The 54,425-nt window shown below is 69.3% G+C and carries 60 protein-coding genes, 1 pseudogene and 1 riboswitch (2 of these 62 only partly in view); of the genes and pseudogenes, 42 read left to right on the forward strand and 19 right to left on the reverse strand.

Translation table 11 applies throughout. The features are described from left to right. Positions 1-1,024 carry the 5' portion of a UDP-N-acetylglucosamine 1-carboxyvinyltransferase gene (gene murA, locus IAE60_RS17930; protein WP_187573269.1) on the reverse strand. The gene continues 248 nt to the left of window position 1, outside the view, so the window shows 1,024 of its 1,272 coding nt (coding positions 1-1,024); its start codon is at positions 1,022-1,024; its stop codon lies beyond the left edge, outside the window. Positions 1,025-1,085: 61 nt separating this feature from the next. Continuing rightward, positions 1,086-1,325, reverse strand: a complete 240-nt coding sequence (locus tag IAE60_RS17935) for a BolA family protein (RefSeq protein ID WP_187573270.1) — start codon at positions 1,323-1,325, stop codon at positions 1,086-1,088. Positions 1,326-1,378: 53 nt separating this feature from the next. Here IAE60_RS17935 and IAE60_RS17940 point away from each other — a divergent pair, with 53 nt between their 5' ends. The 19 genes from IAE60_RS17940 to IAE60_RS18030 all read left to right on the forward strand — a co-directional run bounded on the left by IAE60_RS17940 (position 1,379) and on the right by IAE60_RS18030 (position 17,625). Then, positions 1,379-2,383, forward strand: coding sequence for a KpsF/GutQ family sugar-phosphate isomerase (locus IAE60_RS17940; RefSeq protein WP_187573271.1), 1,005 nt, complete (start codon positions 1,379-1,381; stop codon positions 2,381-2,383). Positions 2,384-2,443: 60 nt separating this feature from the next. Next, entirely contained in the window at positions 2,444-2,989 is a 546-nt protein-coding gene (locus IAE60_RS17945) for a KdsC family phosphatase (RefSeq protein ID WP_187573272.1), read from the forward strand. Beyond that, a complete protein-coding gene (gene lptC / locus IAE60_RS17950) occupies positions 2,986-3,549 on the forward strand; it encodes an LPS export ABC transporter periplasmic protein LptC (protein WP_187573273.1) in 564 nt (187 codons plus the stop codon). Before IAE60_RS17945 ends, lptC begins: the two co-directional genes overlap by 4 nt. After that, positions 3,527-4,036 (forward strand): lipopolysaccharide transport periplasmic protein LptA, encoded by a 510-nt coding sequence (gene lptA / locus IAE60_RS17955; RefSeq protein WP_187573274.1) that lies wholly within the window; start codon positions 3,527-3,529, stop codon positions 4,034-4,036. The genes lptC and lptA overlap by 23 nt, the downstream gene beginning before the upstream one ends. After that, the gene (lptB, locus tag IAE60_RS17960; RefSeq protein WP_187573275.1) at positions 4,036-4,755 is read left to right on the forward strand and encodes an LPS export ABC transporter ATP-binding protein; all 720 of its coding nucleotides are present in this window, start codon (positions 4,036-4,038) and stop codon (positions 4,753-4,755) included. Before lptA ends, lptB begins: the two co-directional genes overlap by 1 nt. Positions 4,756-4,800: 45 nt before the next feature. Next, the gene (locus IAE60_RS17965; RefSeq protein ID WP_187573276.1) at positions 4,801-6,279 is read left to right on the forward strand and encodes an RNA polymerase factor sigma-54; all 1,479 of its coding nucleotides are present in this window, start codon (positions 4,801-4,803) and stop codon (positions 6,277-6,279) included. A gap of 264 nt (positions 6,280-6,543) precedes the next feature. Next, the gene (gene hpf, locus IAE60_RS17970; protein ID WP_162110459.1) at positions 6,544-6,864 is read left to right on the forward strand and encodes a ribosome hibernation-promoting factor, HPF/YfiA family; all 321 of its coding nucleotides are present in this window, start codon (positions 6,544-6,546) and stop codon (positions 6,862-6,864) included. Between the two features lie 179 nt (positions 6,865-7,043). Then, positions 7,044-7,994 carry an HPr(Ser) kinase/phosphatase gene (gene hprK, locus IAE60_RS17975; RefSeq protein ID WP_162110471.1) on the forward strand — a complete coding sequence of 317 codons (951 nt, stop codon included), beginning with the start codon at positions 7,044-7,046 and terminating at the stop codon, positions 7,992-7,994. Continuing rightward, positions 7,991-8,917: an RNase adapter RapZ gene (gene rapZ / locus IAE60_RS17980; protein WP_187573277.1), complete on the forward strand. Its 927-nt coding sequence runs from the start codon at positions 7,991-7,993 to the stop codon at positions 8,915-8,917. The genes hprK and rapZ overlap by 4 nt, the downstream gene beginning before the upstream one ends. 166 nt (positions 8,918-9,083) lie before the next feature. Next, entirely contained in the window at positions 9,084-9,476 is a 393-nt protein-coding gene (locus tag IAE60_RS17985; protein ID WP_187573278.1) for a PTS sugar transporter subunit IIA, read from the forward strand. After that, on the forward strand, positions 9,469-9,738 hold the full coding sequence (locus IAE60_RS17990) for an HPr family phosphocarrier protein (RefSeq protein WP_162110456.1): 270 nt from the start codon (positions 9,469-9,471) through the stop codon (positions 9,736-9,738). Before IAE60_RS17985 ends, IAE60_RS17990 begins: the two co-directional genes overlap by 8 nt. A gap of 1 nt (position 9,739) precedes the next feature. After that, positions 9,740-11,461 carry a phosphoenolpyruvate--protein phosphotransferase gene (ptsP, locus tag IAE60_RS17995; RefSeq protein ID WP_187573279.1) on the forward strand — a complete coding sequence of 574 codons (1,722 nt, stop codon included), beginning with the start codon at positions 9,740-9,742 and terminating at the stop codon, positions 11,459-11,461. 202 nt (positions 11,462-11,663) lie between these two features. Next, positions 11,664-13,025 carry a magnesium transporter gene (gene mgtE, locus IAE60_RS18000; protein ID WP_187573280.1) on the forward strand — a complete coding sequence of 454 codons (1,362 nt, stop codon included), beginning with the start codon at positions 11,664-11,666 and terminating at the stop codon, positions 13,023-13,025. A gap of 48 nt (positions 13,026-13,073) precedes the next feature. Next, positions 13,074-13,352: a hypothetical protein gene (locus IAE60_RS18005; protein WP_187573281.1), complete on the forward strand. Its 279-nt coding sequence runs from the start codon at positions 13,074-13,076 to the stop codon at positions 13,350-13,352. Further along, complete coding sequence (locus tag IAE60_RS18010) at positions 13,349-13,723, forward strand: DUF1294 domain-containing protein (protein WP_222937162.1); 375 nt, start codon at positions 13,349-13,351, stop codon at positions 13,721-13,723. Before IAE60_RS18005 ends, IAE60_RS18010 begins: the two co-directional genes overlap by 4 nt. A 167-nt stretch (positions 13,724-13,890) precedes the next feature. After that, a complete protein-coding gene (locus tag IAE60_RS18015; RefSeq protein WP_187573282.1) occupies positions 13,891-14,742 on the forward strand; it encodes a DNA ligase in 852 nt (283 codons plus the stop codon). An 85-nt stretch (positions 14,743-14,827) separates the two neighbouring features. Beyond that, a complete protein-coding gene (locus IAE60_RS18020; protein WP_244966609.1) occupies positions 14,828-15,631 on the forward strand; it encodes a carboxylesterase family protein in 804 nt (267 codons plus the stop codon). 1 nt (position 15,632) lies between these two features. Further along, positions 15,633-15,911 (forward strand): hypothetical protein, encoded by a 279-nt coding sequence (locus IAE60_RS18025; protein ID WP_162110451.1) that lies wholly within the window; start codon positions 15,633-15,635, stop codon positions 15,909-15,911. A 154-nt stretch (positions 15,912-16,065) separates the two neighbouring features. After that, entirely contained in the window at positions 16,066-17,625 is a 1,560-nt protein-coding gene (locus IAE60_RS18030) for a GGDEF domain-containing protein (RefSeq protein ID WP_187573283.1), read from the forward strand. Positions 17,626-17,858: 233 nt separating this feature from the next. Here IAE60_RS18030 and IAE60_RS18035 read toward each other — a convergent pair whose 3' ends face one another. From IAE60_RS18035 to IAE60_RS18045, 3 genes are all read right to left on the reverse strand, one after another. Beyond that, positions 17,859-18,803 carry an aspartate carbamoyltransferase catalytic subunit gene (locus IAE60_RS18035; RefSeq protein WP_187573284.1) on the reverse strand — a complete coding sequence of 315 codons (945 nt, stop codon included), beginning with the start codon at positions 18,801-18,803 and terminating at the stop codon, positions 17,859-17,861. Between the two features lie 20 nt (positions 18,804-18,823). Next, positions 18,824-19,273 carry a Holliday junction resolvase RuvX gene (ruvX, locus tag IAE60_RS18040; RefSeq protein ID WP_162110448.1) on the reverse strand — a complete coding sequence of 150 codons (450 nt, stop codon included), beginning with the start codon at positions 19,271-19,273 and terminating at the stop codon, positions 18,824-18,826. Between the two features lie 82 nt (positions 19,274-19,355). Beyond that, entirely contained in the window at positions 19,356-19,922 is a 567-nt protein-coding gene (locus IAE60_RS18045) for a YqgE/AlgH family protein (protein ID WP_187573285.1), read from the reverse strand. A gap of 99 nt (positions 19,923-20,021) precedes the next feature. On the opposite strand from IAE60_RS18045, the gene IAE60_RS18050 reads away from it, so the two are divergent. The 5 genes from IAE60_RS18050 (at position 20,022) to IAE60_RS18070 (ending at position 24,234) form a co-directional block, all read left to right on the forward strand. Next, a complete protein-coding gene (locus IAE60_RS18050; RefSeq protein ID WP_187573286.1) occupies positions 20,022-20,567 on the forward strand; it encodes a DNA-3-methyladenine glycosylase I in 546 nt (181 codons plus the stop codon). Between the two features lie 95 nt (positions 20,568-20,662). Beyond that, on the forward strand, positions 20,663-22,177 hold the full coding sequence (gene scpC / locus IAE60_RS18055; RefSeq protein ID WP_187573287.1) for a succinyl-CoA:acetate CoA-transferase ScpC: 1,515 nt from the start codon (positions 20,663-20,665) through the stop codon (positions 22,175-22,177). A 183-nt stretch (positions 22,178-22,360) separates the two neighbouring features. Further along, a complete protein-coding gene (locus IAE60_RS18060; RefSeq protein ID WP_187573288.1) occupies positions 22,361-22,873 on the forward strand; it encodes a DUF2975 domain-containing protein in 513 nt (170 codons plus the stop codon). A 1-nt stretch (position 22,874) separates the two neighbouring features. Continuing rightward, positions 22,875-23,096 (forward strand): helix-turn-helix domain-containing protein, encoded by a 222-nt coding sequence (locus tag IAE60_RS18065; RefSeq protein ID WP_162110444.1) that lies wholly within the window; start codon positions 22,875-22,877, stop codon positions 23,094-23,096. Between the two features lie 55 nt (positions 23,097-23,151). Further along, positions 23,152-24,234, forward strand: a complete 1,083-nt coding sequence (locus tag IAE60_RS18070) for an alpha/beta hydrolase family protein (RefSeq protein WP_187573289.1) — start codon at positions 23,152-23,154, stop codon at positions 24,232-24,234. On the opposite strand, the gene IAE60_RS18075 is transcribed toward IAE60_RS18070, so the two are convergent. The 3 genes from IAE60_RS18075 to IAE60_RS18085 form a co-directional block, all read right to left on the reverse strand. Beyond that, entirely contained in the window at positions 24,167-24,676 is a 510-nt protein-coding gene (locus IAE60_RS18075; protein WP_187573290.1) for a DUF6622 family protein, read from the reverse strand. The genes IAE60_RS18070 and IAE60_RS18075 overlap by 68 nt on opposite strands. Positions 24,677-24,858: 182 nt before the next feature. Beyond that, positions 24,859-25,989: a PilT/PilU family type 4a pilus ATPase gene (locus IAE60_RS18080; protein WP_162110440.1), complete on the reverse strand. Its 1,131-nt coding sequence runs from the start codon at positions 25,987-25,989 to the stop codon at positions 24,859-24,861. A gap of 131 nt (positions 25,990-26,120) precedes the next feature. Beyond that, positions 26,121-27,158 (reverse strand): type IV pilus twitching motility protein PilT, encoded by a 1,038-nt coding sequence (locus IAE60_RS18085; RefSeq protein ID WP_093490243.1) that lies wholly within the window; start codon positions 27,156-27,158, stop codon positions 26,121-26,123. A 93-nt stretch (positions 27,159-27,251) separates the two neighbouring features. On the opposite strand from IAE60_RS18085, the gene IAE60_RS18090 reads away from it, so the two are divergent. From IAE60_RS18090 to IAE60_RS18100, 3 genes are read left to right on the forward strand one after another with little or no spacing between them, the layout of a single operon-like run. Beyond that, positions 27,252-27,935: a YggS family pyridoxal phosphate-dependent enzyme gene (locus IAE60_RS18090; RefSeq protein WP_187574806.1), complete on the forward strand. Its 684-nt coding sequence runs from the start codon at positions 27,252-27,254 to the stop codon at positions 27,933-27,935. A 30-nt stretch (positions 27,936-27,965) separates the two neighbouring features. Beyond that, positions 27,966-28,808, forward strand: a complete 843-nt coding sequence (gene proC, locus IAE60_RS18095; protein ID WP_187573291.1) for a pyrroline-5-carboxylate reductase — start codon at positions 27,966-27,968, stop codon at positions 28,806-28,808. Positions 28,809-28,867: 59 nt separating this feature from the next. Continuing rightward, on the forward strand, positions 28,868-29,329 hold the full coding sequence (locus tag IAE60_RS18100) for a DUF4426 domain-containing protein (protein ID WP_187573292.1): 462 nt from the start codon (positions 28,868-28,870) through the stop codon (positions 29,327-29,329). A 108-nt stretch (positions 29,330-29,437) separates the two neighbouring features. Here the strand turns inward: IAE60_RS18100 and IAE60_RS18105 are convergent, their stop codons facing one another. Genes IAE60_RS18105 through pdxH form a run of 3 tightly spaced genes read right to left on the reverse strand, consistent with a single transcriptional unit; the run spans position 29,438 to position 31,284 of the window. Continuing rightward, entirely contained in the window at positions 29,438-30,232 is a 795-nt protein-coding gene (locus IAE60_RS18105) for an ABC transporter substrate-binding protein (protein WP_187573293.1), read from the reverse strand. Positions 30,233-30,235: 3 nt separating this feature from the next. Then, on the reverse strand, positions 30,236-30,631 hold the full coding sequence (aac(6'), locus tag IAE60_RS18110) for an aminoglycoside 6'-N-acetyltransferase (protein ID WP_162110467.1): 396 nt from the start codon (positions 30,629-30,631) through the stop codon (positions 30,236-30,238). A gap of 50 nt (positions 30,632-30,681) precedes the next feature. Further along, entirely contained in the window at positions 30,682-31,284 is a 603-nt protein-coding gene (pdxH, locus tag IAE60_RS18115; RefSeq protein WP_187573294.1) for a pyridoxamine 5'-phosphate oxidase, read from the reverse strand. Between the two features lie 50 nt (positions 31,285-31,334). Between pdxH and IAE60_RS18120 the strand changes: the two genes are divergently transcribed. After that, positions 31,335-32,150, forward strand: coding sequence for a kinase (locus tag IAE60_RS18120; protein ID WP_187574807.1), 816 nt, complete (start codon positions 31,335-31,337; stop codon positions 32,148-32,150). A gap of 100 nt (positions 32,151-32,250) precedes the next feature. Here IAE60_RS18120 and IAE60_RS18125 read toward each other — a convergent pair whose 3' ends face one another. Then, a complete protein-coding gene (locus IAE60_RS18125) occupies positions 32,251-32,454 on the reverse strand; it encodes a dodecin family protein (RefSeq protein ID WP_162110435.1) in 204 nt (67 codons plus the stop codon). 108 nt (positions 32,455-32,562) lie between these two features. Between IAE60_RS18125 and IAE60_RS18130 the strand changes: the two genes are divergently transcribed. From IAE60_RS18130 to IAE60_RS18155, 6 genes are read left to right on the forward strand one after another with little or no spacing between them, the layout of a single operon-like run. Then, a complete protein-coding gene (locus IAE60_RS18130) occupies positions 32,563-33,105 on the forward strand; it encodes a shikimate kinase (RefSeq protein WP_187573295.1) in 543 nt (180 codons plus the stop codon). Further along, on the forward strand, positions 33,102-34,205 hold the full coding sequence (gene aroB / locus IAE60_RS18135; RefSeq protein WP_187573296.1) for a 3-dehydroquinate synthase: 1,104 nt from the start codon (positions 33,102-33,104) through the stop codon (positions 34,203-34,205). Before IAE60_RS18130 ends, aroB begins: the two co-directional genes overlap by 4 nt. Positions 34,206-34,214: 9 nt before the next feature. After that, positions 34,215-34,469 (forward strand): WGR domain-containing protein, encoded by a 255-nt coding sequence (locus tag IAE60_RS18140; protein WP_093300856.1) that lies wholly within the window; start codon positions 34,215-34,217, stop codon positions 34,467-34,469. Between the two features lie 19 nt (positions 34,470-34,488). Then, entirely contained in the window at positions 34,489-35,559 is a 1,071-nt protein-coding gene (gene hemE, locus IAE60_RS18145; protein ID WP_162110432.1) for a uroporphyrinogen decarboxylase, read from the forward strand. A 27-nt stretch (positions 35,560-35,586) separates the two neighbouring features. After that, complete coding sequence (locus IAE60_RS18150; protein WP_187573297.1) at positions 35,587-36,219, forward strand: hypothetical protein; 633 nt, start codon at positions 35,587-35,589, stop codon at positions 36,217-36,219. 4 nt (positions 36,220-36,223) lie between these two features. Continuing rightward, positions 36,224-36,706 carry a hypothetical protein gene (locus IAE60_RS18155; protein WP_187573298.1) on the forward strand — a complete coding sequence of 161 codons (483 nt, stop codon included), beginning with the start codon at positions 36,224-36,226 and terminating at the stop codon, positions 36,704-36,706. Positions 36,707-36,714: 8 nt separating this feature from the next. On the opposite strand, the gene IAE60_RS18160 is transcribed toward IAE60_RS18155, so the two are convergent. Both IAE60_RS18160 and IAE60_RS18165 read right to left on the reverse strand, forming a co-directional pair. Next, a complete protein-coding gene (locus IAE60_RS18160; protein WP_187573299.1) occupies positions 36,715-37,692 on the reverse strand; it encodes a hypothetical protein in 978 nt (325 codons plus the stop codon). A gap of 3 nt (positions 37,693-37,695) precedes the next feature. Next, entirely contained in the window at positions 37,696-41,259 is a 3,564-nt protein-coding gene (locus tag IAE60_RS18165; RefSeq protein ID WP_187573300.1) for a hybrid sensor histidine kinase/response regulator, read from the reverse strand. 108 nt (positions 41,260-41,367) lie between these two features. Between IAE60_RS18165 and IAE60_RS18170 the strand changes: the two genes are divergently transcribed. The 3 genes and pseudogenes from IAE60_RS18170 (at position 41,368) to IAE60_RS18180 (ending at position 43,221) form a co-directional block, all read left to right on the forward strand. Beyond that, positions 41,368-42,051, forward strand: a complete 684-nt coding sequence (locus IAE60_RS18170; protein ID WP_187573301.1) for a YceI family protein — start codon at positions 41,368-41,370, stop codon at positions 42,049-42,051. Beyond that, positions 42,048-42,602, forward strand: a pseudogene (locus IAE60_RS18175) (cytochrome b); the annotation flags it as partial. The gene IAE60_RS18170 and the pseudogene IAE60_RS18175, both read left to right, overlap by 4 nt. Positions 42,603-42,660: 58 nt before the next feature. Next, complete coding sequence (locus tag IAE60_RS18180) at positions 42,661-43,221, forward strand: YceI family protein (protein WP_187573303.1); 561 nt, start codon at positions 42,661-42,663, stop codon at positions 43,219-43,221. On the opposite strand, the gene IAE60_RS18185 is transcribed toward IAE60_RS18180, so the two are convergent. Continuing rightward, positions 43,190-43,801 (reverse strand): hypothetical protein, encoded by a 612-nt coding sequence (locus IAE60_RS18185; RefSeq protein ID WP_187573304.1) that lies wholly within the window; start codon positions 43,799-43,801, stop codon positions 43,190-43,192. The two genes, IAE60_RS18180 and IAE60_RS18185, sit on opposite strands and share 32 nt — an antisense overlap. 101 nt (positions 43,802-43,902) lie before the next feature. Then, positions 43,903-44,130, reverse strand: coding sequence for a glutaredoxin family protein (locus IAE60_RS18190; RefSeq protein ID WP_187573305.1), 228 nt, complete (start codon positions 44,128-44,130; stop codon positions 43,903-43,905). A gap of 72 nt (positions 44,131-44,202) precedes the next feature. On the opposite strand from IAE60_RS18190, the gene IAE60_RS18195 reads away from it, so the two are divergent. The 3 genes from IAE60_RS18195 to IAE60_RS18205 all read left to right on the forward strand — a co-directional run bounded on the left by IAE60_RS18195 (position 44,203) and on the right by IAE60_RS18205 (position 49,333). Then, on the forward strand, positions 44,203-45,585 hold the full coding sequence (locus IAE60_RS18195; RefSeq protein ID WP_187573306.1) for an L-serine ammonia-lyase: 1,383 nt from the start codon (positions 44,203-44,205) through the stop codon (positions 45,583-45,585). 282 nt (positions 45,586-45,867) lie between these two features. Further along, positions 45,868-46,032, forward strand: a complete 165-nt coding sequence (locus tag IAE60_RS18880) for a hypothetical protein (RefSeq protein ID WP_244966611.1) — start codon at positions 45,868-45,870, stop codon at positions 46,030-46,032. 271 nt (positions 46,033-46,303) lie between these two features. Continuing rightward, entirely contained in the window at positions 46,304-49,333 is a 3,030-nt protein-coding gene (locus IAE60_RS18205; protein ID WP_187573307.1) for a ligand-binding sensor domain-containing diguanylate cyclase, read from the forward strand. 87 nt (positions 49,334-49,420) lie between these two features. On the opposite strand, the gene IAE60_RS18210 is transcribed toward IAE60_RS18205, so the two are convergent. Genes IAE60_RS18210 through metX form a run of 3 tightly spaced genes read right to left on the reverse strand, consistent with a single transcriptional unit; the run spans position 49,421 to position 52,760 of the window. Then, a complete protein-coding gene (locus tag IAE60_RS18210) occupies positions 49,421-50,497 on the reverse strand; it encodes a homoserine dehydrogenase family protein (protein WP_187573308.1) in 1,077 nt (358 codons plus the stop codon). Further along, the gene (locus IAE60_RS18215; RefSeq protein WP_187573309.1) at positions 50,494-51,717 is read right to left on the reverse strand and encodes an O-succinylhomoserine (thiol)-lyase; all 1,224 of its coding nucleotides are present in this window, start codon (positions 51,715-51,717) and stop codon (positions 50,494-50,496) included. The genes IAE60_RS18210 and IAE60_RS18215 overlap by 4 nt, the downstream gene beginning before the upstream one ends. After that, entirely contained in the window at positions 51,714-52,760 is a 1,047-nt protein-coding gene (metX, locus tag IAE60_RS18220; RefSeq protein ID WP_187573310.1) for a homoserine O-succinyltransferase MetX, read from the reverse strand. Before metX ends, IAE60_RS18215 begins: the two co-directional genes overlap by 4 nt. A 90-nt stretch (positions 52,761-52,850) precedes the next feature. Next, a riboswitch (SAM riboswitch) is annotated at positions 52,851-52,967 on the reverse strand. 113 nt (positions 52,968-53,080) lie between these two features. On the opposite strand from metX, the gene IAE60_RS18225 reads away from it, so the two are divergent. Continuing rightward, the gene (locus IAE60_RS18225; protein ID WP_187573311.1) at positions 53,081-54,172 is read left to right on the forward strand and encodes an NHL repeat-containing protein; all 1,092 of its coding nucleotides are present in this window, start codon (positions 53,081-53,083) and stop codon (positions 54,170-54,172) included. Next, positions 54,160-54,425 carry the beginning of a peptidoglycan DD-metalloendopeptidase family protein gene (locus tag IAE60_RS18230; RefSeq protein ID WP_425504439.1) on the forward strand. The gene runs 670 nt beyond the window's last position, so only the first 266 of its 936 coding nucleotides appear in the window; it begins with the start codon at positions 54,160-54,162; the stop codon falls past the right edge of the window. The genes IAE60_RS18225 and IAE60_RS18230 overlap by 13 nt, the downstream gene beginning before the upstream one ends.

Raw genomic sequence — 54,425 nt, forward strand, 5'->3', positions numbered from 1 at the left:
TGACGTGCATGAAGCGGTTTTCGAAGATCGTCTCGTTGATCACGCCGACGCCATCGGCCACGCAGTTCAACGCCATGAACTGCGCCTGCATGTCGGTGGGGAACGCCGGGTACGGCGCGGTCGTCAGGCTGACCGCCTTCGGACGCTTGCCCTGCATGTCCAGGGTGATGCTGTCGGCGGTGGTCTCGATCTTCGCGCCGGCTTCGGTGAGCTTGTCGAGCACGGCTTCCAGCGTGTCGGGGCGCGCGTTGCGCGCGGTGACCTTGCCCCCCGTCATCGCCGCGGCGACCAGGAAGGTGCCCGTCTCGATGCGATCCGGCACCACCGAGTGGCGTCCGCCGCCCAGACGCTCGACGCCGTGGATGACGATGCGCGACGTACCGGCGCCTTCGATCTTCGCGCCCAGCGCGTTGAGGCATTCGGCCAGGTCGGTGACTTCCGGCTCCATCGCGGCGTTTTCCAGCACCGTGGTGCCTTCGGCCAGTGTGGCCGCCGCCATGACGTTCTCGGTACCGGTGACGGTAACCATGTCGAACACGAAGCGCGCGCCCTTCAGGCGCGCCGCGCGCGCCTTGATGTAGCCGTTCTCCACGGTGATCTCGGCCCCCAGCGCCTGCAGGCCCTTGATGTGCTGGTCGACAGGGCGCGAACCGATCGCGCAACCGCCCGGCAGCGACACCACCGCCGCGCCGTGGCGCGCGACCAGCGGACCGAGCACTAGGATGGACGCGCGCATCGTCTTCACCAGCTCGTACGGCGCGACGAAGCGGCTGACCGTGGTGGGATCGACGGTGATGCCGCGCCCCTTCGCCAGCGTGCCCTCGTCGATGGTGATGCCGGCGCCCAGCTCGCCCAGCAGCTTCACGGTGGTCACCACGTCGTGCAGGTGCGGCACGTTGGTGATCTCCACCGGCGCATCCGCCAGCAGGGTCGCGCACAGGATGGGCAACACGGCGTTCTTGGCGCCGGAAATGGTGACTTCGCCGTTGAGCGTGTTGCCACCAGTGACGATGATCTTCTGCATGGAGGTCCGGAAGGGAATGCGGGTTGGAGTGCGGTACGACGTGGATCGGTGGCGTCGCGCCTCAGCGGGCGGCGCCGGACTCGTCGGGCGTTACGGTCTTGAGCTGTAGCGCATGGATCGCGCCGCCCATCAGGTCGCCCAGCGTGGCGTAGACCATGCGGTGGCGGGCCAGCGGCAGCTTGCCGCGGAAGGCCTCGGCCACCACCGTGGCCTCGAAGTGCACGCCGTCATCGCCCTGCACGTCCGCGCGGGCGCCCGGCAGGCCGGATTCGATCAGTTTACGGATGGTTTCGGCGTCCAACGGGCTTTCCTAATAAAATACCCGGCCATTCTACCCGTCGGCGCCCCGCCCGCATGCCCCAGCCCTCCCCCCTGACCCCGTCCGTCTCGCCTGCCAGCCTGGCGGCCAGCGGCCGTCGGGTCATCGAGATCGAGGCGCGTGCGCTGGACGCGCTGGCCGCCCGCATCGACGGTTCGTTCTCGGCCGCCTGCCAGGCCATCCTTGCCGGCCGGGGCCGCGTGGTCTGCACCGGCATGGGCAAGTCCGGCCATGTGGCGCGCAAGATCGCGGCGACGCTGGCCTCGACGGGCACGCCCGCCTTCTACGTCCATCCGGGGGAAGCCGGCCACGGCGACCTGGGCATGATCACCGATGCGGACGTCGTGCTGGCGCTGTCGTACTCGGGCGAGTCGGACGAAGTGCTGATGCTGCTGCCGGTGCTCAAGCGCCAGGGCAATACCGTCATCGCCATGACCGGCCGCCCGCAGTCCACGCTGGCGCGCGAAAGCGACCTCCACCTGGATGTCAGCGTCCCGGCCGAAGCGTGCCCGCTCGACCTGGCGCCCACCAGCAGCACCACCGCCTCGCTGGCGATGGGGGATGCGCTGGCCGTGGCGCTGCTGGACGCCCGCGGCTTCACTGCCGACGATTTCGCCCGCTCGCACCCCGCCGGCAGCCTTGGGCGCCGCCTGCTGCTGCACATCACCGACGTGATGCACGCCGGCGACGACGTGCCGCGCGTGGACGTGGGCGCGACCCTCAGCCAGGCCCTGGTCGAGATGAGCCGCAAGCGCCTTGGCATGACCGCCATCGTCGATGGCGACGGTCGCCTGGCCGGTCTTTTTACCGACGGCGACCTGCGCCGCACGCTGGACAATCCGGCGCTGGACGTGCGCACGGCACGCATCGCCGACGTGATGACGCGCCAGCCGAAGACCATCGGCGCCGACCAACTGGCCGTGGAGGCCGCGCGCCTGATGGAAACCCACAAGATCAGCGGCCTGATCGTGGTCGACGATGAACAGCGCCCCGTCGGCGCCCTCAACATTCACGACCTGTTGCGTGCCCGCGTGGTGTAACCGCGGGGCTTGCCGCCTCATGCCCTTGCCGTCCCTCCTTCCGCCACCCATCCTGTCCCCATGCCCCTGAGCCACCTCCACGACCTGACCGACGACGTGCTGGCCCGTGCCGCGCGCATCCGGCTGGCGTGCTTCGACGTGGACGGCACGCTCACCGACGGGCGCCTCTACCTGGACAGCGAAGGGCGCGAACAGAAGACCTTCCACGTGCAGGACGGCCAGGGCCTGGTGCTGCTGAAGCGCGCCGGCATCGAGGTAGCCTTCATCACCGCGCGTGGCGGCACCGTGGCGGTGGCGCGCGGCCGCGAGCTGGGGGTACAGGTGTTCACCGGCGTCAAGGACAAGCTGGCCAGGGTGCGCGAACTGGGCGCCGGCCTGGGCTTGGGCATGGAGCAGGTGGCCTTCATGGGCGACGACCTGCCGGATGTCCCTGCGTTCCGTGAAGTAGGGCTGGCGATCGCCCCTGCCGACGCCCACCCCTGGACGGCGCAGTACGCGCACTGGCGTACGCGTCGGCGTGGCGGCCAGGGCGCCGCTCGCGAGGCCTGCGACCTGCTGCTGGGGACGCAGGGCCACGCCCCCCTCTTCGAAGGCGGTACCGCATGAGCTGGCGCACCACGCTGGGCCTTGTGCTGCTGCTGGCGGCCATCCTGAGCGGCTGGTCGGCCTGGAAGAATCGCGACGTGTCTGCGCCCGGCCGAGTCGTCGTCGACCGCTCCGACTACGTGATGCGCGATTTCGAGATGATCGCCCTCAACGGTGACGGCCGGGAGGCGGTGGCCGTACGCGCGCCCCTGATGGAACGCAATCCCCAGGACCAGACCTACACCATCACCACCCCGCTGTTCCTGCTGCCGGAAGAGGCGGGCCGCTCGTGGGAGCTGCGCTCCAGGACCGGCTGGCTCAGCGCCAAGGGCGAAGAACTGAGGCTGCAGGGCGATGTGCATGGCACGTCCCCCGCCGGCGGCGCGCGCAAGGCGGATTTCCGTACGCAGACGCTGAACGTCTTCCCCGACCGCGACCTGGCCATGACCGACGACGTGGTGACGGTCACCCAGCCCGGCTCTAGACTCAGCGGGCGCGGTTTTGAGGCCAACCTCAAGACCAAGGACTACCAATTCAAATCCCAGGTGAGATCCATCTATGAACCGCGCTCTGCTCGCTAGTGCCGCGCTGCTGCTCCTGCTGCCCGTTGCGGACGTTGTGGCCAAGTCCTCCGACCGCAACCAGGCCATGACCATCGACTCCGGCAGCCAGTCCGGCAACATGGAAGGCAACGGCAAGACCGTGCTCGGTGGCGGCGTGGTGGTCACCCAGGGCACGCTGGAGATCCGCTCGGCGGCCGCCGAGATCTACATGGCCGACGGCGAGGTCTCGCGCTCGGTCTTCACCGGCAAACAGGTGAAGATGAAGCAGCAGATGGACGACGGCACCTGGATGGATGCGCAGGCCGACCGCGTCGAATACGACATGAAGACCGAGACCATCACCTTCATCGGCAACTACACGGTCAAGTCCGATCGCGGCTCCAACAGCGGCCAGCGCATGGTCTACAACACCAAGAGCGGGAACATGCAGAGCGGCGGCGACGGCACCCGCGTGCGCACCGTCATCCAGCCCAAGTCGGCGCAACCCGCGCAGGGCAAGAACTGATGTTGACCGCCAAGGGCCTGCGCAAGCGCTACAAGCAGCGCGAAGTCGTCGCCGACTTCGGCCTGACCCTGCAGCCGGGCGAAGTGGTCGGCCTGCTGGGCCCGAACGGCGCCGGCAAGACCACCTGCTTCTACATGATCGTCGGCCTGGTGGCCGCGGACGCCGGCACGATCGAACTGGACGGCCAGGACATCACCGCCCAGCCCATGTACCAGCGCGCCAAGCTCGGTGTGGGTTACCTGCCGCAGGAGCCCTCCGTGTTCCGCAAGCTCAGCGTGGCCGACAACATCCGCCTGGTGCTGGAACTGCGCGAGGACCTGGATGCGGCCGGCATCGACCGCGAACTGGCCTCGCTGCTGGACGAACTGCAGGTCACCCATGTCGCCGACCAGCTGGGTGCCAGCCTGTCCGGCGGCGAGCGCCGGCGCGTGGAGATCGCCCGCGCCCTCGCCGCCCGCCCACGCCTGATGCTGCTGGACGAGCCCTTCGCCGGCGTCGACCCAATCTCGGTAGGCGAAATCCAGCGCATCGTGAAACACCTCAAGAACCGCGGCATCGGCGTGTTGATCACCGACCACAACGTGCGCGAAACCTTGGGAATCTGCGACCGGGCGTATATCCTCAATGCCGGTAGCGTTCTGGCGCAGGGGGCCCCGGACGCGTTGCTGGCCAATCCGGACGTACGACGGGTCTATCTGGGCGAAACCTTCCGCCTGTGATCCCCGCCGGCGGCATTGGCCGCCTACGGGTTTCCAAGGTCGGGAATGAAGCCACGCCTGCAGACATCGCTGGGACAGCATCTGGTCATGACGCCGCAGCTGCGTCAGGCCATCCGACTGCTGCAGATGTCCACCGCCGAACTCGAGATCGAGCTGACCGAGGCGGTGGAAACCAACCCCCTGCTGGACTGGAGCGAACCCGGCGAGGATGCGGGCCCGCCGCGCGGTGCCGACGACGCGCCCCCTCCGGGAGAAGACCCGCGTGACGAGCGCGCACAGGCCCAGGACGAACAGGACCACGAACAGGACCACGAACGGGTAGCCGCCGGCGAGCCCGACGACTGGTCGCCGGACGAAGGGCCCTGGACATCGTCCGGCGGCGGAGGCTCGTTCGACGACGACGACGGCGGCAGCCCCGCCGAGCGCGTGGCCGAAGCCGATACGCTGCACGGCCACCTGCTGTGGCAGCTGCACCTGTCGCACCTCTCCGCGCGCGACCGCCGCATCGGCGCCGCACTGATCGATGCGCTGGAAGACGACGGCTACCTGCGCGAACCCCTGTCCGGGATCGCCCAGACCCTGCGGCCGGAGATCGAGGCCGCGGAAGAGGACATCCTTGTCGTGCTGCACCAGGTGCAGCGCTTCGACCCCGTCGGCGTGGCCGCCCGCTCGCTGGGCGAGTGCCTGCAGCTGCAGTTGTCGGTGCTCGGCGACGACACGCCGGGCAAGGCGCTGGCGCTGACGATCGCCGAGACCGCACTGGAGCGCCTGCCGCGCAGCGGCGTGGCCGGCATCGCCCAGGAACTGAAGCGCCCCCTCGCCGAGGTGGAAGAAGCGGTGCACCTATTGCGCACCCTGGACCCCAAGCCCGGCGCGCAGATCGGCGACCTGTCGCACGACACCTACGTGGTGCCGGACTGCGTGGTGTGGCGCCAGCGCGGCGTGTGGCGCGCAGCACTGGCCGGCAACACCCTGCCGCGCATCACCATCCACCGCGGCTACGAGCAGATGATCCGGCAGTGCGGCGACAGCGATGCCGGCTACCTGAAGGCGCAGCTGCAGGAAGCGCGCTGGCTGCTCAAGAGCGTCGAGGCGCGGGGTGAGACGCTGCTCAAGGTGATGCGCTGCCTGCTGCACCAGCAGGCCGGGTTCCTCGAGTTCGGCGAACAGGCGCTGCGTCCGCTCACGCTGCGCGATGTCGCCGAACAGGTCGGCCTGCACGAATCGACGGTCTCGCGCGCCATCGCGCGCAAGTACGTCAGGACCCCGCGAGGCACCCTGCCCATGCGCGCCTTCTTCGCGTCCGGCATCGACACCGACGGGGGCGGCGAAGCCTCCAGCACCGCCATCCAGGCGATGATCCGGCGCCTGGTCGAGAACGAGAACCCGCGCAAGCCGCTGTCCGACGCGAAGCTGGCCGAGCTGCTGAAGGCCTCCGGCATCCCGGTGGCGCGGCGCACGGTGGCCAAGTACCGCGAGGCGCTGAACATCCTGTCTTCGCACGAACGCCTGCGCATCGCCTGAGCCTCGCGCCGTTTCGCGAGACCAAGCGTGACCGCGTTCCACACGCGCAGAACGTTTTCCTAACACCTCGACGCGACCGCAAAAAAAGCGCATGCGTACGGGTTGATAGTTGCCGCGGACGGGTCCATCTTTGTCCTGCAGGCACCCGCCTGCCATCGCCACCGGCACTAAGGAGCACTGCGGAACCCAGACCCCTGCCGCGTTGTCATTGCTGACACGCTTTCCGCGCCCCGTGCGCGGTTCTACCGACCGAAGGAGGCACACATGCGTATCGAGACTTACGGCCACGAAATCGAAGTCACTCCCGCCCTGCGTGAATACGTCGAGACCAAACTGAAGCGGCTGGAGCGCCACTTCGAACAACCCTTCGAAGTCCGTACGCAACTGGGTACCCGCAAGCCCGACTACCTGGCCGAAGCCACGGTCAACATCGCCGGTCGCACCCTGCATGCCGATGCCGGCGCGCAGACCATGTATGCCGCCATCGACATCCTCGCCGACAAGCTGGACCGCCTGCTGGTCAAGCACAAGGAAAAGCGCACCGACGTGCAGCGCGCAGGCGCGCGCAGCGAACTGATCGGCTGACCACCGCGCCGGGTGATGCCCCGGCAGGCCGCTCCGCACTGCGGGGCGGCCCCCACGTCCTGTCCCGACGCCGCGCGCGATCAGGCTCCGCGCGGTCGCGCGGTCGCGAACGGGCCATTACACTGGCATACGCCGCCTTCCGGGCCGGCATCTCCCTTTCCGCCGGCTGCTTCCGCATGATGAATACCAGCATCACCGCCCGTGAACTGTTCGACCAGCAGAAGGACAAGCTGGCCCTGCGCTGGCTGGCGGGACAGAAGGGCGACAAGCGCGTGCTGGAATCCGGCGACACCGTGTCGCGGCGCCCGTCGCTGGCCGGTTACCTCAATGCCGTCTACCCCAACAAGGTGCAGATCCTCGGCACCGAGGAACTGACCTGGCTCGACTCGCTGGATTCCCGCCAGCGCTGGGAAACCATCGAGAAGATCGTGCAGGCCAGGCCGCTGGCGCTGGTGATCAGCAAGAACCAGTCGTGCCCCGAGGACCTGCGCGAGGCCGCCAACGAGAACGACACGCCGCTGTGGGTGTCGCCCAAGCGCGGTCATGAACTGCTCAACCACCTCTCCTACCACCTCGCGCGCACGCTGGCGCCACGGGTGACGTTGCACGGCGTCTTCATGGAGATCTACTCCATCGGCGTGCTGATCACCGGCGAGGCCGGATCCGGCAAGAGCGAACTGGCGCTGGAACTGCTAAGCCGCGGCCATCGGCTGGTGGCCGACGATGCGCCCGAGTTCACCCAGATCGCGCCGGACGTGCTGGACGGCACCTGCCCCGAACTGCTCCAGGACCTGCTGGAGGTGCGCGGCCTGGGCGTGCTGAACGTGCGCGAGATGTTCGGCGACACCGCCGTGAAGAAGAACAAGTACCTGCGCCTGATCGTCCACCTGACCCGGCCGATGACCGAACCCAACCCGCACGGCTACGAACGGCTGACCGGCGATTCAGGCACCCGCCACGTGCTGGACCTGGACGTGCCGCTGATCACCCTGCCGGTGATGCCCGGCCGCAACCTGGCCGTGCTGACCGAAGCCGCCACGCGGCTGCACATCCTGCGCACCAAGGGCATCGATCCGGCCGCGATGTTCATCGCACGCCACAGCAACCTGCTCGAGCGCAGCACGCCATGACCGATCCGGCTACCCCGCAGGTCGCAGACGAGGACAACGGCACGCCGCCCCCGCCCGCGCCCACGCCCACGGTCGTCATCGTCAGCGGCCTGTCCGGATCGGGCAAGTCGGTGGCGCTGAAGACCTTCGAGGACCTGGACTACTACTGCGTCGACAACCTGCCGGTGGACCTACTGCCCTCGTTCGTGCGCAGCCTGGTGCGCGAGGACGAACTGCCGCCCAAGATCGCCGTGGGCATCGACGTGCGCAGCCGCCACAACGACCTGTCCAAACTGGCGCAGTGGCGCGCGGCGCTGAGCCAGCTGGGGCTCGAAGGCCGGCTGGTCTTCTTCGACGCCAGCGACGAGGTATTGCTGCGGCGCTATTCCGACACTCGCCGGCGCCACCCGCTGGGGCATGGCGGGCTGTCGCTGCAGGAAGCCATCCGCCAGGAGCGCGCCATCATCGCGCCGCTGCGCGCGGAAGCCGACATCGTCATCGACACCTCCCAGCTCAACGTGCACCAGCTGCGGCGCCGGATCATCGCCGAGTTCGCCTTCAACAAGGGCACCCAGCTGTCGCTGCTGTTCGAGTCCTTCGCCTACAAGCGCGGCGTCCCGGCCGACGCCGACTTCGTGTTCGACGCGCGGGTGCTGCCCAACCCGCACTGGAACCCGGAGCTGCGCCCCTACGCCGGCCGCGACCCGAAGGTGCGCGCGTTCCTCGACGCCCAACCGGAGGTCGCCGAGTACGTCGGCCAGGTCAGCGGCTTCCTGGACACCTGGCTGCCGCGCCTGCGCGGCGAGACCCGCAGTTACGTGACCATCGCCTTCGGCTGCACCGGTGGCAAGCACCGCTCGGTGTACCTGGCGGAAACCCTGGCCCGGCACGCGCGCGACCAGGGTTGGGAAGAAGTCGCCACCTTCCACCGCGAACTGGATTGACCCCCGGTGTCGTGCAGCCGGGCTTGACCGGCTCACGATTCCCGACTCGGGCAGCAGAGCTGCCGAGCAAGCTCCGCTCCACGGGGCCTGGCGGGACGGCAGACCATCCTTACCGTTCCAATCACGCCGCTTCCAGCGCGTCATGCCGGTCTGTTAACGTTCCGGCATGGCCTGTGGCATTCTTCTTGTGACTCATCCCGGCGTGGGCGCGGCGATCCTGGCGGTCGCCACCGCGCTGCTGCGGCACCTGCCCCTGAAGGCGGAGGCCTTCGAGGTGCCGTTCGACGCCGACCTGGAGGCACTGCTCCCGCAGGCGTCCGCCGCGCTGCGGCGCGTGGATAGCGGCGACGGCGTGCTGGTGCTGACCGACCTGTACGGCGCCAGCCCCAGCAACCTGGCGGGCCGGCTGGCCCGCCTGGGCACGCCGGTGCGGCGCGTCTCGGCACTGAGCCTGCCCATGCTGCTGCGGGTGATGAACTATTCGGAACAGGGACTGGACGAACTGCCGGCCATCGCCGCCGCCGGCGCACGCAATGGAGTCATTCACGACGATGCTTGAACGCGAACTCACCATCTCCAACCGCCTCGGACTGCACGCGCGCGCCACCGCCAAGCTGGTGCAGACGCTGTCCGGCTTCCGCTGCAATGCCACGCTGGCAGCCAAGGGCCGCGAGGTGAACGCGAAAAGCATCATGGGCGTCATGCTGTTGGCGGCCGGCCAGGGCACGCCGGTGACGGTCCGCATCGACGGCGAGGACGAAGCCGCCGCGATGCAGGAAGTCGTCTCGCTGTTCGAGCGACGATTCGACGAGGACGCGTGACTTGAGGGCCCTGCTGCCGGGGCACGGGGCGTCGCGCGGCAGCGCGCTGGGGCGCGCACGGGTCCGGTTGCCGCATGTCCTGGATGTAGCCGAGCAGCACATCCGCCAGGACCAGATCGACGACGAACTGGCCCGGCTGCACGAGGCCGTCGACGCCACCCGCCGCGAGATGCACAGCCTGCGCGCCCGCCTGCATGGAGCGCTGGCCCAGGAAGTCGGTGAGTTCCTCGACCTGCACGCGCTGCTGCTGGACGACCCGGAACTGCTGCACGGCCTGGACCAGCTGATCCGCGCCGGCCGCTACACCGCCGATTACGCCCTGAGGCTGCAACGCGACCGCCTGGCCGCCGTGTTCGACGGCATGGACGACGCCTACCTCAAGAGCCGCATGGACGACCTGGACCATGTGATCGGACGGATCCATGCGCACCTGCACCAGCGTGCGACCGATACGCCCGGCGTCGCCGGCGAGGTCCTGGTCAGCGACAACGTGGCGCCCTCCGAACTGGCCGAGCTCCAGCAACAGGGCGTCGTCGCCGTGGTCACGGCCGCCGGCAGCGCGCTCTCGCACAGCGCCATCCTCGCGCGCAGCCTGCACCTGCCGCTGGTGGTGGGCAACGCGCAGGCCCTGCAGCGCATCAACGACGGCGACGTGCTGCTGGTGGACGGCAGTACCGGCGAAGTGGTGGTCAATCCCGACCCGGACGACCTGCGCCGCTACCGCGAGCGCCTGCGCGATGCGGCCCGCGAGCAGCGCGAACTCGGTCGCCTGCGCTCAAAACCCAGCCGCACCCGCGACGGCGTCGACGTGGCCCTGTGGGCCAATGCCGAGTCGCTGGAGGATGTGGCCAAGGCCCATGCCCTGGGCGCGGCCGGCGTGGGGCTGTACCGTACCGAGTTCCTGTTCCTGCAGCGCCGCGAACTGCCGGGCGAGGACGAGCAGTTCCAGGTCTATCGCGACCTGGTGCTCGGCATGAGTGGGCGGCCGGTGACGATCCGCACGCTGGACCTGGGCGCGGACAAGGCCGACCGCACCGGACTGGCCATCGGCGACGAGGACAATCCCGCGCTGGGCGTGCGCGGCGTGCGCCTGGCGCTGGCGCACGTGGAGGTGTTCGACACCCAACTGCGCGCCATCCTGCGGGCCTCGGCCTACGGACCGGTGCGCATCCTGGTGCCGATGGTCAGCGGGCGCGAGGAACTGCTGGAAGTGCGCCGCCGCCTGCGTCGTGCGGGGCTGCAGTTGCGCAAGCAGGGCCACGAGATCGCCGGGCATGTCGAACTGGGCGCGATGATCGAAGTGCCCGCCGCCGCGATCGCCTTCCACGGCTTCGTGGACGTGGTGGACTTCGTGTCGATCGGCACCAACGACCTGGTCCAGTACCTGCTGGCGGCGGACCGCAACAACGAGGCCCTGGGCGAACTCTATTCGCCGCTGCACCCCGGCGTGCTGCGCCTGCTCCGCCATGTGATCAGCATCGGCGCCGAGCACAAGGTGCCGGTGGCGATGTGCGGCGAAATGGCCGGCGACGCCACCCTCGCACCGATGCTGCTGGCGCTGGGCCTGCGCGAGTTCAGCCTGCATCCGGCGACCCTGCTGGAACTGCGCAAGGCGATCCGCGACAGCGACCTGTCGGACCTTCAGTCCCGCGCCGCGAAACTGCTGCAGGCGCGCGACCGCGCCGGCATCGAGCGCTGGCTCAAGGCCGCCGCTGCCAACTGAGATAACCGTTGTGGGAGCGACGTCAGTCGCGATGCGGCGTTTCCGGTGGCCCATCGCGACTGACGTCGCTCCCACATCCGGCCCCATTTCTCATCCGTCTCCAGGGTGTCCATAACGCGCAGCCCGGGCGATAATGGCGGCATGAACGCTTGATGCCCCGGTCGCATCCGCCTGACGGATCGGCCCCATTCCGGAGTACCGAATGGTCGAGACCATCCGCCACGACAAGACCGCACGCCAGTTGCGCCTGCTCTCCGACGCGCTCGACAGCGGTCGGCTGGGGCCCGTGCGCCGGCTGGTCAACACCTTGTCGCCCGCGGAGATCGGCAACCTGCTGGAATCGCTGCCGCCCGGCAAGCGCGAAGTCGTCTGGGGCCTGGTCGATCCGGAGGACGACGGCGAAGTGCTGGTGCACGTCGGCGACGAGGTGCGCGAAAGCCTGCTGGCGGACATGGACACCGACGAGATCGTCGCCGCGGTCGAAGACCTGGACATCGACGACCTCGCCGACCTGGTCGAGGACCTGCCCGACACCGTCATCGACGAAGTCCTCAAGTCGATGGACCGCGAGAACCGCGAGCGGCTGGAGCAGGTGCTGTCGTATCCGGAAGACACCGCCGGCCGCCTGATGAACCCGGACGTGGTCACCGTGCGCGCCGACGTCAACGTCGACGTGGTGCTGCGCTACCTGCGCCTGCGCGGCGAACTGCCCGACCACACCGACCACCTGTACGTGGTCAGCCGCCGCCACCAGTACCTGGGCCGCGTGCCGCTGGCCGCGCTGGTGACCCACGAGGACACCACGCCCATCAACCGGCTGATCGACGACGAGCAGCCGGCCATCGACGTGGGCGAGAGCGCGCAGGAAGTCGCGCGCCAGTTCTCCGACCACGACTGGGTGTCCGCGCCCGTGGTGGACGACAACAACATCCTGCTCGGCCGCATCACCATCGACGACGTGGTGGACATCATCCGCGAGCAGGCCGAGCACCAGGCGCTGGGCGCCGCCGGCCTGGACGAGGACGAGGACCTGTTCTCGCCGGTCAAGCGCGCCGTGCGCGGCCGCGTGGTGTGGCTGGGCATCAACCTGTTCACCGCGTTCATGGCGGCGACGGTCATCAAGGAGTTCGACGCCACGCTCGAGAAGATCGTCGCACTGGCCGTGCTGATGCCCATCGTGGCCGGCATCGGCGGCAACGCCGCGGTGCAGGTGCTGACGCTGATGGTGCGCGGCCTCGCCCTGGGTCAGGTGGGCTCAAGCAATGCCGGCATCCTGTGGTGGAAGGAACTGCGCGTGGCGCTGATCAACGGCGTGCTGATCGGCGGGATCGTCGGCGTGATCGCGTTCCTGTGGTTCCGCAGCCCGATGCTGTCGCTGGTGATCGCCATGGCGCTGGTGCTGAACTTCTGCGCCGCCGCCACCGCCGGCGTGCTGCTGCCGCTGCTGCTCAAGCGCATGAACATCGACCCCGCCGTCGCCGGCACCGTCGTGGTCACCGCGGTAACCGATGTAATGGGCTTCTTCTGCTTCCTGGGTCTGGCGACGCTGATCCTGCTGCACTGACCGCTGCACTTCACCTCTGTCCATCGCGATTCAAGGAAGGCTTCGCCCATGCAACTGAACCTGCACCTGATCCTGATCTGCAGCGCCATCTTCCTGCTGCTCACAGGCTGGGTCTGGCTGCTTCGCAACGCATTCCATACTCATGTGTTGTGGGGCTTCGCCGGACTTTTCATGCCACCCACCCTGATCCTGTTCGGATTGCTCCATCTGCGGGGAAGCAGGACCGCCCTGCTGACCTATGTGGCCGGGATGATCGTGTTGGGGTTCGGATTGGCGCGACCGATCACGGTCTACCTCCCGACCGAGCCCTACTCGCTTTCGTCTTGAGACACCGGCGCGCGCGCAATTCCGCATCTCCAGTGGTGGGCGCAGCGGCGATGATCGCCTATGGGTTGTTCCTCTCCTGGGCCTTCCGCACTGACCGGCTCCCGCTGCAAGCGGTATTCGTGCCGCTGGTCCTGTCGGTGATCACCTTCGTTGTCTATGCGCTGGACAAGCATGCGGCGCAGACCGGTCGCTGGCGCACGTCCGAATCCACCCTGCACCTGCTGGAGCTCGCCGGCGGCTGGCCCGGCGCCTGGATCGCGCAGCAGACGCTGCGGCACAAATCGCGCAAGCCCGGCTACCGCGCCGTGTTCTGGATGATGGTCGTACTGCATGCCGCCGCGTTGGTCGCGTGGTGGTGGATGAGGGCATGAGCTCCACGAAGCAGGCTACTTCCGTTTCCCTGGCCTGCCCGCGCAGAGCGTGTCGTCCCGAATGACCGCTGCATGCGGTGCTTTCCTACAGATCGCCGCGATGTGCGCCGATTCCGTCCATTGACGTGGCGCACGACGCTGGGGCCTCCTCGGTCCGGTCCGCCGCCATGCGTCTGCTTCTCACCGCCCTGCTATGCCTGCTGGCCTGGCCCGTGCTGTCGGCAGGTCCACCGGAACCGATGCTGGCTACCCCCTACCGCAGCCACGTGGCGGTGCCGGACTTCCTGGTCAGCGAAAAACTGGATGGCGTGCGCGCCCGCTGGGATGGCCGCTCGCTGTGGACGCGCGGCGGCGCGCGGATCGCGGCGCCGGCTGCGTTCACGCGTGGGTGGCCGACCGACCCCATGGACGGCGAACTGTGGATCGCGCGTGGCCGCTTCGATGAGGTCAGCGCCACCGTCAGGCGCGTGCGAGCCGACCCGCAGGCGTGGCGATACGTGCGTTTCATGGCATTCGACCTGCCGGCAAATCCACGGCCTTTCGCGGAACGGGTCGTGCGCATGCGTGCCTTGATTGCGGGCGCCGACAACCCGCAGTTGGCGATGATCCCGCAGCGACGCTTCGGGACGGCCGCCGAAGTGGACGCCGAGCTGACGCGCGTGGTCGCCGCCGGGGGCGAGGGTTTGATGCTGCATCGACGCAGCGCTCGCTACCGCCCCGGACGCAGCGAGGACCTGCTCAAGTACAAGCCCCACCAGGATGCGGAGGCACAGGTGGTCGCGCACCTGCCGGGCAAGGGCAAGTACCAGGGCATGATGGGCGCATTGCAGGTACGCACGTCGGAGGGACGCCGCTTCCGTATCGGCACCGGTTTCACCGATGCGCAGCGTGCGGCGCCACCGCCGCTGGGCGCGTGGGTGACCTACCGCTACACCGGCCTCACCTCGACCGGCCTGCCGCGTTTCGCCCGCTTCGTCCGCCTGCGTGACGACATGCCTCCGCCTGACCCGGAACGCTGACACACGCACGCCTCGTGTCAGCATCGGCGCTGCGCAGTGCCCCTCGGGTTATGCTGCCGATCGTCGCCCCCTGACCTCCATCGCCATGCGCCTTCTCGCCACCGCCTGCCTGGGCCTGCTGCTGATCCTGATGACCGCCTGCACCACGACGCCCCCGATGAATCCGACCGGCGAGTTCGTCTCGCGCGAAGTCGTGCTCGAAGGCAAGACCTATCGTTACCAGGTGTTCGTGCCCGCCGCGCGTTTTCGCAGTGGCAAGCCACCGGTCGTGCTGTTCCTCAATGGGTCCGGCGAACGCGGCAGCGACGGCGTGAAGCAGACGATGGCGGGCCTGGGTCCGTACCTGCGACAGCATGCCGACACCTTCCCCGGGCTGGTCGTGTTTCCACAGGCACCGGAAGACACCGAATGGACACAGACCGCCGGCCCGATCGCCTTCGCCACGCTGGATGCCGCGCTGCGCGAATTCGATGGCGATCCGGACCGCGTGTCGCTGACCGGCATGTCGATGGGCGGCTATGGCACATGGGAACTGGCGCTGCAGCAGCCGACCCGCTTCGCCGCGCTGGTGCCGGTGTGCGGCGGCATCACCGTGGACTGGGGACGCGACCGTTCCAGCATGAACGTGCACAGCGTCGCGGGCGCTGCAGATCCCTTCGCCGCCGCCGCGCAACGCCTGAAGGACGTGCCGGTGTGGATCTTCCACGGCGGCAAGGACGACGTGGTGCCGCCGTCCCAGTCGCGCCGCATGGATGCCGCACTGAAGGCCGCCGGCGCACGCGACGCGCGCTACACCGAGTTCCCCGATGCCAACCACAACAGCTGGGACGCCACCTACGCCTACGCCCCGATGTGGGACTGGCTGTTTGCCCAGCGTCGGGGCCGCTGACGTGGCGGAGCTGGTCGCCGACTACTTCACCGCCGGCTGGCGCGACCGGACGCTGTCGTGCCCCTGCGGCTGGCAGGGCGACAGCCGCGCCATGGCCATGGAACTGCACGACGCGGTCACCGACTACGCCTGCAGCCAGTGCGGCAACCTGCTGCTGATCGTGTCCCATCCGACCCTGGAGCAGGTCCGCGCCGCCGCCGGCGCCGGTCACGACGAGGCCCTGGCCCACCTGGCCATCATCGAGGAAGCCCTCGTCCGCTTTCCCCCCGCCACCGGCTGATACGGCGCCGACAGCGGGACGCGCTGCGTAACGCTTCCGGTGACCGCACGGACCACGCGCGGCACATCCCCTCAACCCGCGCCGCCTGCGGCCGATAACCCGGCATCCCCTGGTGGCCGGTGGGCACCCGCCCATCGCCGTGCGAGCGACTGGTATGGCTGACGTGGCCGATGACAACTCCGGAATTTCTGGCAGCCTGCGCCGGTTTTGGTCGCGTCGGCGCGAGGCCGCCGCGTCGACCTCGCGCGAACTCGCCACGACGGGCGGCGCCCGGTCGCGGCCGGCGATCAGCAGCGTGCAGCTGCAGGCCCTGTTCGCGCACGCGGAGGAACCGGGCCCGCTGCTGGCCGCCTTCGCGGACGGTGTAGCCGGCCTGCCCGGCGAGCTCCAGGGCATGGGCGAGCGCCTGCAGTCCGCGCATGCCGACGCCGACTGGCCCCGCTATGGCCGCGCCCTGCGGCAACTGATCGACAAATACATCCGCACGATCCAGGACGAGCCGTTGTCCGGCGAGGCCGAGCAGCTGCGCGACCTGCTGCATCAGGTGCTGGCCGGCGGCATCGAACACCTGCTGCGCGACGACGCCACCCTGCTGCCGCAGGCCCATGCGCTGGCCGACCGCGTGCGCCAGTGGCAGCCCACGCAGCCGCTGGACGAGCTGGGCGCCGACATGAAGGAACTGTGCCGCCTCGTCGGCTTGCGCACGCACGAGGTGAACGATGCGCAGGAACTGATGCGCAGCCTGTTCGACCTGCTGCTGGAGAACGTGGGTGAGCTGATCGAGGACGGCAGCTGGCTGCAGGACCAGATCGGCGCGGTGCGGCAGCTGTTGGCCGGCCCCCTGGACCGCACCGCGCTGGAACAGACCCGCGCCGGCCTGCGCGAGGTGATCTACAAGCAGGGCCTGCTGAAGCAGGGCCTGGCCGAATCCAAGGCTTCGATGAAGGAGATGATGGTGACCTTCGTGGAGCGGCTGGACGGCATGGCCAGCAGCACCGGCGAGTTCCACGACCGCATCACCTTCCATGCGCAGGCCATCCGCGACAGCCGCAGCATCGCCGAACTGGGCAAGCGGATGGAGGACATCCTGGACGACACCGCGCAGGTGCAGGCGCAGGCCCTGCGCGCGCGCGACAGCCTGCTGGACGCGCGGCGCGAGGTGGAAGCCGCCGAACGGCGCGTCGCCAGCCTGGAAGACGAACTGCAGTCGGTCTCGGCGCTGGTGCGCGTGGACCAGCTGACGGAAGCGCTGAACCGGCGCGGCTTCGACGAGCTGTTCAAGCGCGAATCGGTGCGTGCGCTGCGCAGCGGCCAGACCCTCAGCCTGGCGCTGCTGGACCTGGACGACTTCCGCCACATCAACGCCGCGCATGGCCATCTGGGCGGCGACGCCGCACTGTGCCACGTCGTGGCCATGGCGCGCGCCACCCTGCGCGCCAGCGACGCCGTCGCACGCTTCGGCGGCGAGGAGTTCGTGCTGCTGCTGCCGGACACCAGTTTCCTGGAGGCGACGGGCACGCTGGAGCGCCTGCGCGCGCGCCTGGCCCATTCGCCGCTGCTGCATGAGGGACGGGGCATCCTGGTGACTTTCAGTGCCGGCGTGGCGCGCTGGGTGCCGGGCGAATCGCAGGACGAGCTGCTGGCGCGCGCCGACCGGGCCATGTACCAGGCCAAGCAGGCCGGCAAGAACCGGGTGGTGGCAGTAGAGAGGTGAGCCTCGCGCGGGGATGCGCACGGGCAGGCGTGGATGGCCGCTTCGCCCTCTGCCCCGGCATCGTCATTCCGGCGGCTCCAGACAGCCGAATGACGGGTAATGCCGGAACACAGCGACTTCATCGGCAGCATCAAAGGCGCTGTGTCCCGGCTTTCGCCGGGATGACGGCGGCTTCCCTGGCGCGCCCAGGAGTGCGCGGCCGGATCGCGAAAAACGATCGCGAATCCCTGGGCTCAGCCCAGCAGCATCTCCAGCACCGCCATGCGGATGGCGACGCCATTGCTCACCTGGCGCAGCACCAGCGACTGCGGACCGTCGGCCACCTCGTCGGTGATCTCCACGCCGCGGTTGATCGGACCCGGGTGCAGCACCACCGCATCCTTCGCGGCCCGCTTAAGGCGTGCGGCCGTCAGGCCATAGTCGCGGTGATACGCCTCCAGCGACGCGATCAGCCCTTCTTCCATGCGCTCGCGCTGCAGGCGCAGCATCATCACCACGTCGACGCCGTCGAGCATCGCGTCGAAGTCCTGTCCGATCTCGCAGCCCGACAGCGTGCCGTCGTCGGGCAGCAGCGACTGCGGCCCGCACACGCGGATCACGCCCGCGCCCAGGGTGCGCAGCGCATGCAGGTCCGAGCGCGCCACGCGCGAGTGCTTCACGTCGCCGACCATCAGGATCTTCAGCCGCGAGAAGTCCGCGCCCTTGGCCTGGCGGATGGTCATCATGTCCAGCAGGCCCTGCGTCGGGTGCGCGCTGCGGCCATCGCCGGCGTTGACCAGCGCGGTGCCCTCGCCCGCTTCGGCCGCCAGCGCGGCGACCGCACCGTCCTCGGCGTGGCGGACGATGAAGCCGCGCACGCCCATCGCCTCCAGGTTGCGCAGCGTGTCGCGCGCCGTCTCGCCCTTGCGCGTGGACGAGGTGGACGCGTCGAAGTTCAGCACGTCCGCACCCAGCCGCTGCGCGGCGATGTGGAACGAGCTGCGGGTGCGCGTGGACGGCTCGAAGAACAGCGTGCACACGGTGGTGCCGTCCAGCACCTGCCGACGTGGCGTGCGGCCCAGCGCCGCGTCGCGGATCTGGCCGGCGCGGTCGATCAGGCGGCACAGGGTCTCGCGCGGCAGGCCGTCGAGGGTCAGCAGGTGGCGCAGGCGTCCATCGGAATCGAGGTGTGGGGTCATGGAGTGAGTTCGGGGAAGAGTCAGGTCAACTGGGTCGCGTCCTGCGGTGCGGCCAGCCAGCGTTCGATGATGACGGCGGCCGCCACGGCATCCAGCGCGACGGCATCGCGACGGCGCTTGCGCCCTTCCGCGCGATCCAGGGCGAAGCGTTGCGCCGCCTCGACCGAGCTGGTGCGCTCATCCACCAGCACCACCGGCAGGTGGTAACGCGCGCGCAGTTCGCGGGCGAAGGCGTGGGCGCGCTTGCGGATCGGCTGGTCGCCGCCGTCCAGCGTCATCGGGTCGCCCACCACCAGGCCGTCGGGCTTCCATTCGGCATGCAGCCTGTCGATGGCGGGCCAGTCCGGCCCATGGCCGTGCACGTCGACGACGGCCAGTGCGCGTGCGCCGGTACCGAACGCGCTGCCCACGGCCACGCCGATGCGGCGGGCGCCCACGTCGAATCCCAGTACGGTGCCGTCCAGCTTCATGCCTGCTGCCTCCGCTCGATCCCGTGCGCGCCATCTTCCGCCGACGGCCGTGGAGACCACGTCTGCGGGCCGCGGCGCGCGCTCATGCGTGGCCGCTGTAGTCCGTCAGGCGGGTCATGTCCACGCCGATCCGCTGGCCGGCGGCCTGCCAGCGCTGTTCAAGCGGTACCGCGAACAGCAGCTCGGCGTCGGCCGGCGCCGTCAGCCAGCTGTTCTCGCCCAGTTCGTACTCCAACTGGCCGGCGCCCCAGCCGGCACAGCCCAGGGCCACCACGGCATGCGCGGGGCCGTCGCCTGCGGCCATCGCCTCCAGGATGTCGCGCGAGGTGGTCAGGAACAGGCCGTCGGCGACTTCCAGCGTGGACTCCCACGCACGCGCACTGTCGTGCAGCACGAAGCCGCGCTCCGGATGCACCGGACCGCCGGCCAGTACCACCTGGTCGTCCAGGCGCGGATCCTGCGAAGCCAGGTTCATCTGCCGCAGCACTTCGCCCAGCGTGTACTCCGACGCGCGGTTGACGATCACGCCCATGGCGCCGTCGTCGTCGTGCTGGCAGATCAGGGTGACGCTGCGCGCGAAGTTGGGATCGGACAGCGCCGGCGAGGCGATCAGCAGCTGGTTGGCCAAGGGGGTGGCGGCGTCTTGCATGCCACCATTCTAGCCCGTGCCCGCGCAGCCCGCGCCGGTGAGGACACACGCTGTCCGCAACCGGCCCTAGAATCGCGCGACTTCCCATCGGCACGCCCCATGTCTGGCTATTGCGACATCGCCCCCGGCCATCCGCTGCATGGCCCCTACCACGACCACGAGTACGGCTTCCCGCAGCGCGAGGAGGCGGTCCTGTTCGAACGCCTGCTGCTGGAGATCAACCAGGCCGGCCTGAGCTGGGAAACCATGCTGCGCAAGCGCGACCGGTTTCGCGCCGCCTACAGCGGTTTCGACGTGGACCGCGTGGCCCGCTATGGCGAACGCGACCGCGCCCGCCTGCTGGCCGACCCCGGCATCATCCGCAACCGCCTGAAGGTGGAGGCGGCCATCCACAATGCCCAGGTCATCCAGCAACTGCGCGACACTCACGGCGGCTTCGCGGCCTGGCTGGACGCGCACCATCCGCTGCCGAAGGCGGAGTGGGTGAAACTGTTCAAGAAGACCTTCCGCTTCACCGGGGGCGAGATCACCGGCGAGTTCCTGATGAGCCTGGGCTATCTGCCCGGCGCGCACCGCCAGGACTGCCCGGCCTACCGCCGCGCCGCGAAGCAGCGCCCGCCGTGGATGGCCGCCGCCGGGCATTGATCCGGCGCAAATCGCGGGCTGCCACGAAGGTCGTATCCTGCGACACCGTCGCCGCGCGCGATAATTGCCGTTTCGTTTTCCGGAAGCCCCCTGCCATGCAAGAAGACCGAATCCGCCATGCCGGCCTGCGCGACCGCGTGGTCGATGCCGACCACGCCGCCGCCCTGATCCAGCCCGGCGAGACGGTGGCCATGAGCGGCTTCACCGGTTCAGGCTATCCGAAGGCGGTGCCGCTGGCGCTGGCCGCGCGCATCGAGCAGGCGCATAGCGCGGGCCAGTCGTTCCAGATCAAGCTGATGACCGGTGCCTCCACCGCGCCCGAGCTCGACGGCGCACTCGCGAAGGCCGACGCCATCGCCCTGCGCATGCCGTTCCAGAGCGATCCGGACGCACGCAAGCGGATCAACGACGGAACGCTGGACTACATCGACATCCACCTGAGCCACGTGGCGCAGCACGTGTGGTTCGGCTTCTACGGCCCCATCGATACCGCGGTGGTGGAAGTTTCGGCGATCCGCGAGGACGGCACGCTGGTGCCCTCCACGTCGATCGGCAACAACAAGACCTGGCTGGACCTGGCCAGCAAGGTCATCGTGGAGGTCAACGACTGGCAGCCCGCCGGCATGGAGGGCATGCACGACATCTACTACGGCACCGCGTTGCCGCCGCACCGCAAGCCGATCCCGATGGAGCACGTGCACGACCGCATCGGCGACACCACCCTGCGCTGCGATCCGGACAAGATCGTCGCCGTGGTGCGCACGCATGGGCCGGACCGCAACAGCCCGTTCACGCCCATCGACGCCACCAGCGAACGCATCGCCGGCCACCTGATCGAATTCCTGAAGCACGAAGTCGCCCTTGGCCGCCTGCCGCCCACCCTGCTGCCGTTGCAGTCCGGGGTGGGCAACATCCCCAATGCCGTGCTGGCGGGACTGGCCAAGAGCGGTTTCCGCGGCCTGACCGCATTCACCGAGGTCATCCAGGACGGCATGCTCGACCTGCTGCGCGAAGGCGTGCTGGACGTCGCCTCCTGCACCGGCTTCGCGTTGAGCCCGGCCGCCAACGAGGCGTTCAAACGCGACATCGCCTTCTACCGCGAGCGCATCATCATGCGCACGCAGGAAATGTCGAACCATCCGGAGCTGGTGCGCCGGCTCGGCTGCATCGGCATGAACGGCATGATCGAGGCCGACCTGTACGGCAACGTCAATTCCACCCACGTGATGGGCAGCCGTATCCAGAACGGCATCGGCGGCTCGGGCGACTTCGCCCGCAACGGCTTCATGTCGGTGTTCCTCAGCCCCAGCATCGCCAAGGGCGGCAGCATCTCGGCGCTGGTGCCGATGGTCAGCCATGTGGACCACACCGAGCACGACGTGTCGGTGATCGTCACCGAACAGGGCCTGGCCGACCTGCGCGGCCTGACGCCTAAGCAGCGCGCGCGTACGCTGATCGCCAACTGCGTCCATCCCGACTATCGCGACGCGTTGCAGGACTACTTCGACCGTGCCCTGCAGCACAGCTACGGCAAGCACACCCCGCACCTGCTGCCGGAGGCGCTGTCGTGGCACCAGCGGTGGCTGGACACCGGCAGCATGCAGGGCTGAGCGCTTCATCGCCTGGCCGCCCGCACAGGCGGGAGGATGCGATGAACCTGCCGCATCGCACGCATCCTCACATCACCCAGTGACTCCGGCAGGCGTAGCCACATCGCGGTGTGACTTCCAGCATATTTATTGTTTTTCGATACGTGACGTATTGTTTAACAACATATCCACTGGAGATCGCCGATGAGCCGCATGCCCGCCCGCGCCCTTGCCGCCGCCCGCCCCCTGATCCTCGGGCTGACCGTGATCAACCTCGGCTACGCGGCCATCATCATCAGCCTGCTGTGCGCCAGCTTCTTCGTCGAGGGCTGGCCCTGGAAGCCGCTGGGGTTCGATCTGGCCACGATGTCCCCGCAGGCGCCGCTGGGCCTGCGCGCCATCATGGTCATCGGCATCGTCTGCGCCGCGATCGTGCATACGATCCTGCGGCGCCTGCTGGCGATCGTCGACACGGTGCGCGGCGGCGATGCCTTCGTTGCCTCGAATGCGCAGCGACTGAATGCGATCGCCTGGAGCGTGCTGACGATCGAGCTGATGCGGCTGGCGGTGCTGGCGATCTCGGGGGCGGTCGCGCTTCCGGGGAAGATGACCGGCCTGTCGCCGACCCCCTGGCTCGCGGTCCTGCTGCTGTTCGTGCTGTCCGGCGTGTTCGCGCACGGCGCGCGCATGCGCACCGATCTGGAAGGAACGGTCTGACATGGCCATCGTCGTACGCCTGGACGAGCTCCTGCATGCGCGCCGCATGACCCTGACCGAACTTGCGGCGCGCGTCGACATCACCCTGGCCAACCTGTCGATCCTGAAAACCGGCAAGGCGAAGGCGATCCGCTTCTCGACCCTGGAGGCGATCTGCGCGGCGCTGGACTGCCAGCCCGGCGACCTGCTGGCCTTCGATCCCGCGCTCGCCGCGGAAGATTGACCTCGCGCGGCCGCCGCACGCGGCCCCGCCCACTCCCCCTCAAGAGACCGCAAGCATGCTCCGCACGCTGATCATCGTGCTCGCCCTGACGTGGGCGCACGCCGCGCCCGCCCACGCTGAAGCACCCACCGCACCGTCGGCCTTCCTGTCGAAGACCGATTGTTTCCAGACCACCCCCGACTACGAAAGCTGGGTGGCGTCCATCGTGCAGCGCACGGGGGCCGCCCCCGTATCGAAGGCGCAGCTGGAATCCCTGGTGCCCGCCCGAACGTTCGCATTCGCGCGCGCGGCGTTCGACTGTCACGTCGTCACGTACGACAGCGGCGGACACACCGTTTCCGGGTATGTGGTACGACCCAAAGGCGACGACGCCGACCGGCTGCCGCTGCTGGTCTACAACCGGGGCGGCAACGGCGCGTTCGGCAGGCTCGACGCGCTGCAGCTGTTCCAGACGTTGCTGCCGCTGGCGAAGGCCGGCCATGTGGTGGTCGCCAGTCAGTACCGCGATGCGGACGAGTTCGGCGGCAGGGACGTGGACGACGTCATGCGCCTGATCGACCTGTCGCGGACGCTGCCCGGTACCGATGGCGACCGCGTCTTCCTGCTGGGCCAGAGTCGTGGCGCCATGATGAGCTACCTGGTCGCACGCCGCCGCAGCGACATCACGGCGATGGCGACGATCGCCGGCGCCACCGATCTCGCCGCAGGCCTGGCCTGGCGCCCGGAGATGGAACGCGTCTACCGTGCGCGCATCCCCGGCTACGCCGACGACAAGCCGGCAGCCCTGCGGGAGCGCTCTGCGCTTCGTTGGGCGGAACACCTGCCGGCCAGCATGCCGGTACTGCTGTTGCACGGCGAAGCCGATGACCGGGTGAGCGTGGACGACTCCCGCGCCATGGCCGCCCGCCTGCGGCAGCTCGACCGTCCGCACAGGCTGGTCGTCTACCCCGGCGACGACCACCGCCTCCGACAGAACCGGCGCGCCGCCCATGCCGAGACCGTGGCCTGGTTCAGGAGTGCAGGCACGGCGGCGGCAGAGGCGGCGGAATCGCGCAGCTCCCTGCCTGCCATCAGGCGTTCCGCGGAGCAGCCTGCCACGACTTCAACAGGCCCGACAGGCGCAAAGCACGTGCCATGAAGAGTCCGCTGAAGACGCCGTACGTGGCGGCGACCACGACGGCAGCCGGCGCGGTGTCGAGGATGCCGGGCGTGACGGCCTGGACGACGGCCACCGCGTACCGGAAGAAGAAGATGCCCATCATCAGCGCCAGCGGCATCCAGCTGCCGGGCACCGTGAACTGCGCCGTCGACACGTCGTAGGCAACGCGACGCGACGGCACCCACGCCAGGCCGATGACCACCACGGCGACCCATGCGCAGGCCCAGGCGGCCAGCGCGGTGAGGTGGGCGTCGAACGTAGACCAGACCGAGTACAGCGACCAGGCCAGCATGGCGAGCGGCAGCACGATGAGGCGGCCGCGCGAGACCTGGCGCGTCCTGCTCTGCAGGTAACCCAGGTAGACCAGGCCGAAGAACAGGCCGAAGACCCAGAGGGGCGTGTGAGTGAGGATCTGCGTCATGGGGCAAGGGTCCGGTAGGCGCCGACACCGTGTCGGTTCACGCACATCTTCGGAGCTGCCCGCCCTTCCGTGAGGTGCCGGAAGTCAACACTTCCAGGTGCCGGAGGTCGTTGATCGCAGGCAACCGCCCACGAAAAAGGGGCGGTCGCCCGCCCCTTTCCGTGCGACGCGTCGTGCGGAGGTCAGCGGACTTCCGCGATCTCCACGCCATCCAGGCCCTGCGCCAGCGTGCGGGCGTCGCCGCCCTGTGCGAGCTTGATGCGCAGGCGCACTTCGTTCTGCGAGTCGGCGTAGCGCAGCGCGTCCTCGTAGCTGATCTCGCCGGCCTGGTACAGCTCGAACAGGCTCTGGTCGAAGGTCTTCATGCCCAGGTTGGTGGACTCCTTCATCACTTCCTTCAGCTTGTGGATCTCGCCGTCGCGGATGTAGTCCTGCACCAGCGGCGTGCCCAGCATGATCTCCATCGCCACGCGGCGGCCCTTGCCGTCCGGCGTGGGGATCAGCTGCTGCGCCACCACGCCCTTCAGGTTGAGCGACAGGTCCATCAGCAGCTGGGTGCGGCGGTCTTCCGGGAAGAAGTTGATGATGCGGTCCATCGCCTGGTTGGCGTTGTTGGCGTGCAGCGTGCACAGCACCAGGTGGCCGGTTTCGGCGAAGGCGATGGCGTGGTCCATGCCCTCGCGGGTGCGCACCTCGCCGATCATGATCACGTCCGGCGCCTGGCGCAGCGTGTTCTTCAGCGCCGCATCCCAGCTGTCGGTGTCGATGCCCACTTCACGCTGGGTGATGATGCAGCCCTCGTGCTTGTGCACGAACTCGATGGGGTCTTCGATGGTGATGATGTGGCCGGTCGAGTTCTGGTTGCGGTAGCCGATCATCGCCGCCAGCGAGGTGGACTTGCCGGTACCCGTGGCGCCCACGAAGATGATGATGCCGCGCTTGGTCATGGCCAGCGTCTTGATGACCGGCGGCAGGTTCAGCTCTTCGATGGTCGGGATGCGCGTCTCGATGCGGCGCAGCACCATGCCCACCTGGTTGCGCTGGTAGAAGCAGCTCACGCGGAAGCGGCCCACGCCGGCCACGCCGATGGCGAAGTTGCACTCGTGGGTCTTTTCGAACTCCTCGCGCTGCGAGGGCGTCATCACGTTCAGCACCAGATCGCGCGACTGCTGCGCCGTCAGCGGCGTCTGCGTAATCGGCGAGATCTTGCCGTGCACCTTGATGGACGGCGGCATGCCGGACGTGATGAACAGGTCCGACGCCTTCTGGTGCGCCATCAGCTTGAGGAAGGAGGTGAAGTCGATGGTGCTCATGGGTGGCTCCTGTGGAGCGGGGAATAGGGAATGGGACATGGGGAATCGTGCTGCCGATCCGTTCCAGCCCTTCCGTCTCCCAGCGTTGAACTATTCCCGATTCTCTGCTGCCGATTCCCGCGCCTCTCCGATCATTCGAAGAGACGCTTGTCCTTCGCGTATTCCTTGGCCTGCTGGCGGGTGATCAGCGCGCGCTTCACCAGGTCCTGCAGGTGCTGGTCCAGGGTCATCATGCCGCTCTGCTGGCCGGTCTGGATGGCTGAGTACATCTGCGCCACCTTGTCCTCGCGGATCAGGTTGCGGATGGCGGGGGTGCCCACCATGATTTCCCACGCCGCGGTACGGCCGCCGCCGATCTTCTTCAGCAGCGCCTGCGAGATCACCGCGCGCAGCGATTCGGACAGCATCGAGCGCACCATCGGCTTCTCGCCGGCGGGGAACACGTCGATCACGCGGTCGATGGTCTTGGCCGCCGAACTGGTGTGCAGGGTGGCGAACACCAGGTGGCCGGTTTCCGCGGCGGTCAGCGCCAGGCGGATGGTTTCCAGGTCGCGCAACTCGCCGACCAGGATGTAGTCGGGGTCTTCGCGCAGCGCCGAACGCAGCGCCTCGTTGAAGCCGTGCGTGTCGCGGTGTACTTCGCGCTGGTTGATCAGGCACTTCTGCGAGGTGTGCACGAACTCGATCGGGTCCTCGACGCTGAGGATGTGCCCGTACTCGTTCTTGTTGATGTGGTCGATCATCGCCGCCAGCGTGGTCGACTTGCCCGAACCGGTCGGACCGGTGACCAGGATCAGGCCCTGCGGCTGCTGGATCAGTTCGCGGAACAGCGGCGGGCAGCCCAGATCTTCCAGGGTCAGCACTTCCGACGGAATGGTACGGAAGACGGCGCCAGCGCCGCGGTTCTGGTTGAACGCGTTGACGCGGAAGCGCGCCAGCGACGGGATCTCGAACGAGAAGTCGACCTCGAGGAACTCCTCGAAGTCGCGCCGCTGCTTGTCCGACATGATGTCGTACACCAGCGCATGCACCTGCTTGTGGTCCAGCGCCGGGATGTTGATGCGGCGCACGTCGCCGTCCACGCGGATCATCGGCGGCAGGCCGGCCGAGAGGTGGAGGTCCGAGGCCTTGTTCTTTACCGAGAACGCCAGAAGTTCGGCGATATCCATGACGCTGCTTCCCCAAGTTGCTGCGAACTGGAACGTTGATTCCCCGGAGGGCAGTATAGCGCCCTCGCCGTTCCCGCCAATGGTTGGATGAACATGCTCGCCGACACCCTCAGCGAGACCCTGCAACACCTTGAAAACGCAGCGAAAGCGGCACATCGGCCAACGCCCGCGCTGCTGGCCGTGTCCAAGCTGCAGCCGGCCTCGGCCGTGGCCGAACTGGCGCGTGCCGGACAGCGTGCCTTCGGCGAAAACTACGTGCAGGAGGCCCAGGCGAAGATCGGCGAACTGGCCGGGATGGACCTGGAATGGCACCTCATCGGCCACCTGCAGTCGAACAAGGCCGAACTCGCGGCGCACCTGTTCGACTGGGTGCAGACGGTAGACCGTCACAAATTGATTGGCGCTCTGTCACGCTATCGGCCCGCGGACCGCGCGCCGCTCAACGTGCTGGTGCAGGTGAACATCGATGACGAAGCCAGCAAGCACGGCTGCCGCCCGGACGAGGTGGCCGGCCTGGCCGAGGCGATCGCGGCCGAACCGCGCCTGCGGTTGCGTGGACTGATGGCGATTCCCGCACCCCACCCCGACACCGCCCGGCGCATCGACGCCTTCCGCCGCATGCAGGCATTGCAGGACCAGCTGGCGGCGAAGCATCCCGGCGTGGATACCCTGTCGATGGGCATGAGCGAGGACTACGCGCTCGCCGTCGCGCACGGGGCCACGATGGTCCGCATCGGCACCGCCCTGTTCGGTGCGCGCCCGGCGCGGACCGCCTGATTCCTTCCCACTTTCCCGAGGCCTGACGCCATGACCCCTTCCACGTCGCGCGTGCTGACGCATCCCCTGGCCTTCATCGGCGGCGGCAACATGGCGCGCAGCCTGATCGGCGGCCTGATCAAGCGCGGCGCCGATCCCTCGCGCATCCGCGTGGCGGAGCCCAACGAGCCGCTGCGTGCCGCGCTGGCGGCCGACTTCGGGGTACAGGTCTTCACCGAGGCTGGCGAAGCGGCCTACGGCGCGGACACTTGGCTGTTCGCGGTAAAGCCGCAGGTCATGCGCACGGTATGCGAATCGCTGGCATCGATGGCGCAGGCACAGCGCCCGCTGGTCGTGTCCATCGCCGCCGGCATCACGGTGGCACAGATGCAGCGCTGGCTGGGCGGTGGCGTGCCGGTGGTGCGCAGCATGCCCAACACGCCTGCCCTGCTCGGCGCGGGCGTCACCGGCCTGCATGCGAGCGATGAGGTCGATGCGGCAGGCCGCGAGCGCGCGGAACTGCTGCTCTCCGCCGCGGGCCCGACCGTATGGATCGATGCCGAAGCGAAGATGGATGCCGTCACCGGTGTCTCCGGCAGCGGCCCGGCCTATGTGTTCCTGTTGGCCGAAGCGATGGAAGCCGCGGCGGTGGCCGAAGGCCTGTCGGCCGAGGCCGCGCGCAAGCTGGTGCTGCAGACCGTATTGGGCGCGGCGCGCATGCTGACCGAAAGCGGTGAAACCCCGGCGGAACTGCGTCGCCGCGTGACCTCGCCCAACGGCACCACCCAGGCGGCCATCGAGACCTTCCAGGCCGGCGGCTTCGAAACGCTGGTCGCCCGGGCCGTGCATGCGGCCACCGTGCGCGGCGGCGAACTGTCGGCAGCGAACGACTGATCCGCATCGCATCTGCCACGCACACCGTACAACGCCGCATCCACGACGAGTCTCCTTCCATGAAGCGCTTCCTTGCCCCGCCCGCCCTGGTTCTGCTGACGCTGCTGGCCGCCTGCTCCGGCGGCCAGGCGCCCCGCACGGCGGAATTCGTGCCGCCCGCGCCGGCCGAAACCGACTTCGGCACCCTGCGCGTGCGTTACAACGCCCTGCCCTCGCTGGCGCTGAGCGACGCCGTCGCGAAGCAGTACGGTGTGCAGCGCGACGCCGGTACCGCACTGGTGCTGGTCGCCCTGCGCGAGGTCAAGGGCGCCGAGGAAATCGATGCGGATGGCGAGGTCAGCGTGACCGCGCACGATCTCTCCGGCACGCGCCAGGCGATCGAACTGCGCAAAGTCGAAGCCGGGGGATACACCGACCTGATCGGTACCGCCCGCGTCTCGCCGCGCAATTCCTATCGCTTCGAGGTGGTGGTGACCGCAGGCGGTCGCACGGAGACGGTGACGTTCCAGCGGAATTTCTGACTTGGCGGCGTCTGTCGTGGGAGCGACGTAAGTCGCGATAGGCTGCCGCGGCGCCTCATCGCGACTTACGTCGCTCCCACATCCCATACCCCAACGACAACAATCGCCTCAGCTGTGCCGCCCCGCCCACCGCCGGATGATCGCCGCGATCGCCCGCACGCCGTCGGTCAGCGCCGCCGGCCCAGGCTGCAGGATCAGCGGGGACTTGATCTCGTGCAGTTCGCCGTCGCGCACGGCGGGAATCGCGTCCCAGCCGGGACGTGCGGCCACGCGGTCGGGCCGGAACTTCTTGCCGCACCACGAGCCCAGGATGATGTCGGGCGCACGCCGCACCACCTCGCTGCCATCGGCGAGGATGCGGTGCCTGGCCAGCGACTCCCGCGCCATCTCGGGAAACACATCGTCGCCGCCGGCGATGCCAATCAGCTCCGACACCCAGCGGATGCCGGTGATCTGCGGCTCGTCCCACTCTTCGAAGTAGACCGTCGGCCTGCGCGGCAGCAATGCCGCCTGCGCACGGATAGCGTCCAGTCCGCGCTCGAGCGTGTCGGCGTACGCATTGGCACGCGCCGCAGCACCCACCAGCGCGCCCAGCCGCCGCACGTAGTCGACGATGCCGTCCACGCTGCGGTGATTGCTGATCCAGACCTCCACGCCACGCCGCACCAGTTCGGCCGCGATGTCGGCCTGGATGTCGGAAAAGCCGATGGCCAGGTCGGGCTGCAGCTTCAGGATCTCGCCGATCTTCGCGCTGGTGAACGCGCTGACCTTCGGCTTCTCCTTGCGCGCCTGCGGCGGCCTGACGGTGAAGCCGCTGATGCCGACGATGCGGTCCTGTTCGCCCAGCGCATACAGCGTCTCGGTCGGTTCTTCGGTCAGGCAGACGATGCGGCGCGGCCCCATGACTCAGGCCTGCAGCGGTTTGCGGAAGTAGACCACGCGCTCGGTCTCCTCGAAGCCGCAGGCCGCATGCGCAGCATGGCTGGCGGCGTTGTCGATCAACGCATCGGAAGCGAGTTCCGTGCAGCCCTGTTCCCGCGTCCACGTTTCGACGGCGGCGATGAGCGCGCGACCAATGCCACGGCCACGACAGGCCGCATCGACGTACCAGGCCTCGAGGAAGCCGACCGGCGAGGATTCGGTCCCGTTGACGTAATCGTGCCGCAGCGTTGCTTCGGCCATGCCGACCGGCCGGCCGGCGCCGTCGAACGCCAGCAGCGCGACGCCCGCGGTTGCGTCCCACGCCAGGGCCTCGGCCCGCAGGTCACCGGGATCAGCCTCGGGCCAGAGTTCGGCGCGCATGGCGGACCAGGCCTCGATGTCGGCCGCGGTCGCCACCCGGATACGCACGGTCAAGGAAACAGCATCCGCTTGCTCCACACGCCGGCGGCGTCGCACTCGTAGCGCCAGCGCTCGTGCAGGCGGAACTGTGCGCCATACCAGAACTCGATGGCGTCGGGCGCCACGCGGTAGCCGCTCCAGCCTTCGGGCCGCGGCACCTCGCGGTCGGCGAAGCGCGTTTCCACTTCGGCCATGCGCGTGTCGAACGCCTCGCGCGAATCCAGCGTCTCCGACTGCATGGAAGCCCAGGCACCCAGCTGGCTCTGGCGCGGACGGGAGGCGAAATACGCATCCGCTTCGGCATCGCTGACCGGCGTCACCGCGCCCTCCACCCGCACCTGGATGCCGGCCTCACGCAGACTGCGCCACAGGAACAGCAGGGCGGCGCGCGGATTGTCGTACAGTTCGCGCCCCTTCTGGCTGTGGGTGTGGGTGTAGAAGACGAAGCCCGCCGCGTCGAAGGCCTTCAGCAGCACCGTGCGGGCGGAAGGCCGTCCATCCGTCGTCGCGGTGGCCAGCATCATCGCGTTGGGTTCGACCTCGGTGCCCGCGGCCTTGGCTTCGCCGAACAGCGTGGTGAAGGTGGACAGGGCTTCGGCGTACAGATCGGTCATGGCGGTTGGGGGTTGGCGCCCGCGTCCCGGGCATGCGCTATTGTCGCGCGATGGCGACATCCCCGCATCCCGACGGCTTCCCCGACCGGCTGGTCGCCGAAGCGCTGGCGGCCGCACGCGCGTTGCCGTTACCCACGCCCGTGTTCGCGATCGCCGGCCTGCAGGGCAGCGGCAAGTCGACGCTGGCGGCGCAGGTGGCGGCCCGCGCACGCAGCGAAGGGCTGCGCGTGGCGGTGCTGTCGCTGGACGATCTGTACCTGACGCGCACACAGCGGCAACGGCTGGCGTTGGATGTGCATCCGCTGCTGGCCACCCGCGGACCCCCCGGCACCCACGATGTGGCACTCGGCTGCCAGGTGCTGGATGCGCTGCGGGAAGGCATGGACGTGATACTGCCGCGCTTCGACAAGCTCACGGACGATCGCACGCGCGAAGACGCCTGGACGCACGTCGTGGGCCGCGCGGACCTGGTGCTGTTCGAGGGCTGGTGCCTGAAGGCCGCACCCGAGGACGAGAAGGCACTGCCCATTCCCCTCAACGCGCTCGAACGCGACGAGGACGCGGAGGGCCGCTGGCGGCGCTACTGCAACGAGGCCCTGCGCCGCGATTATCCCGTGCTGTGGTCGCGCATCGATACCCTGTGGTTCCTGCAGCCGCCCGGCTTCGACATCGTGCGGACCTGGCGCTGGGAGCAGGAACAGGCGATGGCAGCGCGTGACCCCTCACGCACGCGCATGGACCGCGCGCAGCTGGACCGCTTCATCCAGCACTACGAACGCACCAGCCGGCACCTGCTGGCGACGCTGCCGGCGCTGGCCGAACGCGTGGTCGCACTGGACGAACAGCGCAGGCCGATCACCACGTAGAGGCTGGTTGTGGGAGCGACGTAAGTCGCGATGAAGCGCCCGGATGTCATCATCGCGACTTGCGTCGCTCCCACGACAAGCCCTCATCCAGCCGCCCGCGTCACGCCACCACGAAGCTGATCCGCAGGTTGACGCGCCATTCGGTGACGTTGCCGCCGTCGTCGGTGACGACCTTGATCTCGTTCACCCAGGCGCCCTTGATGTTCTTCACGGTCTCGGAGGTCTTCTTCAGGCCGACCTTCACGGCATCTTCCATGCTGGTCTTGGACGCGGCGTTGACCTCGATGATCTTGGCGACGGACATGGTGCGTTCCTCCACGGTGGCCGGCCCAGTGCCGGACAGCCACCGTAGTCCCCGCGACGTTAAGACCACGCCACGTCGCGCGCGGTGCGGTGCTAGCATCTGCCCATCATGAATCCGGCCCCCAACCTGATCCTGGTCGGTCCCACCGGCGCAGGCAAGACCTCCATCGGCAGGCGCGTGGCCGAGCGCTTCGGGCTGGCGTTCGTGGATGCGGACCAGGCCATCGTCGAGCGGACCGGGGCCAGCATCGCCACGCTGTTCGAGCACGTGGGCGAAGCCGGCTTCCGCGAACGCGAAAAGGCTGTCCTGCACGACCTCCTCGCTGGCCACGGCCAGCTGGTGTCCACCGGCGGCGGCGCCGTGCTGGATGCCGAAAACCGGATGTGGATGAAACAGCGCGGCTATGTGGTCTACCTGCAGGTCAGCGTGGAGGCCCAGCTGAAGCGGCTCGGCCGCTGCACCAACCGCCCGCTGCTGCAGCGCGCCGACCGCGAGCAGGTACTGCACGACATGGCGGTGACGCGCGAACCGCTGTACCGCGAGGTGGCCGACCTGACCCTGGATACCGTCGGCCTGACGCCGCCCGAAGCGACGGCCCGCCTGACCCAGCTGCTGGCGCACCGCTGGCAGCCCATCGAAGAGAACGCATGAACCACGCACGCACCGTCGATGTCGGCGGCGAGATTCCCTACACTATCGCCATCGGGCCGGGCCTGCTGGGCGACGGCGACGCGCTGGCGCGGCATGTCCGCGGCCGGCACGTGCTGCTGGTCAGCGACTCGGTCGTCGCGCCACTGTACGCCGGTACGGTACGCGAGGCGCTGCGCACCGCGCGTCCGGACCTAGCCATCGGCACGTTCATCCTGCCTGCGGGCGAGGAATCTAAGACGCTGGCGCACTTCGGTCATGCCATCGAGGCACTTGCCACCCTGGGCGCCACCCGCGACGCCTGCGTGGTGGCGCTGGGCGGCGGCGTGGTCGGCGACCTGGCCGGATTCGCGGCCGCCTGCTGGATGCGCGGGGTGGACTGCGTGCAGGTGCCCACCACGCTGCTGTCGATGGTCGATTCGTCGGTGGGCGGCAAGACCGCGGTCGATATCCCGCAGGGCAAGAACCTGGTGGGCGCCTTCCATCCGCCACGCGCCGTGTTCGCCGACACCGATGCGCTGGCGACGCTGCCGGCGCGCGAGCTGCGCGCCGGCCTGGCGGAAGTGATCAAGTACGGTGCCATCCGCGATGCGCGCTTCTTCCAGTGGCTGGAACAGGAACGCCAGGCGCTGCTGGCGATGGACGGCGAAGCGCTGGCGCTGGCCATCGCCGCCAGCTGCGAGCACAAGGCCGAGATCGTGGCCCGCGACCCGCTGGAGAAGGGCGAGCGCGCGCTGCTGAACTTCGGCCACACCTTCGGCCATGCCATCGAGACCGAGCAGGGCTACGGCGGCCTGGGCAACGACAACCTCAACCATGGCGAGGCGGTGGCGGTGGGCATGGTGCTGGCCGCGCGGCTGTCGGCCGACCTGGGCATGGCCCCGTCCGGCGACGCCGACCGGCTGGAAGCGACCCTGCGCGACTACGGCCTGCCTACCCGCATTCCCGCCGGACTGGCCCCCGAACGCCTGCTGGCCCGCATGCGCCTGGACAAGAAGAACCTGGCCGGTCGCCTGCGGCTGGTGCTGTGGCGCGGCCTGGGCCGGGCCGAGGTGGTGCCCGACGTGGACGAAAGCCGCGTGCTGGCCGTGCTGTCCGGCTAAAATGCCGCCATGCGCGTCTTTCTCCAGCAACGCCCCGACGCGGGCGAAGCGCCCCGCTACGTCCAGCTGACCTTGCAGCCCGATCTGTTCGGGGGCTGGGAGCTGTTGCGCGAAACCGGCCAGATCGGCGGCCGTGCGACGCTGAAGCGCGAGCAGTACCTGCTGCAGGACGAGGCGAACGCCGCGTTCGAGAAAGCCCGCGACAGCCACCTCAAGCGCGGATTCCAGCTGATGTTCGCCCGTGGCGCGGACGCGCCCAAGTAACCCTTCCCCCGGATAACCGATGACTGCCCTGAAGAACGATCGCTTCCTGCGCGCCCTGCGCCGCGAACCAGTGGATTGCACGCCGGTATGGCTGATGCGCCAGGCCGGTCGTTACCTGCCGGAGTACCGCGCCACCCGCAAGGAAGCCGGCAGCTTCCTGGGCATGGCGAAGAATCCGGAGGTCGCCTGTGAAGTGACGCTGCAGCCGCTGCGCCGTTTCGACCTGGACGCCGCCATCCTGTTCTCCGACATCCTGACCATCCCCGATGCGATGGGGCTGGGCCTGTACTTCGTCGAAGGCGAGGGCCCGAAGTTCGAGCGTACCGTGCGCAGCGCCGCCGACGCGGCGAAGCTGGGCGTGCCGGACATGGAAACCGAACTGCGCTACGTGATGGACGCGGTGCGGGTGATCCGGCGCGAACTGGACGGCAAGGTGCCGCTGATCGGCTTTTCCGGCAGCCCGTGGACGCTGGCCTGCTACATGGTGGAAGGCGGCGGCAGCAAGGACTTCGCCCGCATCAAGGCGATGGCGCTGAACGAACCTGCCGCGCTGCACCGCCTGCTGTCGGTCAACACCGATGCCGTGATCGCCTACCTGGCCGCCCAGCGCGCGGCCGGCGCACAGGCGCTGCAGGTGTTCGACACCTGGGGCGGCGTGCTGAGCCCGGCGATGTATCGCGAGTTCTCCCTGCCCTACCTGCAGCGCATCGCGCAGGAACTGCAACGCGGTGACGGGGCCGAGCGCACCCCGCTGATCCTGTTCGGCAAGGGCACCGCCGCCTACTTGGAAGACCTGGCGGCCAGCGGTGCCGAAGGCGTGGGCGTGGACTGGCTGGTCGAGCTGGGCGACGCCGCGCGTCGTACGCAGGGCAGGGTCGCGCTGCAGGGCAACCTGGATCCGGCCACGTTGTACGGCTCGCCCGAAGCGATCCGCCGCGAGGTCCGCCGCGCCCTGGACAGCTATCGCGACGGCAATGGCGGTTCGCGCGAGGGCCATGTGTTCAATCTGGGCCACGGCATGTCGCCGGACATGAACCCCGACCATGTGGCCGTGCTGGTGGACGAAGTGCACGCCTACAGCGCACGCTGAGCGCACGCCCCTTCCCTGAGCGACGCAATGGACTGCCGCCACCCGCTTGTGCCCACCGTCGCCGGCATGCTGCTGGTGGCCGGTGCGCGCGTGCATGCCGGCGAGGCCGGTACGCCCGGCCGCCTGCAGGTGACGGGCGGCGACTTCCCCGCCCTGGTGATGGTGGTGCCGGACGACCACGCAGGCGGCAGCCGCGACGCGATGCCGGGCTGCGACCGCATCCGTGCCCGCCGCCTGGACGAACTGCCCCCGGGCTGGTCCAGTCGGGTGGCCCAGGTGGAACTGGACTGCGAGGAGGCCCTGGCCGATGACGCGCAGCAGGCGCTCACGGCGGTGACCGCCCGCGCCCGGCTGCGTGCGGACCAGGTGCACCTGGCAGGACTGCCGGTACTGGAAGTGCGGCTGATGGATTCCAGCCGCTGGGGCGACCACCAGTACGTGGTCGATGCGCCGTACGAACAGGCCGCACCGCCCCTGCGCCGCTTCCTGGAAACTGCCTGCCAGGCACGTGCGCTGGCCGGGGAAACGCAGGTGCCGTGCACCATGGTGGATACCGGCGACGGCCTGTACCTGGCCACCGGCGACACGTCCGGCCGATGGATCCATGCCGACCCGGACCATGCCGGCCAAACCCTCTACGTCGAAGCCTGGGCGGACTGAACCGATGCGTGGATGCCTTCTGCTGTTCCTGTGTGCGCTGCCGTGCATCGCACGTACCGGCGAACCGTCCGCCTTCGCCGGTGACTACGGCCACGCGGCGACCGCGTCGGCGGACGACGTGGTCTGGCAGGTGGAGGAAGCCGGCCACCACTGGCGCGTCACCCTGGTCACGACAGGCGAGACGCACGACGCCCATCGCCTGCAGGCACGCGGTCGCGACGCCTTCTGGTCGAGGATGGACTGGCCCTTGGAAAGCAGCGCGGAGGCCGACTGCCTGACCTGGGGCGACAAGCCCGGCTCGCTGCAGGACCTGCTGGCGGACACGCCGCCCGCGCCTTCCGCCCCGGGCGAGGACTACGGCCATGCCGTGCTCTGCCATGTTCCGCCCGCGGCGCGCGCCCGCATCGGCTGGATCGCCGACAACGCCAGCGACTGGTTCTACTACGACCCCCTGCTCGGGGTGATCGAAGCCCGCGCCCTCCGCTGACGCGCCGTTCACCCCACGCCGGTGCGCTGCCCGCGCAGGCGAGGCGCGCTGCCGTCGGAGCCCTCCGGAGGCAGGCGGTACTCGAACCGGATCTCGCGCATGCCGTCGGGGACGGCCATCTCCATCGCGTCGGGCGCCACGCAATGGCCACGCAGTACGTCGCGGATCGCCTGCGCCTCGTCCCGCAGCCTGGCCGCCTGGGCCTGTTGCGCGATGACCTCACCGCGCAGGTAGACCGTGTCGTCGGTGATCCACATTTCGTCTTCGCGGCCGTCGTTGGTGCTGGCCAGCAGCGCCTCGGGCCGCGCCTGCCCCTGCGGGATGGCGCGCACCTGCAGGACCTGCCGGCAGTACCCGGTGTTCAGCACGCGCACGCTGGCGACGAAGCCGGACAACAGGGTTTCCGCCTCTGCCTGGACATCCTCGTCCGCGGCACGGTCGGCCTGCACGCTGTAGCGGACCTTGATGAAGTAGAGATCGCGCACGGTCATGGCCAGCGCGGAACGGTAGCGCGCATCGTGCATCGGCATGTCCAGCGCGAACGAGCGCGCCTTCACGGCCAGTTCGCCCAACAGGCCGGCACCGGCGGCCGGCATCGTGGCGAACACGCGCGTCTGCCCCACATGCACTTCACCCGCCTGCCGGTCCCGCGCGATCTGCACGATCTCGTCCACGCCCTGCCGGAAGACCTGCTCGAACACGGGGTCGAACATCACCCCGGCCGGATACAGGTACAGGTCCATCCAGCGGTCCGGGCGGCGGGTGTCCTGGTAGCGGACCGACACGCCCAGTTCCTGCGGCTCGTAGCGCTTCTCGCCCGCGGCCTCCCAGTCGCCCACGCGCAGCGGATACAGCGCGCGGGTGTCGGTGATGTAGTGCCCCAGCAACGGGGGCGGTGCGTCCGCCTCGGCCGCCAGGGCGCCTGCGGACACCACCGACAACGCCACGGCAGCGATCACGGCGATCCGGCGGATGGCGGCCCTCACGGTTCAGTCCCCCACCGCGCGCGCGCCACGCTCGTGCGATGCGATCACCGCCGCCAGCATGTCGCCGGTGACCGGCTTGCGGACGAAATCGTCGAAGCCGGCCGCACGTGCGCGCGGCTCGGCTTCGGCATCGGTACGCGCAGTCAGGGCGACCAGCGGGGTATCCAGGCCACGCTGGCGCATCTGCTGCGCCAGCGCCATGCCGTCCAGGCCGGGCAGGTCGAGATCGAGGAAGGCGATGTCGAACGTGGCCGCCGTGATCTCGGTGAGCGCGGCGAGCCCATGCGGCGCGTGGGTGACGCGGTGACCGCGCGCGCGCAGCAGGCCCGCCACCACGTCCGCCACGGTCGTGTCGTCCTCGACCAGCAGGATATCGAGCGCGCCAACCTCCCGCGCCGGCGCAACGGGCGCCGCCTCCTTCGTGAACGTGGCCTGCGCGTCGGGGAAGGCGCGCAGCGCGGGCAGGTCGACGGAGAACCGCGTGCCCTTGCCCGGCGCGCTGTCCACGTCGATGCGCCCCCCCATGGCGACCGCCAGTTCCTGGCAGATCGCCAGGCCCAATCCACTGCCGCCATAGCGCGCCGTGGTCTGCGCCCCCTCGGCCTGCTCGAAGCGACGGAACAGCCGCGCCTGCTGTTCGGCATTGATGCCCGGCCCGCTGTCGCCGACGGTCAGCCGCACGCCCTCGGGCGCCAACGTCACGGCTTGCAGGGACACGTGGCCGGCCTCGGTGAACTTGATCGCATTGCCCAGCAGGTTGAGCAGGATCTGCCGCAGCCGCAGCGGATCGCCGCGCACCCGGCGCGGCACCCCGGCGGCGATGCCGTGATGGAACGCCAGCCCACGTTTGCCCGCCACCGGCCCCATCAGCGCGGCGACATCGTCCAGCAGCGCATGCAGGTCGAACTCGACCTGCTGCAGCTCCAGCTTGCCGGCTTCGATCTTGGCCAGGTCCAGCGCATCGTTGACCAGGCGCAACAGATGCGTGCCGGCGCGCTGGATGGCGTCGGTATAACCCTTCTGCCGCTCGTCCAGCGGCGTGGACTGCAGCAGTTCGGTCATGCCCAGCACGCCGGTCATGGGCGTGCGGATCTCATGGCCCAGCGTGGCCAGGAAACGGGTCTTGGCCAATGAGGCCTGCTCGGCGACTTCGCGCTTGTGCTCGGCCAGCTGCCAGGCGCTGCGCCGGCGCACGCGCCGGCGGTACGCGGCGCCGGCCATCGCCAGGGCCAGCAGGCCGAGCACCGCGAACAGCAGCAGGCCCCACGGACTGCGCCACCACGGCGGCAGCACGTGCAGCTGCAGGACTTGTTCGCGCGAGGCATTGCCGGCCGCATCGAAGGCCTGCATGCGCAGGCGGTAGCGGCCGGGCGTGAGCGCGGAAAACACGCGCTCGCCGCTCGCGCCCTGGTCGACCCATCCGCCATCGAACCCTTCCAGCAACGACCGGTAGCGGTTGCCCAGCGGATTCTCGTAGCTGAGCAGGCGCGTGCCGACCAGCAGCTCGTGGTCGCCCGGCTGCAGCTGCAGCGGCTGGTCCACGCGCATGTGCACCAGGCTGTCGCCGCGGCTCACCTGCAGGCTGTCCACCACCAGGTTGGGCGTCACCGGCTTCGGGTCCGGCAGGTGGGTGTCGAGCAACGCCACCGATCCGTCCGCCGCCGTCGTCGCCAGCAGGCCGTCGGCCGTCATCAGCAGGCCGCGGTCGTTCAGTTCCTGGCTCAGCAGGCCTTCGCGCACGCCGAAGTTGCGCAACAGCGCGCGGGATCCGCGCAGGTTCGGATCGATGCGGAACAGTCCGCGCCGGGTACCCAGCCACACCCGGCGCTGCGGATCCACGGCCAGCCCGGTCGACTCGACCGCGGGCAATCCTTCGTCGGCGCCGATCCGGCGTTCGCGCACCCAGCCGGCCGCATCGCGGCGCCACGCCTCGACACCGGACATGCGGTGCAGCCAGAGACGGTCGGCGTGTTCGAAGGCGAAGGCGTACACCCGCTCGCTGCCCATGGCGGGCACCGGAACGAAGCGCGCGGCGGCCGCGTCCCAGACGCGCATGCCTTCGGCGCCGCCCAGCCAGAGGCGGCCGTCGGGCGCGACCGCGATGCCCTCGATGTCGGGCAGCCCCGTCGCCTCATCGTCCTTGGCGATCGTGCGCAGCACGCGCCCGCTGCGGGCGTCGCGCTGCTGCACGCTGCCCATCTGCGTGACCAGCCACAGGGTGTCGTCCGCCGCTTCCACCAGCCAGTCGATCGAGGTGCCGTCGGGCACGGCGTGCTCGCCCTGTTGCGTCCACTGCACCATCGCACCGGTGCGGGGATCGGTGCGGATCAGGCCGTTGCGGTGGCCGATCCACAGCTGCCCGTGGCGGTCCTGCAGGACCGAGGTGAGCCGCAGTTCGCCCAGCAGGGCCGCATGGTGCGGCAGCGGGGTGACGTGGCCGCGGCGGGTGTCCAGCCGTTCCACCTTGCCGGTGCTGCTGGCGATCCAGACGCCGTCAGCCCCGGCCTGCGAGATGCCGCGATAGAGTCCGCCACCCAGACCCTGCGCCGGCGAGAACGCGGCGATGCGTCGCCAGTCCGAACGCAGGTAGGCCAGCCCACGGGTCGGCACCGGCACCCACAGTCCTCCGTCCGGCAGCGCCAGCACGGTCTGCAGGACGCGGCCGATGCCCACGTTCTGCGCATCGTAGTTGACCGGGGCGGGCGCCAGGTCGCCATCGGTGCGCCACAACCCGCCCTGACTGGCGAGCCAGTATTCGCCTTGGCCGTCGCTGGCCATCGCGATCAACGCATTGGGCCGGGCGAACATCGCCGACCACGGCGGCGACACCCACCGCTGCTGCGGCGACCACCGGTGCACGCCGTCGGACGCGCCGACCCATACCGCATTCCCGTCCGCGGTCACCGAATAGACGATCGCGTCCTGGCTGTGCGGCAACGCGAACCGGCGCACGTCACGCCCGTCGTAGCGGGCAAGCCCGTCCATGGTGCCGATCCACAGCACGCCACGGGCGTCGAACGCCAGCGACAGTACGTTGTCCGAAGGCAGGCCGCTCCCTGCGTCGGCCGATGCGCTGAACCGCGTGATGCGGCCATCCGCCGACAGCCGGTGCAGTCCGCCGCCGAACGTGCCGAACCACACGTCGCTGCCGCGGCTGGTGATGGCGAACACGTCGTCGCTGCCCATCTGCGGATGGTCCGCCTGGCGGAAATGGCGGAATCCGCCCCGGTCCGCCTCCATCACGCTGAGGCCGCCATTCTCGGTGCCCACCCATACGCGGTCGGCGGCGTCGATGTGCAGTGCCTGCACCACGTTGCCGGGCAACGAAGCCGGATCGGCCGGATCGTGCCGCCACACTTTGAAACCCACGCCGTCGTAGCGTGCCAGGCCATCCCAGGTGGCCATCCACAGGTAGCCGGAGCGGTCGCGCGCGAGCGCCGGGATGGTGGTCGACGGCAGGCCGTCGCCGGCGCCCAGCAGGCGGAAGCGGGGGATCTCGGGCACCGTTGCCTGCACGGACGCGCAGACCAGCCACACCAGCAACAGCCACCCCGCACGCCTCGCCATTCCTGCCCGCCCCTCGTTCCCTGGTGACCCCTTCCGGCATCGTCGCAACGGACCGTTGCACGCGCAAGCGGGGTATCTTCGGGGGCCGTCACCCTAGAATCCGACCCCATGCCCGGCCCCTTCCTCCGCCACCTGCTGCTGCGCGCCTGCTGCCTGCTGGCGCTGCTGCCCGCCGTGGCCGGTGCCCGCGACACGCTGGCGGAGTACCGCCTGGACCCGGTGCACACGCGCGTGATGTTCGCCATCTCGCACGCGGGGTTATCCAAGGCGCTCGGCACCGTGTCCGGAAGCACCGGCACCCTGATCTTCGATCCGGACGACTGGAGCCGTGCGAAGGTCGATGTGCGGGTGCCGATCGCACGCGTGGACCTGGGCGACGCCGACTGGAACAAGGCCACGCTGGCGAAGTCCCTGCTCGATGCGGAAGACCACCCCGAGGCGCGCTTCGTCTCCACGCGGGTCGAACCCGTCGATGCCACGCACGCCCGCGTGCACGGCGACCTGACCCTGCGCGGCGTGACGCGCGAAGTCGTCCTCGATGCGATGCTCAACGCCGCCAAGCGTCACCCGATGCCGCCGTTCCGGCGCACGGTGGGCTTCTCGGCCACCACCACGCTGAGCCGCGCCGACTTCGGCATCACGGCCTGGAAATCGGTGATCGGCGACGAGGTGGAACTCCGCATCGAGGCCGAAGCCACCTACGACGGCAAGGCAGATGACGACGTGCCAACCGCCGACACCCTGCCTTCCCCACCGCCACCGCCACCGCCACCGCCGGAGCCGACGCCATGACCCTGAAGAACACCGACGATCGCTGGGGTGCGGTCAGCCAGCTGTTCCATTGGGTCATCGTGGCGCTGATCCTGGTGATGGCGTATATCGGCCTGACCATGGGCGACCTGCCGAACGGGCCGCGCAAGATCAACATCTACGCCCTGCACAAGTCGATCGGCCTGACCATCCTGGCGCTGGTCGTGCTGCGCGTGCTGTGGCGCGTGTACGCCGGCGCGCCGGCGCCTGTGCCCGGAACGCCCACCTGGCAGCAGCGCATCGCATCGGTGACGCATTTCCTGTTGTATGCACTGCTGTTCGCCATCCCGCTGTCGGGCTGGGTGCTGAACTCGTCCGCCGGCTATCCCCTGCAGTGGTTCAAGCTGTTCAACCTGCCTGCCATCACCGGCCGCAGCGACGGCGTGCATGAAGCGGCAGAAGGCGCGCATGAACTGCTGTTCTGGGTGCTGGTGGCGCTGGTGGTCGCCCACGTCGGTGCGGCGCTGTACCACCACCTGTTCCAGGGCGACACGACGCTCACGCGCATGCTGCCGGGACGCCGCAAGGCGCCCACACTGGCGCCCGTCGCGGCACCCGCTTCCTCTTCCCCCACCCCGCAGGATTCCCCCGATGAAAACCCCTGACCGCATGCGTCTCGCGCTCGCCGCCCTGTTGCTGGCCACCGCAGGCCAGGCCGCGGCCGCCGACTACGTGCAGGCCCCCGGCTCGACGCTTGTGTTCGCCAGCAGCTACCAGGGCGAAACCTTCACCGGCAGGTTCGGCAGCGTCACCACCACGATGAGCTTCGACCCCAAGCAGCTGGCCACCAGCAAGCTGGATGTCGCCATCCAGCTGGCCGGCACGCAGACCGGCAACAAGGACCGCGACGACACGCTGGTGTCGGCCGACTTCTTCAACGTGGGCAAGTTCGCGCAGGCGCGCTACACGGCGACGAAGTTCCGCGCGCTGGGCGGCAACCAGTACGCGGCCGACGGCACGCTCACGCTGCGCGGTGCCAGCAAGCCGGTGACGCTGACCTTCACCTGGACGCCCGGCGCGCAGCCGGTGCTGACCGGCAAGGCGACGGTGAAGCGGCTGGACTTCGGCGTGGGCGGCGGCGATTGGGCGGACACCTCGACGATTCCGAACGAGGTCGCGATCAGTACGAAGGTCGTGTTGAAGCCGCGTTGATCCCTTGGGGCCGGCAGTCGCGCCGGTCAGGTACGTCCGGCGCGACGGTGATGCGACCCAGCCCGTAACTGAGGGCACCCAATACCTCGCCCTCGCGATGGTCGCGATGGCACGCCAGGCAATCCGGGCGGGCGCGGATGGGTCCCATCGCGCGCTCACCGCCTGGTCCTGCATCCACGACGATGTCGGCGCCACCGATCAACCGGGCCAGGGCCTGGCGTTCCCACGCCTGCAACGTGCGCGTCGATGTGGGTAACGCGGGCATGGCGGCATCGTCGTCGCGATGCTGGAAACCCATGAATCCCGCGCGATGGACGACGGGGGGATCGTGCCGGGCGACACCGACCAGTTCGACGTCGAACACGCAGCGCCCCTTCTCGCCTACGCCTTCGAACTGGTAGTAGCGCATGCGCACCATCATCGGTGTGACCCGCCGCTTGCCGAACCCCTGGCTGTCGATGAAGGCCTCGACGAAGGCGTCGTGCATGCGGTGCAAGGCCGCGTCGTCTTCGGAAGTTTGGCTGCGCGCGATCGGCGCGCCGATAGCGATCGCGACCAAGGCCAGCCATCCCCATCGCATCCGACCCATTGGCGAACCCCCATGCGCAGACGAAGCCAGCCTAGCCCGCCAGGCTCACGCCGGGATGCCTCGCGCAGTCGCCGTTTCGCGGACGGACAGTTTCAGGGTTGCAGGAACGCGGCCACGGCGTCGACGCCGAACGGCCAGTCCAGCTCCGCACCGGTATCGCTGCGATGCAGCACAGGCACCCGGATGCCATAGCGCGCTTCCAGCACGTCATCCTCGTCGATGAACACGCTCTCGAACTCGGGAACCCGGGCCTGCGCGAGCACGTCGAGCGCCAGGTCGCACAGGTGGCAGTCGTCGCGTTGATAGAGGATCAGGGGCATGGCGGCAGGGGAATGAGGGGCGTCCGGCGTGTACGTGCTTAGAATAGCGGCCTTTCCGCGGTGGTTCGCAGCATGGCAGTCAGCACGTTCGACCTGTTCAAGATCGGCATCGGCCCGAGTTCCTCGCATACGGTGGGTCCGATGCGGGCGGCCGCGCGCTTCGTCGCGCGCTGGCTGGTCGACGGCGGGCGCCTGCAGGACGTGGCACGCATCCGCGCCGAAGTCTTCGGTTCGCTCGCCCTGACCGGCCGCGGTCATGGCACCGACAAGGCGGTGCTGATGGGCCTGGAAGGCCACTACCCCAACGAAATCGACCCCGACATCATCCCGCCGGCGCTGGAGCGCATCCGCGCCGGCAAGCGCATCCTGTTGAACGGCACGCACGAGGTCGCCTTCGACGAGAAGCGCGACGTGCTGATGAACAAGCGGCAAAAGCTGCCGTACCACACCAACGGCATGCGCTTCACCGCCTTCGATGCGAACGACGAGGTGATCGCCACGCGCGATTACTACTCGGTCGGCGGCGGCTTCGTGGTCAATCAGGACGACGCGGCGGTGGACCGCATCGTCGCCGACGAAACGCCGCTGCCGTATCCGTTCAGGAGCGGCGACGAGCTGCTGGCGCAGTGCCAGCGCAGCGGATTGAGCATCGCCGCGATGATGTTCGAGAACGAGAAGGCGTGGCGCAGCGAAGACGAGATCCGCGACGGCCTGCGTGCGATCTGGAACGCCATGCAGTCGTGCATGGCACGCGGCATCCGCGAGGAGGGCACCCTGCCGGGCGGCCTGCATGTATCGCGTCGCGCGCCCGCGCTGCATCGCGAGCTGTCCAGCAAGCCGGAAGCCGCCATGCGCGATCCGCTGACGGTATTGGACTGGGTGAACCTGTACGCGCTGGCCGTGAACGAGGAGAACGCCGCCGGCGGCCGCGTGGTCACCGCGCCTACCAACGGCGCGGCCGGCATCATTCCGGCGGTGCTGCATTACTTCGACCGCTTCTGCCCGGGGAACAGCGAGCAGCGCGTGTTCGACTTCCTGCTGACCGCCGCGGCCATCGGCATCCTCTACAAGGAGAACGCCAGCATCAGCGGCGCCGAAGTCGGCTGCCAGGGCGAAGTGGGCGTGGCCTGCTCGATGGCGGCCGGCGGACTGGTCGCGGCGCTGGGCGGCAGTCCCAGCCAGATCGAGAACGCGGCCGAGATCGGCATGGAACACAACCTGGGCCTGACCTGCGACCCTATCGGCGGCCTGGTGCAGATCCCGTGCATCGAGCGCAACGCAATGGGCGCGGTGAAGGCCATCAACGCCAGCCGCATGGCCATGCGCGGCGACGGCAAGCACAAAGTCTCGCTGGACAAGGTCATCAAGACCATGCGCGACACCGGGCGCGACATGCAGGACAAGTACAAGGAAACCAGCCGCGGCGGGTTGGCGGTGAATGTCATCGAGTGCTGATGCCGGCGATATCGCTGCTGTCATGCAAGAGAATTTTTTTCTGTGGCATCTCCATCGATGAAGCGCCAAACCGCACGTCAAAGAGTCGACACCGCACAGCTGGATTCCGAGTCCATCCGCCGCGTTGTCAGACCACTGTTCCGTCGCAGGAATGACTACGGCTCGAAAGCGCTGAACGAGTTACCAGAGGAACTGCGCAGATTCGGGATCGTGACGGTTAGAGACTTGCGACTGCTTATGAAGCGACACAGGCGATCTCTCCTGCTCGACGAGCATGTAAGGATGAAGCGTGCCGAGGCGCTCTACTTGGCTCACGAAGCGCGATTCGGGGGCATCGACACATTCGCCAACACCTCCTGGCTCGCCATCCCCGGTCTGGTGAGAAGCGCGATGGAGCTCGAGTTCGGCGAGGAGGCGGCGGTCTACGTCACCGGCTCGCCATGCTGATACTAGCGACGCAGCCCGAGTAGAACGCAGCGAAACCGGGATCCGGTATCTCGCTGGCGTGGCATAAGAATGTGGCCTCGGCCCCCTACCCGTGCTACGGCTCTCCCGATTCAGGTTGCCGCCCTTTAGACGCATCCGCGCGAGCCGATACGGTAAAGGTAAACCCACTTACCGGAGACGCGCCCTGTCCGAGCCCGCGGACACGACCCGCCGCGCCCGCCCGTCCTGGCGGCGCCGCCTGGCGGCCTGGTGCCTGCCCCTGCTGGGCGGGATGGCCGCGCTTTGCCCGCCGGCTCAGGCACTGGACCCGTCCAAGTCGTTCCACCACTACGTGCGCAACCACTGGAGCCTGGAACAGGGCCTGCCCCAGCTCAGCGTGCTGGCGATCGCCCAGGACAAGCCGGGCTACCTGTGGTTCGGCACGCAGGCCGGCCTGAGCCGCTTCGACGGCGTGCGCTTCACCAATTTCGACCTGGACACCACGCCCGAACTGCCCAGCACCTGGATCCAGGCCCTGCACACCGACCGCGCCGGTCGCCTGTGGATCGGTACGCCCCAGGGCCTGGCGGTGCGCGAGGGCCACCGGGTGCGCAAGGTACCGGTGGCGCCGGGCGAAGGCGACGTGGTCGAAGTGCTGGCCCTGACCGCGGATGCCACGGGCCGGCTGCTGGTGGCGACGCGCCGCGGCGTGATGGCGGTCGCCAACGATCGGCTGGAGATGCTGCACGCCCTCCCGGAGGGCGGCGCCCTGGCGCTGCACGTGGATCGGGACGGCACGCTCTGGGTGGGCGGCCGGGGGCGCGTGCACGCCTTCGATGCCAGCGGCGAACGCGTGTTGGCGCTGCCTGGAGGCGCGACCACGGCCCATGTGGTGGCGCTGGCGCATCACGACGGACGGGTGTGGGCGGGCACCGAGGCGGGGCTGTTCGTGCTGTCGGGGCGCCAGTGGCAGCGCCATGGCGCGGTGGCGCCGGCCAGCGGGGGGATCCTCGCGCTGCGCGAGGATCGCGATGGCGTCCTCTGGGCCAGCACGCGCGATGCGGTCTACCGCCTCCGCGCGGGGCGTCTGCTCGAACGGATCCGCGGCGAGGGTCCGCTGGCCGAGATCCGCGCGTTCTACGAAGACCGCGAATCCAACCTGTGGCTGGGCAGCAACAACGAAGGCGTCAGCCGCGCCTGGAACGGCTGGACGCGGCGCTACAGCCGCGCGGAGGGACTGCTGCAACCACTGCTCTGGTCCACCGCACAGGGCCCCGACGGCCGCGTTTGGGTGGGCAGCGACGACGGCGTCAGCGTGCTGGAGAACGGCCGCTTCCGCCTGGTCGTGCCTGGTCCCGCGTTGCCGCATCCGGCCGCCTACAGCCTGTTGCCGGAGAACGGGCAGACGTGGATCGGCACGCGCGATGGGGCCGCGCTCTATCGCGGTGGCCGCGTGCAGCACCCACGCATGCTGGCGGCGCTGGACGCTGCACAGGTGAACGGCATCGTGCGCGATCGCGGGGGCCGGCTGTGGTTCGCCACCAGCACGGGGCTGTATCGCTGGGACGGTGGCGAACGGCTGCGCCGTTATGGCACCGAGGCCGGCCTGCGCGACGTGCGCGTGCGCGTGCTGATGGAGACCCGCGACGGCCGCCTGCTGGTGGGCACGCAGAGCGGCCTGTACGAATTCGTCGACGAGCGCCTGGTCGCCATCCCGCTCACCGGGACCGGACTGGACGCGCCCCACATCGTGGCCCTGCACGAACTGGCCGGCGGCCAATGGCTGGTCGGTGCGCTGTCCGAGGAACTGATGCTGGTGTTCGATGGGGAGCGCTGGACACGGTTGGACAAGACGCGCGGCATCCCGGCCAACGCCCCGTTCTTCTTCGCCGAGGACGGCAACGACTTCCTCTGGGTCGGCGGGCTGCGGGGCATCTACCGGGTCAGGATCACCGACCTCCTGGCCGCCACGGGGAACCCTGCCGCACGCGTCCCGGCACGCACGCTGCTGAACGAGCGCGGCGACCGCCATGGCGGGCAGAAGGGCGACTGCTGCAACGGCGCGGGCAACAGCCGCGGCTTCATGGCCGACCACGCGCTGTGGCTGCCGACGCGCGATGGCCTGGTGGTGATGGCGACGGACCAACCCCTGGCCAACGACTACGTGCCCGAATCGGTGATCGAGCGGGTGCAGGTACGTGGGCACTGGCGGGCCGCCGACCCGGCCGCGGCCTGGTCGCTGCCGCGTGACGCGCGCGACCTGCGCTTCGAATTCACCACGCTCAGCTTCCAGGCCTCGGACCATATCGACATCCGTTACCGCCTGAAGGGCTACGACGAGGACTGGAAGCTGCTCGACGACCCGCACCAGCGCAGCGCCACCTACACCAACCTGCCGGCCGGACGTTACGTGTTCGAAGTGCTCGGCACCAACAACAGCGGCGTCTCCGGGCGCGCGGCGGCGACGCAGGCGTTCACCATCGCGCCCTACTTCTACGAAAGCGCCTGGTTCTACCTGCTGCTGGCGGTGGCGCTGGGCGTGCTGGTGCTGCTGTCCAACCGCTGGGTGCTGCGCCGCCACCACAACCGTCGGGTGGCGCTGGAGCGCCTGGTGCAGCAGCGCACGCGGGACCTGCAGCAGGCCAACCGCCAGCTGGAAGCGATCAGCCTGACCGATCCGCTGACCAGCCTGCACAATCGTCGCTACCTCGCGCGCCAGCTGCCGGCGGACATCGCCTACTACCAGCGTATGCCCAAGTTCGCCACCGGCGTGGACGTGCTGGCGTTCGTGCTGCTGGACATCGACCACTTCAAGTCGATCAACGACGGCCATGGCCACCAGGCCGGCGACCACGTACTGCAGACCGTCGCACACCGCCTGCGCATCTTGTCGCGCGAAGGCGACTACTTGGTCCGCTGGGGCGGCGAGGAATTCCTGATGGTGTTCCGGCCGATGCCCAGGCACGAGCTGCACGCCCTCGGCCGCCGCATCTGTACCGCGATCGCCAGCGAGCCGGTGGAGGTGGCCGGCACGCGTCTGCAGGTGACGGCGTCGCTGGGTCTGATCGGCTATCCGCCCTTTCCCGAAGCCCTCGATCTGCTGGGGTGGGAGCAACTGGTTTCGCTGGCGGACCGCGCGCTGTACGAGGTCAAGGCGCACGGGCGGAACGGTTGGGCGGTTTACGAAGCCTCGCCGTCGCGCTCGCCGTTGCCCGATGCCGACCCTGTGCGACGCGATCCCGGCGAGCTCGTCCGCAGTGGCCACCTCGTGCTGCGCGGCCCGCACCATCCCGCCGCCGCGGCACCATCGCCGCCCGACTGAGGGCAGCATCGCCGCGCCTCAGCCGGCGTCATCCGTGCGCAACAGAGCGCCGGCCCGCTCCCATGCCGCCCCGTTGTCCGCAAACGATCAGCGCGCCGTCGCGATCGCCAGCACGTCATCCAGCAGCGCGGCGGCAGTGATGCCGGCGCCGGCACCGGGCCCCTGCACGACCAGCGGCTGTTCGTCGTAGCGGTCGCTGTAGATCGCCACGCGGTTGTCGGTGCCGCTGCCGCCGCACAGGGGATGGTCTTCGGGCAGCACCTGCAGGCCCACGCTGGCGCGATCACGGTCGAAACGGCCGACGAAGCGCAGGAGGCCGCCGTTGCGGTAGGCCTCCTTGAAGCGCGCCGCCACTGGCGCATCCAGCTGCGCGAGCGCGCCGTCCACGCTGTCCGGCGGCAGCGCCGCCAGTTCCGCGGGCACCAGCGACTCCACGCGCACGTCGGCCTGATCCAGCGGCAGGCCCGCGGCGCGCGCGAGGATCAGCAGCTTGCGGCGCACGTCCTCGCCGGACAGGTCGATGCGCGGATCGGGTTCGGTGTAGCCGGCCTGGCGCGCCTGGCGGACGAAGCCGGAGAACGGACGCATGCCGTCGTAATGGTTGAACAGCCACGCCAGCGATCCCGACAGCACACCCTCGATGCGATGGATACGGTCCCCGCCGGCCACCAGCGCACGCAGGCTACGCAGCAGCGGCAGGCCGGCGCCCACGGTGGCCGCATCGCCGTAACGCGCGCCGGACGCCGCGCACGCCTGCGCGATGGCCTGCGCGCGCGACCATCCGCTTCCCGCACCCAGCTTGTTGGCCGTCACCACGTGCACGCCACGCGACAGCCATTCGGCATGCCAACCGGCGACCGCGTCACTGGCGGTGGCGTCGATCACGATGTCGCCAGCATGCAGGGCTTCGGCTTCCGCCCAGGGCGGGAGATCATCGCGGCTTGCGGCCGCTCCGCTGGCTTCCTCCAGCGCGCGTTGCGGTGCGCCGGCGCAGTCGTGCAGCGCGCGCGAGTTCGCCAGCCACGCCAGCGGCGGCAGCGCCAGTCCCGCGGATTGCAGACGCTGGTAGCGCGCCACCAGTGCGCTGCCCACCACGCCCGTGCCGAGCAGCGCGAGCCGCGGTGCGCGGTACACGGCGGCGCGCAGCGGAACGACCTTGCTCATGCGTCGGCGAGCCTGCGTTTGGACTCGGCCACCACCGCCTCGGCCCGCGACAGCGCCGCAGCGAGGTCGGCCAGCAGATCGTCGGTCGCCTCGATGCCGACCGACAGCCGCAGCAGGCCGTCGGAGATGCCTGCCTTGGCGCGCGCTTCCGGCGTCATCGCCGCATGCGTCATCGTGGCAGGATGCGCGACCAGGCTTTCCACCCCGCCCAGCGATTCGGCCAGGGTGAAATAGCGCAGGCCCTCGACGAAGGCGCGCACCGCTTCTTCGCCGCCCTCCAGTTCCAGGCTCAGCATCGCGCCGAAACCCTTCTGCTGCCGCGCCGCGACCGCGTGGCCGGGATGCAGCGGCAGACCGGGGAAATAGACCTTAGACACCGCCGGATGCGTGTCCAGCAGCGCGGCGATGGCGTTCGCGTTCTCCTGGTGCGCTCGCAGGCGAGCATCCAGCGTGCGCAGGCCGCGCAGGGTCAGGAAGCTGTCGAACGGCGAGCCGGTGAGGCCCAGCGCGTTCGCCCACCACACCAGCTGCTGGTGGGTTTCGGCATCGCGCGCGACCACGGCGCCACCGACCACGTCGCTGTGGCCGTTGATGTACTTGGTGGTGGAATGCAGCACGAAATCGGCGCCGAAGGCGACCGGGGTCTGCAGCGCCGGCGACAGGAAGGTGTTGTCCACCACCGCGCGCGCGCCGGCCTTGTGCGCGGCCTCGATGACGAAGCGCAGGTCGGTGATGCGCAGCAGCGGGTTGGAAGGAGTTTCGATCAGCACCAGCTTCGGCGACTGCGCCAGCGCATCGGCCAGCGAACGCGGATCGGTCAGGTCGGCGGTGATGAGTTCGAAATGCCCCTTCTTCGCCAGCGCGTTGAACAGGCGCCAGCTGCCGCCGTAGGCATCGTGCGGCACCACCAGCCGATCGCCCGGCTCCAGCAGCGCGTTCAGCACCAGCGTGATCGCACCCATGCCGGTGGCGGTGACGACGGCGCCGGCACCGCCTTCGAGTTCGGCCAGCGCCTCGGCCAGCAGGTCGCGCGTGGGGTTGCCGCTGCGGGTGTAGTCGTACTCGCGCTTCTGCGCGAAGCCGGCGAAGCTGAAGTTCGACGACAGCACGATCGGCGGCGTCACCGCGCCGTAGGCGGTGTCGCGGTCGATGCCGGCGCGCACGGCGGCGGTGGCGGGGCGACAGGGCGCGTCGGTATCGGTGGGGGCGTAGCTGCTCATGCGAGGTCTCCGGCGGCGCGCAGGGCCGAGGTCAGGATGGAATCGATGCGGTCGGTTTCTTTCAGGAAGGCGTCGTGGCCGTAGGGCGAGCGCAGCACGCGCAACTGGCCCAGCGTGCCCAGGCCTTCGACCAGCGCCACGGAATCGGACAGCGGCACCAGGCGGTCGCCTTCCACCGCAACCACCAGCGTGGGCACGCGCACGTCGGCGGGATCGACGCGGTGCAGGTCGATGGACTCGGACAGGCGCACGTAGGCGGTGACCGGCGTGCGCGCGACGTACTGCGCGCCGGCGGCATCCAGGTAGTCCTCGGCGGCCACGCGCACGCGGCCATTGACGATCTCGGGCGCGCTGTCGAAGCGCTCGCCGAATTCTTCCGGCGTGCGGTAGCTGAGCATCGCGAACTGGCGGGCCAGCGAGAGGCCCTGCGCGTCGGCGCACTGCAGCTGGCCCAGGGTCACCGCACGGCGCTGCAGCGCACGCCAGGCGGCGGCGTAGGGATGGGCGCGATGCGCGCCACTGACGGCGATCAGCTTCTCCACGCGCGCGGGGTGGCGGATGGCGAACTGGAGACCCACCAGCGCCCCGTACGAGTAGCCCACGAACGCCTGCAGGCGGGCGATCCTCAATGCGGACAGCAACTGGGCGATGGCGTCGGCCTGGTCCGCGGTGTCGATGGGGGCATCGAGGCGACCATCGGCGCCGACGAAGTCGAACGCGAGCAATTGGCGGTGCGCCGGATCCAGCGCGCGGCCGGCGCCGACCAGATCGTTCAGCCAGCCGTTTTCGGGGAAGACGCCGCTCGCCGCCAGATGGCGGTGCGCGGAGATGCCGCCGGCCACGAACACCACCGGCGCACCGGCCGGCCCCTGCAGTTCATAGCGCAGCGTCAGCGCGCGCGTGCCCGCATGGCGCATCGGCAGCTCGACGACGACTTCGCCCCGCACGGCGCGCGGCGCGTCATCGGGGAACGAGGGGATCGCGATGCCGTCGAGGGTCGACGGTTCGGCAAGGCGGTTCAGCGCGGGACTGGCGTAACTCATGGCGGCATCCGGTGGGCGTGGTCCCTTGCGGGACGGGACTGCACCACCGAGCTTCGCGGAGCTCGCGTTCGCCGTGCGAAGGCACGGTACGAACCATCTTTCGGCGGACGCTGGGGTCCCCGCAGGATTTGGCACCTACACGACGCTTGCGCGTCGCTGGCTGCCCCGGCTTCTTCGGGCCTGTCCCTCTGCCGGTCTCGATGGTGAGGCTACTCTGCCCCGCGCCTTTCCGGATGTCAATCGCTTTATTCGAATGAAGCGATGAATTTTGACGTTCGTCTCGCTGCCGGTCGGCGCAGCGATAACGCATAATTCACAACATGATCCGTAACAGCCTCCTCGGCGGTCTCTGCGTGGCCCTGCTGGCCGCGTGCTCCACCGCCCCCCTGCATACCTCCACGCCCCCCGCTCCGGCGCCGAAAACTGCCGCGGACGCCATCCTCCAGGAGGCCTGGGTCTCCGAGCCGGTCCCCGGCGACGAACTGGACTCACTGGTCGCGTGGCCGACGGAGGACGGCCGGGTCTGGCTGATCGCCACCGCCAAGGCCACCCACCATCTGGCCCTGTACGACGCCGACACCGGGCAACGCCTGCGCACGGTCGGCGGCCCGGGCACGGCCGTGGGCCAGTTCAACCGTCCCAACGGCATTGCGGTGTTCGGCGACCTGCTGTTCGTGGCCGAGCGGGACAACCACCGCGTGCAGGCCTTCCGCCTGCCGGAATTCGCGCCGCTGGGCGCCTTCGGCGCGGACGTGCTGCGCTCGCCCTATGGGCTGTGGGTGCACGAGCCCGCGCCCGGGGTACTGGAACTGTTCGTCACCGACAGCTTCATGGCCGATTTCCGCACCATGACCCTGCCGCCGATGGCGGAACTGGCGGGCCGGGTGAAGCGGTTCCAGGTCCGCATCGAAGACGGCGGCAAACTGGAAACGCGGCTGCTGGGCCAGTTCGGCGACACCGGTGCGGCCGGCGCGCTGCGCATGGTGGAATCCATCGCCGGCGACCCGGCGCACGGGCGCCTGCTGATCGCCGAGGAAGACCGCCGCGTGGGCTCCACGCTGCGCGACTACACCCTGGCCGGCCACTACAACGGGCGCAGCCTGGCCACCTTTGATGCCGACGCCGAAGGCATCGCGCTGTGGGCCTGCAGCGCCGAGGACGGGTACTGGGTGGCGGTGGACCAGCTCACGCCCACCCGCTTCCGCGTGTTCGACCGCGCCACGCTGGCCCCGGCCGGCGTGTTCTCCGGCAAGGTCACGTCCAACACCGATGGCGAGACCGTGTACGCGATGCCTACACCGCGTTTCCCCGCCGGCGCCCTGTTCGCCCTGCACAACGACGTATCGCTGGCCGCGTTCGACCTGCGCGACATCGCCCGCGCACTCGACCTGAAGGGCGATTGCCCGCGGTGAACGCGCGCGCGCTGGCCCTGGCCTGCGGCGTCGCCGTGCTGCTCGGCAGCCTGGGCGAGGCGGCCGCGGCGCGGCTGTATCGCTGGAAGGACAAGCAGGGCTACACCCAGTACGGCGACCAGCCGCCCCCGCCCGACCAGCTGGCCGGCAGCAGCCTGGATGTCCTGCGCTTCCGCAATCCGCCCAGCGCGCTGGTGCGGCTGCGCCTGGAGAAACAGGGCCTGCGGTACCAGGCCTGGGCCGACAACCTGAT

Origin of the sequence: Pseudoxanthomonas mexicana, from assembly GCF_014397415.1 — a bacterium.
In the GTDB taxonomy this organism is placed as follows: Bacteria; Pseudomonadota; Gammaproteobacteria; order Xanthomonadales; family Xanthomonadaceae; genus Pseudoxanthomonas_A; species Pseudoxanthomonas_A mexicana.

Bases quoted from the DNA above. Each gene is read 5' to 3' on its own strand.
- lptB (WP_187573275.1), top strand. From the start codon at position 4,036: ATGTTGACCGCCAAGGGCCTGCGCAAGCGCTACAAGCAGCGCGAAGTC.
- IAE60_RS18030 (WP_187573283.1), top strand. From the start codon at position 16,066: ATGGCTGACGTGGCCGATGACAACTCCGGAATTTCTGGCAGCCTGCGC.
- IAE60_RS18005 (WP_187573281.1), top strand. From the start codon at position 13,074: ATGCAACTGAACCTGCACCTGATCCTGATCTGCAGCGCCATCTTCCTG.
- lptA (WP_187573274.1), top strand. From the start codon at position 3,527: ATGAACCGCGCTCTGCTCGCTAGTGCCGCGCTGCTGCTCCTGCTGCCC.
- IAE60_RS17965 (WP_187573276.1), top strand. From the start codon at position 4,801: ATGAAGCCACGCCTGCAGACATCGCTGGGACAGCATCTGGTCATGACG.
- IAE60_RS18045 (WP_187573285.1), bottom strand. From the start codon at position 19,922: ATGCAAGACGCCGCCACCCCCTTGGCCAACCAGCTGCTGATCGCCTCG.
- IAE60_RS18215 (WP_187573309.1), bottom strand. From the start codon at position 51,717: ATGAGCAGCTACGCCCCCACCGATACCGACGCGCCCTGTCGCCCCGCC.
- scpC (WP_187573287.1), top strand. From the start codon at position 20,663: ATGCAAGAAGACCGAATCCGCCATGCCGGCCTGCGCGACCGCGTGGTC.
- IAE60_RS18170 (WP_187573301.1), top strand. From the start codon at position 41,368: ATGCCCGGCCCCTTCCTCCGCCACCTGCTGCTGCGCGCCTGCTGCCTG.
- IAE60_RS17940 (WP_187573271.1), top strand. From the start codon at position 1,379: ATGCCCCAGCCCTCCCCCCTGACCCCGTCCGTCTCGCCTGCCAGCCTG.
- IAE60_RS18880 (WP_244966611.1), top strand. From the start codon at position 45,868: ATGAAGCGTGCCGAGGCGCTCTACTTGGCTCACGAAGCGCGATTCGGG.
- IAE60_RS18020 (WP_244966609.1), top strand. From the start codon at position 14,828: ATGCGCCTTCTCGCCACCGCCTGCCTGGGCCTGCTGCTGATCCTGATG.
- aroB (WP_187573296.1), top strand. From the start codon at position 33,102: ATGAACCACGCACGCACCGTCGATGTCGGCGGCGAGATTCCCTACACT.
- IAE60_RS18080 (WP_162110440.1), bottom strand. From the start codon at position 25,989: ATGAGCACCATCGACTTCACCTCCTTCCTCAAGCTGATGGCGCACCAG.
- IAE60_RS18190 (WP_187573305.1), bottom strand. From the start codon at position 44,130: ATGCCCCTGATCCTCTATCAACGCGACGACTGCCACCTGTGCGACCTG.
- IAE60_RS18165 (WP_187573300.1), bottom strand. From the start codon at position 41,259: ATGGCGAGGCGTGCGGGGTGGCTGTTGCTGGTGTGGCTGGTCTGCGCG.
- rapZ (WP_187573277.1), top strand. From the start codon at position 7,991: ATGACCGATCCGGCTACCCCGCAGGTCGCAGACGAGGACAACGGCACG.
- lptC (WP_187573273.1), top strand. From the start codon at position 2,986: ATGAGCTGGCGCACCACGCTGGGCCTTGTGCTGCTGCTGGCGGCCATC.
- IAE60_RS18105 (WP_187573293.1), bottom strand. From the start codon at position 30,232: ATGGGGCCGCGCCGCATCGTCTGCCTGACCGAAGAACCGACCGAGACG.
- IAE60_RS18225 (WP_187573311.1), top strand. From the start codon at position 53,081: ATGATCCGTAACAGCCTCCTCGGCGGTCTCTGCGTGGCCCTGCTGGCC.
- metX (WP_187573310.1), bottom strand. From the start codon at position 52,760: ATGAGTTACGCCAGTCCCGCGCTGAACCGCCTTGCCGAACCGTCGACC.
- IAE60_RS18155 (WP_187573298.1), top strand. From the start codon at position 36,224: ATGCGTGGATGCCTTCTGCTGTTCCTGTGTGCGCTGCCGTGCATCGCA.
- hemE (WP_162110432.1), top strand. From the start codon at position 34,489: ATGACTGCCCTGAAGAACGATCGCTTCCTGCGCGCCCTGCGCCGCGAA.
- IAE60_RS18120 (WP_187574807.1), top strand. From the start codon at position 31,335: ATGGCGACATCCCCGCATCCCGACGGCTTCCCCGACCGGCTGGTCGCC.
- IAE60_RS18185 (WP_187573304.1), bottom strand. From the start codon at position 43,801: ATGCGATGGGGATGGCTGGCCTTGGTCGCGATCGCTATCGGCGCGCCG.
- IAE60_RS18090 (WP_187574806.1), top strand. From the start codon at position 27,252: ATGCTCGCCGACACCCTCAGCGAGACCCTGCAACACCTTGAAAACGCA.
- IAE60_RS18075 (WP_187573290.1), bottom strand. From the start codon at position 24,676: ATGACGCAGATCCTCACTCACACGCCCCTCTGGGTCTTCGGCCTGTTC.
- mgtE (WP_187573280.1), top strand. From the start codon at position 11,664: ATGGTCGAGACCATCCGCCACGACAAGACCGCACGCCAGTTGCGCCTG.
- IAE60_RS18180 (WP_187573303.1), top strand. From the start codon at position 42,661: ATGAAAACCCCTGACCGCATGCGTCTCGCGCTCGCCGCCCTGTTGCTG.
- hprK (WP_162110471.1), top strand. From the start codon at position 7,044: ATGAATACCAGCATCACCGCCCGTGAACTGTTCGACCAGCAGAAGGAC.
- IAE60_RS18195 (WP_187573306.1), top strand. From the start codon at position 44,203: ATGGCAGTCAGCACGTTCGACCTGTTCAAGATCGGCATCGGCCCGAGT.
- IAE60_RS18070 (WP_187573289.1), top strand. From the start codon at position 23,152: ATGCTCCGCACGCTGATCATCGTGCTCGCCCTGACGTGGGCGCACGCC.
- IAE60_RS18050 (WP_187573286.1), top strand. From the start codon at position 20,022: ATGTCTGGCTATTGCGACATCGCCCCCGGCCATCCGCTGCATGGCCCC.
- IAE60_RS18085 (WP_093490243.1), bottom strand. From the start codon at position 27,158: ATGGATATCGCCGAACTTCTGGCGTTCTCGGTAAAGAACAAGGCCTCG.
- IAE60_RS18130 (WP_187573295.1), top strand. From the start codon at position 32,563: ATGAATCCGGCCCCCAACCTGATCCTGGTCGGTCCCACCGGCGCAGGC.
- IAE60_RS18035 (WP_187573284.1), bottom strand. From the start codon at position 18,803: ATGACCCCACACCTCGATTCCGATGGACGCCTGCGCCACCTGCTGACC.
- proC (WP_187573291.1), top strand. From the start codon at position 27,966: ATGACCCCTTCCACGTCGCGCGTGCTGACGCATCCCCTGGCCTTCATC.
- ruvX (WP_162110448.1), bottom strand. From the start codon at position 19,273: ATGAAGCTGGACGGCACCGTACTGGGATTCGACGTGGGCGCCCGCCGC.
- IAE60_RS17990 (WP_162110456.1), top strand. From the start codon at position 9,469: ATGCTTGAACGCGAACTCACCATCTCCAACCGCCTCGGACTGCACGCG.
- IAE60_RS18060 (WP_187573288.1), top strand. From the start codon at position 22,361: ATGAGCCGCATGCCCGCCCGCGCCCTTGCCGCCGCCCGCCCCCTGATC.
- IAE60_RS18015 (WP_187573282.1), top strand. From the start codon at position 13,891: ATGCGTCTGCTTCTCACCGCCCTGCTATGCCTGCTGGCCTGGCCCGTG.
- IAE60_RS18100 (WP_187573292.1), top strand. From the start codon at position 28,868: ATGAAGCGCTTCCTTGCCCCGCCCGCCCTGGTTCTGCTGACGCTGCTG.
- IAE60_RS18150 (WP_187573297.1), top strand. From the start codon at position 35,587: ATGGACTGCCGCCACCCGCTTGTGCCCACCGTCGCCGGCATGCTGCTG.
- pdxH (WP_187573294.1), bottom strand. From the start codon at position 31,284: ATGACCGATCTGTACGCCGAAGCCCTGTCCACCTTCACCACGCTGTTC.
- IAE60_RS18065 (WP_162110444.1), top strand. From the start codon at position 22,875: ATGGCCATCGTCGTACGCCTGGACGAGCTCCTGCATGCGCGCCGCATG.
- IAE60_RS18210 (WP_187573308.1), bottom strand. From the start codon at position 50,497: ATGAGCAAGGTCGTTCCGCTGCGCGCCGCCGTGTACCGCGCACCGCGG.
- IAE60_RS17985 (WP_187573278.1), top strand. From the start codon at position 9,084: ATGGCCTGTGGCATTCTTCTTGTGACTCATCCCGGCGTGGGCGCGGCG.
- IAE60_RS18125 (WP_162110435.1), bottom strand. From the start codon at position 32,454: ATGTCCGTCGCCAAGATCATCGAGGTCAACGCCGCGTCCAAGACCAGC.
- IAE60_RS18205 (WP_187573307.1), top strand. From the start codon at position 46,304: ATGGCCGCGCTTTGCCCGCCGGCTCAGGCACTGGACCCGTCCAAGTCG.
- IAE60_RS17945 (WP_187573272.1), top strand. From the start codon at position 2,444: ATGCCCCTGAGCCACCTCCACGACCTGACCGACGACGTGCTGGCCCGT.
- IAE60_RS18140 (WP_093300856.1), top strand. From the start codon at position 34,215: ATGCGCGTCTTTCTCCAGCAACGCCCCGACGCGGGCGAAGCGCCCCGC.
- hpf (WP_162110459.1), top strand. From the start codon at position 6,544: ATGCGTATCGAGACTTACGGCCACGAAATCGAAGTCACTCCCGCCCTG.